Below are 50,896 nucleotides of genomic sequence, written 5' to 3' on the forward strand. Positions count from 1 at the left end.
CGGCGGAATCGGGCGCACACTATGTGCACGGTTTCTCTGGGGGATTGCTGCAAAGGCAATCATTGGGCTCGCTTCAGGCGAGCCCTTTTTTTGCCCCTGCCATGCGCGCGAACGCCGCCGCGTACCATCGCGGCCGGACCGCCCCGTATGAACGACCCGCTCAATCTGCACATTCGAGAAAAGACCGTCTCCGTCGCCCCCATGATGGATTGGACGGACCGGCATTGCCGCTACTTCCACCGCCTGATGACCCGCCGCGCGCTGCTCTACACCGAAATGGTGACCACCGGCGCGCTGATCCACGGCGACGTGGCGCGCCACTTGCGCTTCCATGCCGAGGAGCATCCTGTCGCGCTGCAGCTCGGCGGCAGCGAGACGGCGGACCTGGCACATTGCGCGAAGCTGGGCGAGGACTGGGGCTACGACGAGATCAACCTCAACTGCGGTTGCCCCAGCGAGCGGGTACAGCGCGGCGCCTTCGGTGCCTGCCTGATGAAGGAGCCGCAGCTGGTGGCCGACTGCGTGAAGGCGATGGTGGATGCGGTGAGCGTGCCGGTCACGGTCAAGCACCGCATCGGCGTGGACAAGACCGAGTCCTACGAATTCGTGCGCGACTTCGTCGGCAAGGTGAGCGAGGCCGGCTGCCGCGGCTTCATCGTCCATGCGCGCAATGCCTGGCTGAAAGGCCTGTCGCCCAAGCAGAACCGTGAGATCCCGCCGCTGCGCTACGAGTTGGTGCACCGGCTGAAGCACGACTTTCCCGAGCTGTCGATCTCGATCAACGGCGGCTTCGTCGACGACGAACAGATGCAGCAGCACCTGCGGCTGCTGGATGGCGTGATGATCGGGCGCGAGGCCTATCACAACCCCTGGTGGCTGGCCCGGTGGGACGAGGTCTTCTACCGCGAGGCGCCGTCCGCGCTGACGCGCGAGGCAGTGGAAGAGGCGATGTGCGACTACATGGCGCGCGAGGCGGCCGACCATGGCACGCCGTGGTCGAACATTGCGCGCCACATGCTGGGCCTGCGCAACGGCCTGCCCGGCGCGCGCCGCTGGCGGCAGGTGTGGAGCGACCACCGGCTCAAGGCGCGTACACCGCACGAGGTCATGGCGCTCGCGCACGAGCCGGCTGCGGCGCTGGCCGACTGATCGCTCGGCGGGCGGCCTCAGGCGGCCATCAGCCGCGCCTCGGGCACGTCCTCGATGGTGGTGCGGCGCAGCTCGCGACGCTCGGCGATGTCGTAGCGGCGTCCGCGGTGCAGGGTGCTGCGGTTGTCCCACATCACCAGGTCGCCCACCTGCCACTCGTGGCGGTAGACGAACTCGTGCTGGGTCGCGTGCTCCAGCATCCTGCAGGTACATGCGCGACTCGGCCGTGGGCCAACCGATGATCTGGCGCGCATGCACGCCGACGAAGAGCAGCTTGCGGCCGGAGCCGGCGTGCGTCTCCACCAGCGGCCAGACGGCGGGCGGGATGGCCTTCTTCTGCTCGTCGGTGTAGGCCTCGTCGCCCAGCAGGATGCGCGTGTGCAGCGCGTAGTGCTCGGCACGCAGGTCCTGCGCCTCGGCCTTGGTGCGCTCGGGCAGTGCATCGTAGGCTGCGCGCAGGTCGGCGAACTCGGTGTTGCCGCCCCAGCTGGGCAGCACCAGCGCGTGCAGCATCGAGTAAGCGGCGCGCGGGTCCTGGAAGGAGCTGTCGCTGTGCCAGAGCTGGTTGGCGAAGTTCGAGAGGTTCTTGGGCGAGTCGCGGTGCATGGGCGTGCGCGATGCGCTGGACATGCTGATCATCGATTCGGTGCGCCCGCGCACCGCCCTGATCAGCTCGCGCATCGAGGTGGGCGCTCGGGCGCGTCGCGCCGAGGTTGCTGGAGACCGTGCAGCAGATCAACGCGGAGATCGGCATCGCGTCGCCGGCTGACTGAACACCCTCAGTTCGCGGCCTCGAGCCCGTTGCGGAAATGCTCCTGCATGCGGGCCATCGCGGCCGCCGGGTCGCGTGCCCGGATCGCGGCCATCACGGCGCGGTGCTCTTGCAGCGACTCCGCGATGCGGCCCGTCTTGAACAGCGAGTTGTGGCGATTGAGCTTCATCACCTTGCGCAGGTCGGCCACCATCTGGTCGCGCCAGCGGTTGTCGGCGATGGCCATGACCCGCATGTGGAAGCGCTCGTTGATCGCAAAGAAGTGGGCGCGGTCCACCTGGCCCGGCACCGCGGCGGCCTCGAGCTCGGCATGCAGGGCCTCGAGCTCGGCCAGCTGGGCCTCCGTGGCCCGTTTGGCCACCACGCCGACGGCGTCGCTCTCCAGCAGGCTCAGCAAGTGGTAGACGTCCGCGAGGTCCTTTTCGGACACCTCAGTCACATAGGCGCCGCGCCGCACCTTCATCGTGACAAGGCCCTCGGCTGCCAGCACTTTCAGGGCCTCGCGCAAGGGCGTCCGGCTGATCCCGTACTCCTCCGCCAGCTTGAGCTCGTCGATCCAGGCGCCGGGCTCCAGGTCGCGGTTGAAGATGCGCTGGCGCAGTAGCTCCGCCACCTCCTCGTAGAGGGCGCGCGGGGTGAGGGTGACGGCGGACATGCGCGAACTGTACCGCAACTCAAGGAGTTTGAATTAATAATTACAGATGGGTTAGACTCGCACAAAGTTTTAATCCCGCGCGTCTTTGCGCGGACCGTCCTTCACCCGAGCCAGACCCTCGCAAAGCGGTGCCCATGAGCAGCAAACCCGAACCGACCTTCCAAACCGCCACCCTCGACGTCTGGGCCAAGGCCGCTGCCAAGTCGGCCCCCGGCGGGGACCTGGCGGCGCTGAACTGGCGCACGCCGGACGGCATCACGGTCAAGCCGCTCTACACGGCGGCCGACCTGCAGGGCCTGAAGTACACCGATACGCTGCCCGGCTTCGAGCCCTATCTGCGCGGCCCGCAGGCCACCATGTACGCGGTGCGGCCCTGGACCATCCGGCAGTACGCCGGCTTCTCCACGGCCGAGGAATCGAACGCCTTCTACCGCAAGGCCCTGGCCGCGGGCGGGCAGGGCGTGAGCGTGGCCTTCGACCTGGCCACCCACCGCGGGTACGACAGCGACCATCCGCGCGTCACCGGCGACGTCGGCAAGGCCGGCGTGGCGATCGACAGCGTGGAGGACATGAAGATCCTGTTCGACCAGATCCCGCTGGACAAGGTGAGCGTCTCCATGACCATGAACGGCGCGGTGCTGCCGGTGCTGGCGGGCTACATCGTGGCGGCGGAGGAGCAGGGCGTACCGCAGGCCCAGCTGTCGGGGACCATCCAGAACGACATCCTCAAGGAGTTCATGGTCCGCAACACCTACATCTTTCCGCCCGAACCTTCGATGCGGATCATCGGCGACATCATCGCGTACACCGCGCAGAACATGCCGAAGTTCAACTCGATCTCGATCAGCGGCTACCACATGCAGGAGGCGGGCGCCAACCAGGCGCTGGAGCTGGCCTTCACGCTGGCCGACGGCAAGGAGTACGTGAAGACGGCGCTGGCCAAGGGGCTCGACGTCGATGGCTTCGCAGGCCGGCTGAGCTTCTTCTGGGCCATCGGCATGAACTTCTACCTGGAAGTGGCCAAGATGCGCGCGGCGCGCCTGCTGTGGTGCCGGATCATGAAGGAGTTCAATCCCAAGAACCCCAAGAGCCTGATGCTTCGCACCCACTGCCAGACCTCCGGCTGGAGCCTGACCGAGCAGGACCCGTACAACAACGTGGTGCGCACCACCATCGAGGCGATGGCCGCGGTCTTCGGTGGCACGCAGAGCCTGCACACCAATGCGCTGGACGAGGCGATAGCCCTGCCCACCGAGTTCAGCGCGCGCATCGCGCGCAACACGCAGCTCATCATCCAGGAAGAGACGCACATCACGAACGTGATCGATCCCTGGGCCGGCAGCTACATGATGGAGAAGCTCACGCAGGACATGGCGGACGCGGCCTGGGCCATCATCGAGGAGGTCGAGGCCATGGGCGGCATGACCCGCGCGGTCGACAGCGGCTGGGCCAAGCTCAAGATCGAGGCGGCCGCCGCCGACAAGCAGGCGCGCATCGACTCGGGGCAGGACGTGATCGTGGGCGTCAACAAGTACAAGCTGCAGAACGAGGACACGCACGACATCCTGCAGATCGACAACGTCAAGGTGCGCGACAGCCAGGTTGCCCGGCTGAAGTCCGTGCGCGAGAAGCGCGACGGCGCCAAGGTGCAGGCGGCGCTCGACGCATTGACCGCCGCCGCCGAGAGCGGCGAGGGCAACCTGCTGGCGCTGAGCGTGGAAGCCGTGCGCCTGCGTGCGACGGTGGGCGAGATCAGCGACGCGCTCGAGAAGGTCTATGGCCGCCACCGCGCCGACACGCAGAAGGTGACCGGCGTCTACGCCGCCGCCTACGACTCGGCCGAGGGCTGGGAGGCGCTGCAGAAGGAGATCGCCGCCTTCGCCGAGGAGCAGGGCCGGCGCCCGCGGGTGATGATCTCCAAGCTGGGCCAGGACGGCCACGACCGCGGCGCGAAGGTGGTCGCGACCGCCTTTGCCGACCTGGGCTTCGACGTCGACATGGGGCCACTGTTCCAGACGCCCGAGGAATGCGCGCGCCAGGCGATCGAGAACGACGTGCATGCGGTCGGCGTCAGCACGCTGGCCGCCGGCCACAAGACGCTGGTGCCGGCCATCATCGAGGAGCTGAGGAAGCAGGGCGCTGACGACATCATCGTCTTCGTCGGCGGTGTCATTCCGCGGCAGGACTACGAGTTCCTCTACGAGGCGGGCGTCAAGGGCATCTATGGGCCGGGCACGCCGATTCCGGCGAGCGCGAAGGACGTGCTGGAACAGATCCGCGCGGCGGTCGCGGCTTGAACATGCCTGTGGCCCGAACCGCGGTGTCGGTCGAAGCGCTGACCGAGGCCGATGGCCTGCGGCAGCGCCGCGCCATCGCCAAGGCCATCACACTGCTCGAGTCCACGCGCGCCGATCACCGGGCCCAGGCCGACGAGCTGCTGACGGCGCTGCTGCCGCTGACCGGCCGGTCGTTCCGCCTGGGCATCTCGGGCGTGCCGGGCGTGGGCAAGTCCACCTTCATCGAGACGCTGGGGCTGCATCTGATCGAGCGCGGCCATCGGGTCGCGGTGCTCACCATCGACCCGTCGTCCACAGTCTCGGGAGGCTCGATCCTCGGCGACAAGACGCGCATGGAAAGGCTGTCGGTGCACGAGCGCGCCTACATCCGGCCCAGTCCCTCCAGCGGCACGCTCGGCGGCGTGGCGGAGAAGACGCGCGAAGCCATGCTGGTGTGCGAGGCCGCGGGCTACGACGTTGTCATCGTCGAGACGGTCGGCGTGGGCCAGAGCGAGACCGCGGTCTCGGGCATGACGGACATGTTCGTGCTGCTGCAGCTGCCCAACGCCGGCGACGACCTGCAGGCCATCAAGAAGGGCGTGATGGAACTGGCCGACCTGGTGGTCATCAACAAGGCCGACATCGATCCCGATGCGGCGACCCGCGCGCAGGCCCAGATCACGTCGGCGCTGCGGCTGTTCGGGCATCACGGCAACCCGGCCCATGCGCATGTGGCGCACGGCACCGGGCAGGCAGCGCCGGTCCAGTGGCAGCCCAGGGTCATCCAGTCGAGCGCACTGCTCGGCACTGGCGTCGATGCCTTCTGGGACACGGTGCTGCAGTTCAAGTCGCTCCAGACCGCCAACGGCCGGCTGGCCGCGCGCAGGGAAAAGCAGGCGCTCGCGTGGATGTGGGAGCGCATCGACGCGGGGCTCAAGCAGGCCTTCAAGCAGCACCCGAGGGTGCGCGCGATGCTCCCCGAGGCGCTGGCGCAGGTGGCAGCAGGCGCGCTGCCGGCCTCCACCGCGGCGCGCAATCTGCTCGCCGCCCAGGCCGCGCAGGTGCAAGATCCCGAAAACACACCAACCACTGTCGGAACAGGACCATGAAAGAGATCCTCGAACAACTCGAAAAGCGGCGCGCCCAGGCGCGGCAGGGCGGCGGCCAGAAGCGCATCGACGCGCAGCACGCCAAGGGCAAGCTGACGGCGCGCGAGCGCATCGCACTGCTGCTGGACGACAACACCTTCGAGGAATGGGACATGTTCGTGGAGCACCGCTCCAGCGATTTCGGCATGGACCAGACCAAGATCCCCGGCGACGGCGTGGTGACCGGCTACGGCATGATCAACGGCCGCCTGGTGTTCGTCTTCAGCCAGGACTTCACCGTCTTCGGCGGCGCGCTCAGCGAGGCGCATGCCGAGAAGATCTGCAAGGTGATGGACCAGGCGATGAAGGTGGGCGCCCCCGTCATTGGCCTGAACGACTCGGGCGGCGCGCGCATCCAGGAGGGCGTGGCCTCGCTCGGTGGCTATGCCGAGGTGTTCCAGCGCAACGTGATGGCCTCGGGCGTGGTGCCGCAGATCAGCATGATCATGGGCCCCTGCGCCGGCGGTGCCGTCTACTCGCCGGCGATGACCGACTTCATCTTCATGGTCCGCGACAGCTCCTACATGTTCGTCACCGGCCCGGACGTGGTGAAGACCGTGACGCACGAGGACGTGACGGCCGAGGAACTCGGCGGCGCCACTACCCACACCACCAAGAGCGGCGTGGCCGACATGGCCTTCGAGAACGACGTGGAGGCGCTGATGATGCTGCGCCGCCTCTACAACTACCTGCCGCTGAACAACCGCGAGAAGGCGCCGGTGCGGCCCAGCGGCGATCCGGCCGATCGCGCCGACCCCTCGCTGGACACGCTGGTGCCCGACAACCCGAACAAGCCCTATGACATCAAGGAGGCCATCACCAAGGTGGTGGACGACGGCGAGTTCTTCGAACTGCAGCCGGACTACGCGAAGAACATCGTGATCGGCTTCGCGCGCATGGACGGGCAGAGCGTGGGCATCGTGGCCAACCAGCCGCTGGTGCTGGCGGGCTGCCTGGACATCAAGTCCTCCATCAAGGCGGCGCGCTTCGTGCGCTTCTGCGATGCCTTCAACATCCCGGTCGTGACCTTCGTGGACGTGCCCGGCTTCATGCCCGGCACCAGCCAGGAGTACGGCGGCATCATCAAGCACGGCGCCAAGCTGCTCTATGCGTATGCCGAATGCACGGTGCCGAAGATCACGGTGATCACGCGCAAGGCCTATGGCGGCGCCTACGACGTGATGGCCTCCAAGCACCTTCGCGGCGATGTCAACCTGGCCTGGCCGCGCGCGGAGATCGCGGTGATGGGCGCCAAGGGCGCGGTGGAGATCATCTTCCGCGAGGACAAGAACGATCCCGAAAAACTGGCCAAGCGCGAGGCCGAGTACAAGGCGCGCTTCGCCAACCCCTACGTGGCGGGCACGCGCGGCTACATCGACGACGTGATCCTGCCCAGCGAGACGCGCAAGCGCATCTGCCGCAGCCTGGTGATGCTGCGCGAGAAGAAGCTCGAGAATCCGTGGCGCAAGCACGGCAACATTCCTCTTTGAGGCCGGGAGAGAAGAACATGTTCAAGAAGATCCTGATCGCGAACCGCGGCGAGATCGCCTGTCGCGTCATCAAGACGGCGAAGAAGATGGGCATCCGGACGGTCGCGGTGTATTCCGACGCCGACAAGGAAGCCCGCCACGTCGAGCTGGCCGATGAGGCCGTGCACATCGGCGCCTCACCCAGCCGTGAGAGCTATCTGCAGGCCGACCGCATCATCGCGGCCTGCAAGAAGACGGGAGCGGAGGCGGTGCATCCGGGCTACGGTTTCCTGTCCGAGAACGAGGGCTTCGCCCGAAAGGTCGAGGAGGAGGGCATCGTCTTCATCGGCCCGAAGCACCATTCGATCGCGGCCATGGGCGACAAGATCGCCTCCAAGAAGCTGGCCGGCGAGGCGCAGGTCAACACCATCCCCGGCTGGAACGACGCGATCGAGACGGCCGAGCGTGCGGTGGAGATCGCGCGCGAGATCGGCTACCCCGTGATGATCAAGGCCTCGGCCGGCGGCGGTGGCAAGGGTCTGCGCGTGGCCTTCAACGACAAGGAGGCGTTCGAGGGCTTCACTTCCTGCCGCAACGAGGCGCGCAACAGCTTCGGCGACGACCGCGTGTTCATCGAGAAGTTCGTCGAGGAGCCGCGCCACATCGAGATCCAGGTGCTGGGCGATGCGCACGGCAACGTGATCTATCTCAACGAGCGCGAATGCTCGATCCAGCGCCGCCACCAGAAGGTGATCGAGGAGGCACCTTCGCCCTTCATCAGCGATGAAACGCGCAAGGCCATGGGCGAGCAGGCCGTGGCGCTGGCCAAGGCGGTGAACTACCAGAGCGCGGGCACGGTGGAGTTCGTGGTCGGCAAGGACCAGAGCTTCTACTTCCTGGAGATGAACACGCGGCTGCAGGTGGAGCACCCGGTGACGGAGGCGATCACGGGGCTGGACCTGGTGGAGCTCATGATCCGGGTCGCGGCCGGGGAGAAGCTGCCGCTCGCGCAGAAGGACGTGCAGCGCAACGGCTGGGCGATTGAATGCCGCATCAACGCGGAAGATCCGTTCCGCAACTTCCTGCCCTCGACCGGCCGGCTGGTGCGCTTCCAGCCGCCGAAGGAGACGATGTTCTCCGCCGACACCGGGCACCTGTACGGCGTGCGCGTGGACACCGGTGTCTACGACGGCGGCGAGATCCCGATGTTCTACGATTCGATGATCGCCAAGCTGATCGTGCACGGGCGCGACCGCAACCACGCGATCGCGATGATGCGCGAGGCGCTCAATGGCTTCGTGATCCGCGGCATCAGCAGCAACATTCCTTTCCAGGCGGCGCTCCTGGCGCACCCGAACTTCGTCAGCGGTGCCTTCAACACGGGCTTCATCGCCGAGCACTACGGCAAGGGCTTCCGCGCCGAGGACGTGCCGCATGACGACCCAGACTTCCTGGTCGCGTTGGCGGCTTACATGCATCGGCGCTACCGGGCGCGTGCTTCGGGCATCAGCGGCCAGCTTTCGGGCCACGGCGTGAAGGTGGGCGAGCAGTTCGTGGTGGTCGTGCTCGATCCGAAGGGGGAGCATGTGCATACCCCGGTGACGGTGACCGACTTTCACAAGCCGACCGGTGCCAGCGCCGTTACGGTGGGCTCGAACACCTACAAGATCGATAGCCAGGCGCCGCTGGGCAGCATCCGCGTCGAGGGTTCGGTCAACGGCCGCGGCTTCACGGCGCAGGTCGAGCGCGGGGCGGGCAAGAACCCGCTGGCGCTGCGCATCGCGCACGACGGCAGGCAGATCGAGGCCATGGTCCTGTCGCCCCTGGGCGCGCGGCTGCTCGAGCTCATGCCCTACAAGGCGCCGCCGGACCTGAGCAAGTTCCTCATGTCGCCGATGCCGGGGCTGCTGGTCGAGGTCTCGGTGCAGCCGGGCCAGCAGGTGCAGGCCGGCGAGAAGCTGGCGGTGATCGAGGCCATGAAGATGGAGAACGTGCTCTTCGCCACCCAGGACGGCGTGGTCGGCAGCATCGCCGCGGCGAAGGGCGAGTCGCTCGCGGTGGACCAGGTCATCCTGGAATTCGCCTGAGGGAGGCGCACGCATGACCACCACTTCTTCGCAGGAGCGCCCCTTCAAGGTGCTCGGCATCCAGCAGATCGCGATCGGCGGGGCCGACAAGACGCGGCTTCAGAAACTATGGGTCGAGATGCTGGGCCTCGAGCTGACCGGCACCTTCCGCAGCGAGCGGGAGAACGTGGACGAGGACATCTGCGCGATCGGCAGCGGCCCCTTCAAGGTCGAGGTCGACCTGATGCAGCCGCTGGATCCGGAGAAGAAGCCGGCGGTGCATGCCACGCCGCTCAATCACGTCGGGCTGTGGATCGACGACCTGCCCGCCGCGGTCGGTTGGCTTGCCGCGAAGGGCGTGCGCTTCGCGCCCGGCGGCATCCGCAAGGGCGCGGCCGGCTTCGACATCTGCTTCCTCCACCCCAAGGGGAGCGAAGAGTTTCCGGTCAGTGGCGAGGGCGTGCTGATCGAGCTGGTGCAGGCGCCGCCCGAGGTGGTAAAGGCCTTCGCCGCCCTGGCGGCCTGAGTGCTGCTCACACGCCGGGACGGCGCCAGAGGGCCAGCGTGGCGGCCAGCAGCCACATCCCGGCGGCGCAGCCGCGGTTGAGCATGCGCAGGCCGCGCCGCGAGAGCCAGCGCACCGCCTGCGTGCCGGCGGCGGCATAGCCCAGCATGATGCCGGTGTCGATGCCGATGAAGATGGCGCCGAGCACCAGGTATTGCGGGCCCTGGGGGCTGGCGGTGTTGATGAACTGGGGCAGGAAAGCGGCGAAGAAGAGCAGCGTCTTGGGATTGGACAGCGCCACCGTCAGGCTGCGCAGGAAGGCGATGCGCCCGGACAGGGCGTCGGCCGGCGATGCGGCCAGCGCGGCGCGGATGTCGACGGGCTGGCTGCGCCACATCTTGATGCCGAGCCAGACCAGGTAGGCGACGCCTGCCACTCGCAGCGCGTTGAAGAGCCATTCGGAGGCCGCCAGCAGCGAACCCAGGCCCAGGGCGACGACGGTGATCAGGATGGCCGCGCCGACCGAGGCCCCGACGATCCCCCAGACCGCGGCACGCATGCCGCCGGCGATGCCGTTGGACATGGCCAGCAGCATGGTCGGACCGGGCGTGATCGCCAGCACGACGGAGGCAGCCAGGTAGAGGAGCAGAGTGTCGAGGTTCATGGACGCTTCCTGGTGTCGGGGTTGGATGCGGCCGCTCGGGCGCGGGCGAGGGCAGCTTCGACGACGCTGCGCTTGCGTTCGGAGGCTGTCGCCACTTCGGTCGGAGCGGTCGCGCGGGGCTCGTCCTCGTCGTGGCGACGTCGGTGGGCATCGTAACGCCGGCGCGCCTCGTCGGCCTGCGCCTGCGACCAGGCCTGCCAGCCGCTGCGGCCGGGTGTGGCTACCTCGAGGGAAATGCAGTCGACCGGGCAGACCGGGATGCACAGTTCGCAGCCGGTGCAGTGGGCTTCGATCACGGTGTGCATGCGCTTGTGGATGCCCAGGATCGCATCGGTCGGGCAGGCGTCTAGGCACAGGGTGCAGCCGATGCACCAGGCCTCATCGATCACCGCCATCGCCCGGGGGGCCTCGGTGCCGAATTGCGGATCGACCGGCTGCACCGGCTGGCCCGTGAGCTGCGACAACCGGACCACGCCCTCGGCGCCACCCGGCGGGCATTGATGGATGGTGGCTTCGCCATCGGCGATGGCCTGGGCGTAGCCGGCGCAATCCGCATAGCCGCAGCGCGTGCACTGCGTCTGCGGCAGCGCGTCGAGGATGCGCCCGGCCAGCGCGTTCACGGCTAGCGCGCGGTGCCGCGCGTCCGGCGTGCAGGCGCGGACTTGCGCGCCGCAGCCGGCGTCTTGGCCGCAGCGGCTACCTTGATCGTGTCTTCGGCCGTCACGCCGCCACGGCTCGCGCGCTTCTGCGGCTTGTCGTGCGCGATGATGAAGGCCTTGACCTCGGGGTACACCTTCTCGCGCCAGCGGCGGCCGCTGAAGATGCCGTAGTGCCCGGCGCCCTTGACCTCGTAATGCTGCTGGTGGGAAGCGGGGACACCGGTGCAGAGCTCGTGCGCGGCGCGCGTCTGGCCGGCGCCGGAGATGTCGTCTAGCTCGCCTTCGACGGTCAGCACGCCGGTGGAATGGATGTCCTGCGGGCGCACGCGCTCGAGCACGCCTTCGGGGTTGCGCACGTCCCAGGTGCCGTTGACCAGGTCGAAGTCCTGGAACACGGTGCGGATCGTGTCGAGGTAGTAGTCCGCATCCATGTCGAGCACGGCGTTGTACTCGTCATAGAACTTGCGGTGCGCCTCGGCGCTGGCGTCGTCGCCCTTGATCAGGTCCTTGAAGTAGTCGTAGTGGCTGCTGGCATGACGATCCGGGTTCATCGCGACGAAGCCGGTGTGCTGCAGGAAGCCTGGGTAGACGCGCCGGCCCGCGCCAGGGAAGCCCTGCGGCACGCGGTAGATCACGTTGTTCTCGAACCACTCGTAGCTCTTGTTCATCGCCAGGTTGTTGACCGCGGTGGGCGACTTGCGGGCATCGATGGGGCCGCCCATCATGGTCAGCGACAGTGGCACTTTCTCGCCACGGCTCGCCATCAGCGACACGGCGGCCAGTACCGGCACGGTCGGCTGGCAGACGCTGATGACGTGGCAGTTGCCGTACTGGTTCTGAAGGTGGCGGATGAATTCCTCGACGTAGTTGATGTAGTCATCGAGGTGGAACTCGCCATCCGACAAGGGCACGAGGCGGGCATTGACCCAGTCGGTGACATAGACCTTGTGGTCCTGCAGCATGGTGCGCACCGTGTCGCGCAGCAGCGTGGCGTAGTGGCCCGACAGGGGCGCCACGATCAGGACCACGGGCTGGCCCTTGAGGGTCTGCAGGGTGTGGGGATCGTCGGTGAAACGCTTGAAGCGGCGCAGCTGGCAGAAGGGCTTCTCGATCTCGATGACCTCCTGGATGACCACGTCGTCGTTGTCGACGCTGACCGTCTTGATGTCGAACTCGGGTTTCTCGTAGTCCTTGCCCAGTCGGTAGAGCAGGTCGTAGCCGGCGGCCACGCGCTGTGCCATCGGCGCCTGGCCGAAGATGCCACCCTGGCCGTAGAGTTTGGAAGCAGCCTGCGCGAAATCGGCAAAGGGCTCCATCAGGGAGCGCTGTGCCTCGTAGAGTTGGTAGAGCATCGGGGGGAGTGTCGGCGGATGTTGCGATGCAATATAGCAGCAGCATCCGCGAATGTGCTAGGCAGAAGTACCCAAAACGGGGACGTGCAGGGGCGCCCCTTCTGGTTTTTTATAGCACCTTGGCGATGCTCTGGCAGACGTAGTCGATGTTCTTGCTGTTGAGCGCAGCCACGCACATGCGGCCGGTGTCGGTGCCGTAGACGCCGAACTCCTGGCGCAGGCGCACCATCTGATCCTTGCTCAGGCCTGAATAGCTGAACATGCCGATCTGGTCGGTGATGAAGCGCATGTCCTGTTTCACGCCCGCGGCCGTGAGGCCGTCGACCAGCTTGTGGCGCATCAGCTTGATGCGGTCGCGCATCTCGCCGAGCTCCTGCTCCCACAGGGTACGCAGTTCGGGCGTGCTCAGCACGGCCGCCACCACGGCGCCGCCATGGGTCGGCGGGTTGCTGTAGTTGGTGCGGATCATGATCTTGAGCTGGCTCAGCACGCGGGCCGCTTCTTCCTTGTTCTCGCACAGCACCGAGAGGGCGCCGACGCGCTCTCCGTAGAGGCTGAAGCTCTTGGAGAAGGAGGTGGAGACGAAGAAGCTCAGGCCGGCGGCGACGAACTTGGCGATCGCCGCACCGTCTTCCTGGATGCCGTAGCCGAAGCCCTGGTAGGCCATGTCGAGGAAGGCGACCAGGTTCCGGGCCTTCACCGCGGCAACCACCTGGTCCCACTGGTCGGCGCGGATGTCGTAGCCGGTCGGGTTGTGGCAGCAGGCATGCAGCACGACGATCGTGCCGGCCGGGGCGGTGTTCAGCGCGCTCAGCATGCCGTCGAAATCGATGCCGCGCTTGGCCGCGTCGTAGTAGGGGTACTCCTCGACCACGAAGCCGGCCTGGGTGAACAGGGCGCGGTGGTTCTCCCAGCTCGGGCTGCTGATCAGCACCTTGGCGTTCGGGCTGAGCTTCTTGAGGAAGTCGGCGCCGACCTTCAGCCCGCCGGTGCCGCCCAGGCCCTGAATGGTGGCGACACGGCCGGACTTGACCGGCTCGCTGCCGACACCGAACACCAGGCCCTTGACGGCCTCGTCATAGGCCACGATGCCGTCGATGGGCAGGTAGCCCCGCGCCTTGGGCGATTTGATCATGTCCTCCTCGACCGCCTGTACGCAGCGCAGCAGGGGCAGCTTGCCGTTGTCGTCGTAGTACACGCCGACGCCGAGGTTGACCTTGTTGGGATTGCTATCGGCGGCGAATTGCTCGTTGAGGCCCAGGATCGGGTCGCGCGGCGCCATCTCGACGGCGGTGAACATTGACATGGAGAAAAGTCCTTTGGGTGATGCGATTCGCCCCCGGACCCGGCCGGGTTTGCGCCTTGGCTCGTGGCTGGGTTAGCCTTTCGAGTTCGCTTGAATTTTACCGGCCGAGCCGCAACTGACCTGGACCGCCATGCCTGAAACCACCGAAGTCATCCCGGATCGGCCCCAAGCCGAGCCCGTGGGCCCCGTCAAGCAGGGCGAATTCATCCATTTCCCGGATTCGCCTTTCGAGCTCTATCAGCCCTATCCGCCGGCCGGCGACCAGCCCGATGCGATCGCCGGCCTGGTCGAGGGCGTTCGCGACGGCGAGGTGTTCCAGACCCTCCTGGGCGTGACCGGCTCGGGCAAGACCTTCACCATGGCCAACGTGATCGCCCGCCTGGGGCGGCCGGCCATCGTGTTCGCGCCCAACAAGACGCTGGCGGCGCAGCTCTACAGCGAGTTCCGGGAGTTCTTCCCCAAGAACGCGGTCGAGTACTTCGTCAGCTACTACGACTACTACCAGCCCGAGGCCTACGTCCCGCAGCGCGACCTGTTCATCGAGAAGGACAGCTCGATCAACGAGCACATCGAGCAGATGCGCCTGTCGGCCACCAAGAGCGTGCTGGAGCGGCGCGACACGGTGATCGTCGCCACCGTGAGCGCGATCTACGGCATCGGCACGCCTGAGGACTACACGCAGATGCGCTTCATCATGCGCACCGGCGACAAGATCGGCCAGCGCGACGTGATCTCGCGGCTGATCCGAATGCAGTACACGCGCAACGAGCAGGACTTCGCGCGCGGCACCTTCCGTGTGCGCGGCGACACCATCGACGTCTTCCCGGCCGAGCACAGCGAGCTGGCGATCCGCATCGAGCTCTTCGATGACGAGATCGAGTCTCTGCAGCTCTTCGATCCGCTCACGGGGCGCATCCGCCAGAAGATCCCGCGCTTCACCGTCTATCCGTCCAGCCATTACGTGACGCCGCGCGACAAGGTGCTGAACGCGGTGGAGACCATCAAGGTCGAGCTCGATCAGCGGCTCAAGGAACTGGTGGGCGACGGCAAGCTCGTCGAGGCGCAGCGCCTGGAGCAGCGCACCCGCTTCGACCTGGAGATGCTGGCCGAGATCGGCCACTGCAAGGGCATCGAGAACTACACGCGCCACCTTTCGGGCGCGGCGCCCGGTGAGCCGCCGGCGACGCTGACGGACTACCTGCCGAAGGACGCCCTCATGTTCCTTGACGAGAGCCACCAGATGATCGGCCAGCTCAGCGCGATGTACAACGGCGATAGGGCGCGCAAGACCACGCTGGTGGAGTACGGCTTCCGGCTGCCCTCCGCGCTGGACAACCGCCCGCTCAAGTTCGACGAATTCGAGACCCGCATGCGGCAGTGCGTCTTCGTCTCTGCCACGCCGGCGCAGTACGAGCGGGACCATGCCGGCAACGTGGTCGAGCAACTGGTGCGGCCGACCGGGCTGATCGACCCCGAGGTCGAGGTCCGGCCTGCCACCCACCAGGTGGACGACGTGCTGCAGGAAATCCGCCTGCGCGTGGAGAAGAACGAGCGCGTGCTGATCACCACTCTGACCAAGCGCATGGCCGAGCAGCTCACGGACTACCTGGGCGACAACGGCGTCAAGGTGCGCTACCTGCACAGCGACGTCGACACGGTCGAGCGGGTGGAGATCCTGCGCGATCTGCGGCTGGGCACCTTCGACGTGCTGGTCGGCATCAACCTGCTGCGCGAAGGCCTGGACATTCCCGAGGTGTCGCTGGTGGCGATCCTGGATGCCGACAAGGAAGGCTTCCTGCGTGCCGAGCGCTCGCTGATCCAGACCATCGGCCGAGCGGCGCGGAACATGAACGGCAAGGCCATCCTCTATGCCGACCGGATGACCGATTCGATGCGGAAGGCCATCGGCGAGACCGAGCGCCGCCGCGCCCGGCAGATCGACTACAACCAGGCCCATGGCATCACGCCGCGCAGCATCGTCAAGCAGGTGCGCGACCTGATCGACGGCGTCTACAGCGAGAAAAGCAGCAAGGAAAACGCGAAGCGGGAACTCGAGCGCGCCAAGGTGGAGGACATGTCCGAAAAAGACATGGCGCGCGAGATCAAGCGGCTCGAGAAGCAGATGCTGGAGCACGCACGCAATCTCGAATTCGAGAAGGCCGCCCGGGTCCGCGACCAGCTGGCGCTCCTGCGTGAACAGGCTTTCGGGGCCTCCGGCAAGGACAACATCGGACCGGACGTGGCGGCCTGAGCACCCCCCGAACCCTGCAATGGGGTTTACCCGAGCAGCCCGGAGGGGCTTCTGTTATACTTGAGCGAAATACTCAAGAACAAGAGAACTTCGCGATGAAGGACCGGCTCTTACCAACTGGATCACCCAGTTGCGGGTCGGGAAGGGCGGAGACGGTGTCACCAAAGCCCACAACGCCGCGGTGTCTTTTCAACGGTAAGCACTCATAGGAGCTTGCGATGCGTCTCACTACCAAAGGCCGTTTTGCGGTCACAGCCATGATCGACCTGGCGCTGCGCCAGAACTCCGGTCCGGTCACGCTGGCCGCGATCAGCCAGCGGCAGCAGATCTCTCTGTCGTACCTCGAGCAGCTGTTCGGCAAGCTTCGCCGCCATGAACTGGTCGAGTCGACGCGCGGCCCCGGCGGCGGCTACTCGTTGGGCCGCAAGGCATCGGAAATCACCGTCGCCGACATCATTGTTTCCGTCGATGAGCCCATCGACGCCACGCAGTGCGGGGGCAAGGAAAACTGCCTTGGCGAAGCCGGCCGCTGCATGACCCACGAGTTGTGGGCCTCCCTGAACCAGCGCATGGTGGAGTTCCTGGATTCCGTCACGCTGCAGAAGCTCGTGGACGACCAGATCGCCAAGGGCGTGCAGATCGAGAACAAGCCGGCCGTGAAGCGCGCGATTTCCAGCCAGCCGGTGGTCAAGCCGATCCGGGTCAATGCGCCCAATTCGGTATTCGCCCTGGGCAACGCCTTCGCCAAGTCCTGATCCGGCGGCGCCCCCGGGCGCCGTCCCGAATTCGCCAGAGAACAGCCAACCCCACGCCAGCACGAGCCAGCCATGGATGTCACCCCCCATTTCCCGATCTATCTCGACTACGGCGCCACGACGCCGGTCGACCCGCGCGTGGTCGACGCGATGATTCCCTGGCTGCGCGAGCATTTCGGCAACCCGGCATCGCGCAGTCACGCCTGGGGCTGGGAAGCGGAAGAGGCGGTCGAGAAGGCGCGGACCCAGGTGGCCGAACTGATCGGCGCCGATCCGCGCGAGATCGTCTGGACCTCGGGCGCCACCGAGTCGAACAACCTGGCCCTCAAGGGCGCGGCCCACTTCTACAAGAGCAAGGGCAAGCACCTGATCACGGTCAAGACCGAGCACAAGGCGGTGCTCGACACCATGCGCGAACTGGAGCGCCAGGGCTTCGACGTGACCTACATGGACGTGCAGGAAAACGGCCTGCTCGACCTGGAAGCCTTCAAGGCCGCGATCCGGCCCGATACCATCCTCGCGAGTGTGATGTTCGTGAACAACGAAATCGGCGTGATCCAGGACGTCGTCGCCCTGGGCACCCTCTGCCGCGAGAAGGGCGTGATCTTCCACGTCGATGCGGCGCAGGCCACCGGCAAGGTCGAGATCGACCTCAAGACGCTGCCGATCGACCTGATGAGCCTGGCCTCGCACAAGACCTATGGCCCCAAGGGCATCGGCGCGCTGTACGTGCGCCGCAAGCCGCGCGTGCGGCTGGAGGCCCAGATGCACGGCGGTGGTCACGAGCGCGGCATGCGCTCCGGCACCCTGCCGACCCACCAGATCGTCGGCATGGGCGAGGCCTTCCGCATCGCCAAGTTGGAGATGGCGCAGGACATCGTCAAGGCGCGGGCGCTGCAGCAGCGCATGCTCGATGGCCTGAAGGACGTCGAGCAGGTCTTCATCAACGGCGACCTCGCGCAACGTGTGCCGCACAACCTCAACATGAGCTTCAACTATGTCGAGGGCGAGTCGCTGATCATGGGCATCAAGGGCATCGCGGTGTCCAGCGGCTCGGCCTGCACCTCGGCCAGCCTGGAGCCCAGCTACGTGCTGCGCGCGCTGGGCCGCAGCGACGAACTGGCCCACAGCAGCCTGCGCATGACCTTCGGGCGCTTCACGACCGAGGAAGAGATCGACTACGCGGTCGCGACCATCAAGCACAACGTTGCCAAGCTGCGCGAGCTGAGCCCCCTGTGGGAAATGTTCCAGGACGGCATCGACATCAGCACGATCCAGTGGTCGGCGCATTGACAAACAAAGACTGAGAGGTACCCCATGGCTTATTCATCCAAGGTCATCGACCACTATGAAAACCCCCGCAACGTCGGCTCCTTCGAAAAGGGCGACGATACGGTGGGCACCGGTATGGTCGGCGCCCCGGCATGCGGCGACGTCATGAAGCTGCAGATCAAGGTCAACCCGGAGACCGGCGTGATCGAGGACGCGCGCTTCAAGACCTATGGCTGCGGCTCTGCGATCGCTTCCTCCTCGCTGGTGACCGAGTGGGTCAAGGGCAAGACGCTCGACGAGGCGGCCGCGCTGAAGAACGCGCAGATCGCCGAAGAGCTGGCCCTGCCCCCCGTCAAGATCCACTGCTCGATCCTCGCGGAAGACGCGATCAAGGCCGCGGTCAACGACTACAAGACCAAGCACGGCGCTGCCGTGGCGAAGACGGAAGCTGTTCACTGACATGGCTGTGACCCTGACCGAAGCCGCTGCGCGCCACGTCACCCGCTACCTCGGCAAGCGAGGCAAGGGCGTGGGCGTGCGGCTGGGCGTCAAGACCACGGGCTGCTCGGGCCTGGCCTACAAGCTCGAGTACGTGGACGAGATGGCGCCCGAAGACGTGGTCTTCGAGGATCACGGCGTGAAAGTGCTCGTCGATCCCAAGAGCCTGGCCTACATCGACGGCACGCAGCTTGACTTTGTGCGTGAGGGACTCAACGAGGGTTTCAAGTTCAACAACCCGAACGAACGTGACCGCTGTGGCTGCGGCGAGAGCTTCCGGATCTGAACCCGACTTCCACCGGCTTCCCGTCCTAGCCGCCACCACCCGGTCATGGGCTGGCGGCTTTTTGACGCCATGAACCTGAACGACACCGACTTCGAACTCTTCGCCGTGCCGGCGACCTTCGCGCAGGACCGCGCGGCGCTGGACGCACGCTGGAAGGAATTGCAGCGCGAGGCGCATCCCGACCGTTTCGCGGCCCAGGGCGCGGCGGCGCAGCGCGTGGCCATGCAGTGGTCGGTGCGCATCAACGAGGCCTACCAGCGGCTGAAGGACCCGATAAAGCGGGCGAGCTACCTGTGCGCGCTGAGCGGCCATCCCATCGACGCCGAGAAGAACACGGCCATGCCGCCCGACTTCCTGATGCAGCAGATGGAATGGCGCGAGGAACTCGACGAGGCCGAAGACACTGCCGCGATCGACCGGCTGCGCACGGAAGTCGAGGCCGGTCGTGCCCGGGCACTGTCGTCGCTGGACTGGCTGATCGACGAGAAGGGTGACCATGCCGGCGCAGCGAAGCAGGTGAGAGCCCTCATGTTCATCGAGCGCTTTGCCGAAGACATCGAGGCCAAGTCCGATCGCTGGGGACAATAGAGCCATGGCATTGCTGCAGATTTCAGAACCAGGCCAGGCACCCGATCCCCACCAGCGCAGGATCGCCGTCGGCATCGACCTCGGCACCACGCACTCGCTGGTGGCGGCCGTGCGCAACGGCGTGGCCGAGTGCCTGCCCGACGCCGAAGGGCGCGTGATCCTGCCCTCGGCCGTGCGCTATCTCGACAAGGACCGCCGCCAGATCGGTTTCGACGCGCTGGCGGCGCGCGCGGCCGATCCAGGCAACGTCATCACCTCGGTGAAGCGCCTGATGGGCCGCGGCCTGCAGGACGTGGTGAACCGCGAGGCGATGGCCTATCGCCTGGCCGGCGATGCCGGGATGGTGCAGGTGCAGACGGCTGCCGGTCCCAAGTCTCCGGTCGAGGTGAGCGCGGAGATCCTCGCGACTCTGCGCTACCGTGCCGAGGACACCTTCGACGACGAACTCCACGGCGCCGTCATCACCGTACCGGCGTACTTCGACGAAGGCCAGCGCCAGGCGACCAAGGATGCAGCCCAACTCGCCGGGATCAACCTGCTGCGCCTGATCAGCGAGCCGACAGCGGCCGCGATCGCCTACGGGCTGGACAATGGCAGCGAGGGCGTCTACGCGGTCTACGACCTCGGCGGCGGCACCTTCGACATCTCGATCCTGCGGCTGACGCAAGGCGTGTTCGAGGTCATCGCCACCGGCGGTGACTCGGCGCTCGGCGGCGACGACTACGACCATGCGCTGGCCGGCACTGCGCTGGCGCGTGCCGGCCGCGAGGCACAGGGCGACGCCGACAAGGCGGCATTGCTCATGGCCGCCCGAGCCGCCAAGGAGGCCTTGTCGAACGCGGACACGGCCGGCTTCTCGGCCGCGCTGGCTGGCGGTCCGCTGCAGCTGGAGGTCTCCCGCGCCGAATTCGAGGCCGCCACGGAAAGCCTGACCGCGCGGACGCTGGTGGCGGTGCGCAAGGCCCTGCGCGATGCACGCCTGCAGCCCAACGAGCTGCAGGGCGTCGTCCTCGTCGGCGGCGCCACGCGCATGCCGCAGATCCGGCGTGCCGTCGCCGGGCTCTTCGGCCGCGAACCCCTGACCAACCTCGATCCCGACGAGGTCGTCGCGCTCGGCGCGGCGATCCAGGCCAACCAGCTTGCCGGCAACAGCGGCGCGGACGACCTGCTGCTGCTTGATGTGATCCCGCTGTCGCTCGGCATCGAGACCATGGGCGGCCTGGTCGAGCGCATCGTGCCGCGCAACCAGACCATCCCGACGGCGATGGCGCAGGACTTCACCACCTACCAGGACGGCCAGACGGCGCTGGCACTGCACGTGGTGCAGGGCGAGCGCGACCTGGTGGCCGACTGCCGCAGCCTCGCGCGCTTCGAGCTGCGCGGCATTCCGCCGATGGCCGCGGGCGCCGCGCGCATCCGCGTCACCTTCACCGTCGATGCCGACGGCCTGCTCAGCGTGAGTGCCAGGGAGCAGGGCAGCGGCGTGGAGGCCAGCGTCAAGGTGAAGCCTTCCTACGGCCTGTCCGACGAGCAGATTGCGAAGATGCTGCAAGACAGCTTTTCCACCGCGCAGCAGGACATGCAGGCGCGCGCGCTGGTCGAGGCACGCGTGGACGCTGACCGCATGCTGCTGGCCACCCGCAGTGCGCTCGATGCGGATGGCGATCTGCTGAGCGTTGAGGAGCGCGAGTCCATCGAGGCGTTGATGGATGCTCTCAGCAGCACGCGCTCGACCTCTGACACCGCTGCCATCGAGGCGGCGACCAAGGCCCTGGCCGACGGCACCGAAGCCTTCGCCGCGCAGCGCATGAACGCGGGCATTGCACGCGCGCTCGCGGGCCGCAAGATCGAATCCCTCTAGAGCACGAATGCCCACGATCAAGATCCTTCCCCACGCCGAGTACTGCCCCGAGGGCACGGAAATCAACGCGCCCGCGGGCACCTCGATCTGCGAGGCACTGCTCGAGAACCATATCGACATCGAGCACGCCTGCGAGATGAGCTGCGCCTGCACCACCTGCCACGTGATCGTGCGCAAGGGCTTCGAGTCGCTCAACGAGGCGGAGGAGGGCGAGGAAGACCTGCTCGACCGGGCCTGGGGCCTGGAGCCACAATCTCGTCTGAGCTGCCAAGCCATCCTGGGGCAGACAGACCTGACGGTCGAGATTCCCAAGTACTCGATCAACCACGCCAAAGAAAACCACTGAATGATGAGCCCCCACGTTCGGCACTTTGTGTCCTCTCTGCGCCCCGAGGGGGCGCAGGCCTCCCTTGGGGCGGCCCGGCGGGAGCTCTGATGACCCGTCAAATCGTCCTGGACACTGAGACCACAGGCCTCTCGGCCGAGAACGGCGACCGCGTCATCGAGCTGGGCTGCGTGGAGCTGTTCAATCGCAAGCTAACCGGCAACGACCTGCACATCTACTTCAACCCCGAGCGCGAAAGCCACGAGGACGCGCTCAAGGTGCACGGCCTGACCACCGACTTCCTGCGCGACAAGCCGAAGTTTGGAACGCTGGCGAACGACATCGTTGAGTACCTGCGCGATGCCGAGCTGATCATCCACAACGCGGCCTTCGACGTCGGTTTCCTCAACAAGGAGTTCGAGCTCGCTGGCCTGCCGCCGCTGCACAGCTTCGTGGCCGAGGTCACCGACACGCTGTCGATGGCGAAGGCGGCCTATCCGGGCAAGCGCAACTCGCTCGATGCGCTGTGCGATCGCTTCGGTGTTGACCGCTCGAACCGGACCTTCCACGGCGCCAAGCTCGATGCACAGCTGCTGGCGGATGTCTACATCAACCTCACGCGCGGCCAGGACGCGCTCTTGATCGACATCGTCACCAACGAGCCAGTGCAGGGCGCAATGGTCATGGTCGATCTGCGTAGCTTCGTCTTGCCGATACTCACCGCCGCTGATCACGAACTCGCCGCACACGAGGAGCTCCTGTTGCAGCTCGACAAGGCCAGCAACGGCCGGACGATTTTTCGGCAAGCAGGCGAAAATACTGTGGCATAATCGCAGGCTTCGCGCCGAGCGGTGCGAAGATCCATCAAGACGCAGCCCACGGCTCGCGTCGAGGGCGGTTAGCTCAGGGGTAGAGCACAGCATTCACACTGCTGGGGTCGGAGGTTCGAAACCTCCACCGCCCACCACTCGGGAAACGATGTTTTCCCAAGGCCAAGCCCACCGGGCCTGTGCAAATTTTTGTGTAATCTCATGCGAAGGCCTTCGCCAAGGCGGAGCGCTGCTGCTCGACCTGCATGTGGGCATAGCGCTGGGTGGTGGTCACAGCGGCGTGCCCAAGGATCTTGCTAACCGTGTACAGGTCCGCGCCGCTGGAGATCAAGATCGAGGCGCAGGAATGCCTCAAATCGTGGAAATTCACATGCTCCATACCGGCCTTCGTCCGCCCGCGCTGAAACCCGCTCTTGAGCCCTTCATAGTCCTTGTAGGGCAGCGGAAGCACTGACAGCCAGCGCCACAGCGGATCAACGATCGGGATCACCCTCGTCCGCAGAGTCTTGGTGTTTTGCGCATGAATGGTCAGCGAGTGGTTCCCCACGTCTGCCGGCTTCATCGCCAGAATCTCGCCGCGCCGTGCCCCTGTGTACAGGGCAATCCAGATGGCGGCCTGCACGCCTTCAGCGCAGTGCGAGGCCAAGTGGCGAACCTCATCCTCGGTCAGAAACACTTCGCGCTTGTTGTTCGGCGGCAGGCTCTTGATTTCCATCCCATGGTTGACCTGCGTCATGCCGAGATCCCATGCGAGCGATAGCGCCTTCTTGAGCGCCGCCAGGCTCCGGTTAATCGTGGCCGGCTTGTAGGCTGGCTTCATGTCCCTGATGATCTTGGCGGCCACCTCGCGGGCCTGAGAGGCTCTGTAGCCCGTCAGCCAAGGTTGGATGCGCTGGGCGCACAGTTCGGCCTGGTCGGGCCAGCGTGTGGTCTTGGCGTGCTCCATGTACAGCGGCATGATCGTTTCCAAGAGCGGATCGCCGGCTATGGGCTTCGTCGCCTTCAGTTCGAGTTGGAGACGAGATTCAAGCTGCTTGGCATCACTCGCCGACGCACCTGTCGGGAGGATTCGATGTACTCTTCGGCCTGCGACCATGACACCGACGTGCCGGCGACCTTGCTTGTCGATCCAGATTGACATTTCTTCCCCTGGTTGGCGCGCAACCATTGTTTGCATTCGGCGAGATCGTAGCGCTTGCTCCGGCCTACAGGCGTGCAGGGTAGGCCGTCCAGTTCAAGCCGGCGCACGGTGGATTCGCTGATCTTCAGGTGAGCGCACAGCTCCTGGCGGGTCATCGAATTCATCTTTCCCCCCTTTTAGCCGCCCTATAGCAGCAGACAGAACACCAAGGGTCGTCACACTGAGTGCATGGCCTGCGGAGCCAGGAAAGAAGGAGGCGGATCATGCGGGCTCCTTTACTTCGACCTTGACTGCGACCAATTCTCCGTTGCGCGCCATCTCGTTGTACATGTCCCAGTCTTCTGGCGTGGTCACGTTGGCTTTCCACCAAGTGTTCCAGGCCTCCCGCTTCGTGCGGCGAATGGACGCAGGGTCTATGTAGCTGCTGCGTTGCGTCTTGACCTTGATTCCCCATGCTTTCACTTCGCTCCCCCCTCATCTCTATGAGCGGAGCCGACCCGCTCCAGGACAAGGTGGGCGAAATAAATAGCGGCGTTGTATTGATCCTGTTCGGGAGAAGTCATAGGCTGCCCGCGGCTGTCCCGGTAGTCCTTGGTCGCGATGGCTTCGAGTCCTGATTCGCGCATCAATGCGTCGAAAGTCTCTGCGTCTACCGGCTCCCCGGATGTGAATCGAGCACCAGCCTTCCAGAAGACCTCGCACTGCCGAGCGGCTGCCGTCCCGAAGATGTCGTGCTCCCTGCACAGTTTCTCGAATGCTTCGGCTTCGCCTGGGCGCTCGTCTACCGGCTCCTGGGAGTCTGAAAGCTTCCCCCCAGCCTCGAAGTGAGCGCGCAGTGGTTCCTTGCGTCGCATCGAAGACAGGACTGCGCACCCGACCTCTGCGCAGGGCTCGGCGATTGGCTTCGGCTCTGCTGCTGGGGGAGAGGAGCGGACGATGTCATCTGGCTCGCCGCGGTCACGCCACAAGAGTTTTGCGTCAGTACAGAACTTCCGCACCTGTTTGATAAGCGTCTCGATTGCTTCGCCTCCATCCTCCGATTCGATGATTGCGGCGGAAACCTCAAGAGGCCCGAGGCACTCGGTCAGCAGCGCGACGGCCACGCCAAGGCGACCCGCAGCAGCCACCGGATCTGCTGCCGGGGGATGGGCGAGCGGAATCGAGTACGCCTTGACGGACGAAGCAGAAGCACCGCCGTCTCGCAAAGCCTGGGCTTTCTGTACTGCGCTGATGACGCGGGCCGGGTCGTCTTGATGCATCCATGCCACCGGCTCTGCTGCTCCGGCTTGCTGCTCGGTGCGCTGGGAGGCGGCTTCATCGACGCGAGTTCGCAGCACCTCCAGGATGTGGCGAACGGCTCCCCGATCCGCTGGGCTGGAAAACAGTGCGGCGCGAGCGCAGTCAAAGGCGTCATCAAGCGCCTGGGGGGTGGTGCGGTTCATAGATATTGGCTCAACGTGTCAACGGCATGGTCAAGATCAATCACAGCCTCATCACAGCAATAGGCGATAGATTCGGCGTCGCTGATGAGATCGCGCAGCTTGTCACGCTCGGCCGCGATCCGCGCCTTGCATGCTTCGATCTGCCGATGCAGGCTCTCGACGGTCTTTTTCTTCGGTTTGGTGGCCATCTATTTCTCCTCCGCTGGCCGCTCGGCCTGGGATGCGAGGGCGCGGTCCCTGCGTTTTCGGAACTCATAGACGCTACTCGTCACGGCCCGAAGCGCCTCGTCAACCGAGTCCCTTGCCGCTTGGACATCGGATTCGTTGGCCGTGCCGTCCTCGTGTTCCTGCTCAGCAAGGGCAAGATCGTTCACAGCTGCGACCAACTGCACCGCGCGCGTTGCCATGTACTCGGCGTGCTCGATGGCGTAGTCCTTCGGCGTGCGCTCCACTGCCCGCCCTGCTGGTGCTCCAGCGAACTCGCGATGCGCCGCACGGTAGCCGTAGGCATACCCTGCCTGCCACGTCTCCCAATAATCGATCACACGCTCTTGAGTGGGCTCCTTTGTGATGTCGTGGCGGCGAGGAATGTAGCCATAGCGGTCGGAGTACCAATCGTAGAACCTCTGGAGCTTATCTGCTGGCGCTGGCCGCGAGAGGGCAAGACCAACCGCTTTCCCGCCTTCCCATGCCCGCTTGATTGCCTCGGTGGCGTCAATGTCGGCTGCTGGTGCTGGCCGCTCGGCCTGGGATGCTGCGAGGGCGGCATCAACTGCGGCGTCGAATTCGGCGGCCGACAACATGGGGAGGTTGGCCTTAAGCCACAGACGGTTCATGCGTACCCAGCGATATCGCGCCTCATCCACTGCCTGCCCTGCTGGTGCTCCAGCGAACTCGCGATGCGCCGCACGGTAGCCGCACGCATACCACTCGTTCTTCTGCTCTTGCGTCGGCTCCGCTGGTTCTGGCCGCTCGGATTGCTGGCCGGCGAGGGCTGCTTGCCACATCGCCCAACCGCACTGCGCTGCCGGGCTTTGATACTCGCCGCTGTCCGGGTTGATCTTGCCGACAGACCAACCTGCCGTCCGCATGGCTCGCTCGAAATCAGCGCGCCCATCACTCGGCTCGGCCTGCTGCCCGGAGGGCGCTTGCGGTGCGGCGGCGAGCGCAGCTTGGTACTCATGGCGAAAAACCTCGCCAGCCGAGGCACCGATACCAGGAAGGTTCGGATACTTCTGCTGGTTCGCGGCTTTCACCGTTTCGTAGGCGTCGGAGTCGCACGCGGCGTCGATCATTCCCTCGGTCGGCTCCACGGGAACCAGTTTCCATTCAGCCATGGTTGTCGGCTCCCTTCGTGTCTTGATGGGCAGGGGTGGCGCGCAAGGTCGCCCACTTTTGCAACTCACCTTTGCCCGCGTACTCTGGACGCACCGGCCACATCTGCTGCCGTGCGCATTGGTTCGGAACTCCGGCTGATTTCATAGCCGTGAAGATGTTCGGCTCATGGTTGTAGTAGTGAGCAAACGGCCAAAAGCAACGCGCGCACTTGTAGAGGCTGGCATTGCTTGGGGTCGCCTCGTAGTGCCAAAGATGATCGGAGCCCCATCCTTCGCCATTGACATCACTGCTGTGTGTCTCGGCCCATTCGGCGTAGGTCATGATGCCTCTCCCTCCCCACTCGGAGCCGCAGGGGTGGCGAGCAAAAGCGCACGCGCCGCATTGATGATGGCCGCCGCCTTCCGTGGGTAGTTGCGTGAGTGATGCTCGGTCCACTCTTGGTCAAGCACGTTGGGCCGGTAGGCTTCGCGCAGACGCTGCAAGCCATCCCCACTCGGAGCCGCCTGCTTTTCAGCGGGTGGGGTGGCGATCCTGTTCACCTGAAGGCGAATCTTCAGCGTGAAGAGTGCATTGCGCACTCGCGTCGGGTTCAGGTCTTCCAGAATCAAGCGCTCGGTGTTGGAGATGGCCGCTTCGAGCGTGTCGTTGCTCGGCTCGTCTTCCGTGTCTTGCTGCACAGGCTCTGCCTCCACTGCCTGCTTCGCCGTGAGACCGTGCAACTTCAGCCACGCTGGATTGAGCATGCGCCCTTGCTCGATGTCGTGCGGGTCGTCTATCCACTTCGCAGGCTCTGCCTCCGGGGTCGGGGGAGTGGCGGCGCGCTCCCGAACACCCCTCCACAACTCGTCGATTTGTTCCTGGGTGGGGGCTTTTCCGGACAGAGATCGGAGCCTTGCCGCCTCCGTCTTCGCAGGCTCTGCCGGGGTGGGGGCGGCTCCGGGCCACATAACTCGATGATCCAAGGTCGCTCGCTCATGTTCGGCTGCATCCGACACATCGGTGAACACCTTTTCGCAGTGGGAGCACTTCCGCGCCTCCGCTGGGGCTGCTGGCGCTTGCCGGGAGAGGGCGGCGTCCAGATCACGGCGCGCATCATTTCGACGGCGCAGCAGGATAAAGTAGTCATCGGCGTTTGGGCCTTGAAGCTCGCGGTTGTCGAGCGCGTCTTGCGCCTCCAAGTACGCTTGGATCGCCTCTCCAGCACTGCTGCTCTGGCTGGGCTCTGAGGGTGCCTGCTGGGCCTGGGGTGCGGGGGATGGGGTGGCTCCGGGTGCCGTGATCGGCTGCCACGCAAGCACGTAGTAGAAGTCGTCATGCTCGTTCCAGCCAAAGCCAGTTTCAATCGTGGCTAACGAGAACGGGAGCGGTGCTTCACGCTGCATCGCCCACTGGTCGATCTTCGCGCTGGGTTCCTTCTCCCATGGCTGCTTGCTCCAGACCAGCACATCGACATCGGGAGGCGGAAGGCCGTCTTCCGGCTTGATCCACCCGGCCGGCTCCGCAGGTGCTGCGCTCTTGGGCTCTGCGGCAATGTCAGCGAACAAGCACGAGTTCCAGCGGCCCGGGATTTCATCGAAGAGAACCTGCGTTTTTGAGTGGCCGATGTCGCACCGCTTCACCGTGTAGAGCGCGTTCATGACAAAGCCGGCCTTCATTGCGTGCTCTTTTTCGTAGGGATAGCCGCCACCGGCACGGAAGCGAACCACTGTGCCGGGCTGCGCATAGATGCTCATGGTCGGCTCGAAGGTGTCGCCGAGGTTCGGGTGCACCGGCTCTGCAACTGGTCGCGCCCGCAGCAAAAGCATTGCATGCTGCAGCAAGTGCTCTGCCCCGTAATCGTGGCTCGCAATCTTTGCTTCTATCTCTTCGAGCGTGTAGGGCTCTTTGATGTGGGGGTAGTCCACTACTGCGGCTGGTCGCGTGCCGAAGCGGGCGAGGATGGCATCGACGCGCGAGCGCAGCACGTCAAGGCAATGGCCGATGGCCGGGATTGTGGTTGGCCGCATCAAGGCCGCGCGGGCGCACTCGAAAGCGTCGGCGAGCTCTTCGCTCGGCTGCACACTGGCAGGATCTGCATGGGGGGTGGTCATTGGCCTTCTCCAGGCAAAGAGGGGATCTCTTGAAGGCCGCGAAGATTGCGCATGAACTCCCATGCACTCGGGAATCGATTGCCCTCGTAGACGACCAAGCCACTGCCGTCGTCCTCAAGCAGTACGCAGTTGATGTGCTCTGCACGCTTCACGCGAAGTCCGCAGCGAACCGATGCTTGTTGCATGGTGGTCAAGTTGGGGTCGTAGCAGGGCCGCCCGTTCTTTTCCAAGTCAAATGGAAAACAACCGTCCTCCAGAGGGAAAAGCTGGAGATTGTTTTCTTTCGCCCCTACTTCATTCTTTGGAGTGGTCATGACTGCTGTCCAGGAGTTTCCGGCTTGGTGAAGGCCGTCCCATCCGGCGCGATAGCAAAGATGGGTGGGTTGCCTAGGTGCTTCGCGTCCCAGTTGGCATGAACGCCATCGCGAAAAGGAGGGTCGAAGTAGCGCTCACCCTCCATGCTGGCGCATGGAACTCCGCCACCGCCTCGTTTCGTCGGCGGCTTGATAGCGATGACCATCTCGTCCACTTTGCCAGTCATCTCGCCTTCGTCGTCGTAGACCTCGCGGCGGATGTCGTGTTCGTCCAGCGGCAGAACAAGCTCGTAGTGGCAGAGCCAGCTATAGATGCCCTGGTCGGGGTTGGCTTCCCAGCGCAACTGAAGGCGCGGAGCCGGAAGGGGCTGCTTTGCTTCACTCACTCTCAATCTCCTCTACTTCATTTGGACAAAACAACAGGGGGTTAGAGGTCGCGCCAGGTGACGCAGCCGACGCTCGAGCACTGGCCGGCGGTGCGGCCCGTGCGCGCGCAGGCGCTGTAGGTCAACCTGCCCTTGCACTTCGGACAGGGCATCGACGCGCGCACGTCAGCAGCCGGGCGGAAGGTCGGGGGCTGGCAGTGCTGCTGGTGCACGGCATTCATTGCCTGCGCGCGGGCGCTGGCCAGGGCGGCATAGTGCTTCGTGGTCACTCGATGGCCCTCCCGCAGCAGTCGCACTGGTTGGTGTCGAGTTCCTCCGGGCCGTGCTCGGCCTGGCAGACGCAGTAGTGCTCGTCGTACTCGTCGGGATCGCCCAGCAGTTCCTCGCCATCGTCCAGGTCGGCGCCTTCCATCCATGCCGCGCGGGCCTCGATCTCGGCGCATTCCTCGGCCGCTTCCTCCGGGCTGATGTCGGCGCGCAGCTGCTCGCGGCGCAGGCGCTCCATGTCAGCCTCGTGCGCCAGGTCGCGCTCTTCCGGCTCGGTCATGGCCGAATCCTCCTGAACTCGACCACCCACACCCACGGGTTCGCCGCCCAGCTGCCGGCGCCGTTGATCAGCGTCCAGAGCGATCGATAGGCATGCCACGGGCCGTCGGGATGACCCGCAACTCCCTCGGCCAGGGCATCCGCCTCGCTGATGTCCTGCAGGCGCTCGACGCGCACGCGCGTGACCTCCAGCAGGATGCGGCTCGCCCAGCGCGTCATGTGGATGCCTGGAACGTTGGCGCCCTTGCGGCCGCCGTAGTCGCGCAACTTCAGCCAGGCGTCGACATCGTTCTTGCCCTCGATCGGGCGGAATGCATCGTCAGCCAGGTAGCGGATGCCGTCGAGCCCATCGGGCAGTTCTTCGGCGCGGTGCGTCTCGCGCACCCAGAGACGATCGCCGCGCGCCCGTGCATAGGGGCAGTGGCATCGATCTTCCTTGCCGTCCGGCCAGTCGGGCGCATGCTCGACGGCTACCCAGGGCTGCGCCCAGCCGCCGCGGCACGCTGCCTCATCGTCGGGATGCCCACGCTGCCCGAACAGCGTGTAGTCGGTGAAGGCGTGCTGCTTCTGGCGCGCCATCACACGCCGCGTCTGCGTCTTCGTGCCTGCCTGCAGCGCGCGCACCATCGGCGCGCTGAAGAGGATGGGGCGCTCTTTGGCCGGTTGACGGATGGGCAGGGCCTTCATACAGTCCGCCTCACAACAACCAGGAGCAAGCAATGGCAGACAACAAGTCGAAGACCGGCAAGGCCGATCGCTCGAAGGTCGCTGGCGGCCAGAAGCACGAGGTGGCCTACACCGCCAAGAAGACCGGGGCGACCCCGGCCCAGGTGCGCGCCACGGTGAAGGCCGTCGGCAACTCGCGCGCGAAGGTCGAGGCGGCGCTGAAGAAGAAGTAGGGTCACGCTGCGCATGGGTGTTCCGGGTTGTTATTCGGATCAGGGCAGCAACCCCGGGTCCCTGGCAGCCATGTACGCGCGCGTGTGACGGTCCTCCAGGGCGGCGGCGCGCTCGGCGCCTGCCTTGCGCCGCGCCAGGTCCTTGCAGGCCTGCGTCTCCGCGATGTCCTCCTGCTTGCAGGAGACGGTGAGGCGGTCGTCGTCGCTGAAGAGCCGCGGGTTGCGGGCCATGATGGTCAGCGCGTTGTCGACCCGACAGGTGACGTCGGTGCCCGTGGGGATCGATAGCAGGCCGCTGCCGTCGCGGCCGGAGCCGCCGATGCTGAAGCCGGGGCGGGCGCAGGGCTGGGTGGGCTGCGTGGGCGTGGCGCCGTACAGGCTGGGCGCCGAGCGCTCGACGTTGACTTCAGAGCCGATGCGCGCGCCGGCCATGTCCAGCGAGCCGCCGTAGCCCGAGCCGCCGAGCGCGCTGGCGTTCCCGCCGGCAGCCGTGCTGCGCGAGTTGCTCCTCGAAAGCGCCGCCGTGATGCTGGTGATGCCCACGTGCGTGTTCTGGTTTGCAGTCTGGCCACTGCTCGGCGCCGGGGGCTTGCCAGTAGCGTGGGCGCCGAAGGCGGCGAGGAGGGCCAGGAGTGCGATGGAATGCTTCATTTGCAATTGCCTTGAGTTCGGTGGGATGGGGGCTTCAGAACGGGTGTTCGTCGTCGTCGTCGACGGTGCTGCTCGTCAGGCGTGGCGCCGACTCGACGCTGCGCAGCTCGTACGCCGACACCGGGACGGCGCGCAGGTAGGTGGCCAGCTTGCGGGCCGTGGCTTCCTCCATCGGCGTCATGCCGTAGATGGCGCCCTGGGTGAAGAACCTCGTGTAGGCGGCCACGTCGGCCACCTCCGGCACGTCGATTCGGATGAAGTGCACGCCGCCGATGGTCTGCTCGGATAGCTTGCCGGCCAGGCGCTGGTGGCCGAACAGCTCCAGCAGGCCCCAGCTCTCGAATTTCTCGTCAGTGGTCATGGTCACTTTCGTGGTGGTCGGTTGAAGAAAGAAAGGGCGGCTGATCGCACAGCGCTGGCCGGGAAGGTGGTCGGGAGGAGGAGAAGGAATGCCACGGCCAGCAGCGCCCTGGAAACTGGTCAGGCGGGGTCCGCCGCATGCAGCCCATCGCCCACGGGCGCCGGGAACTTGTCGAAGGCGAGCGGCTTGATGTGCTCGCGGAAAAAGGAGCCCTTGGACTCGGCGGCCATGAATGCGTCGAACGTCTCGCGCTCGACTGCCGGGTAGTGGTAGATGTGGCCGGGGCCTCGGCAGAACTGCACCGACAGGGTCTTGCGGGCGTCGTCGTAGCCGATGCAGGCGATCTGGCTGGACTCCACCAGGGCCATGAGGATTTCGACGTAAGGCTTGTCGGAGAAGGGAGCCGGGGCGGGGTATTGCTTGGGCATTGGGTGGTCCTCGGGTGGTTGAAGGGGGTCAGGCGGCCTGCTTGGCCTGGATGGCCTGTACGTGGGCCACGATCGCGGCCAACATGTGGGGGAAGTCGGCCTCGTGGTACAGCACCGATCCGCGCTCCTTCAGGCCGACGAAGCCCAGCGCCGCCATGCCGTCGGCCTTGATCTCCAGCGGCGCGATGCGCTCCTTCAGCTGGCCCAGGCTCAGCGTCGGCTTTCCGGTGGGTGCGACGTTGCGCGCCGGCATGGGGATGACGGTCGGAGCAGGGACGGGCGCGGCGGTGGGCTGCGGGTCCGGAAACATGGCGTGAGCCATCGCTGCTGCCGGCCCATGCGGGTGCGCCATGTGGACGGGTGCGGCGGCGGCCTGCACCTGCTGGCGCTGCAGGGCCTCGGCTTCCTCGCGCTGGCGGCGCTCCGCCTCTTCCCGTTCCTGCTGCTCGCGGGCGGCCTGCGCACGGGCCCGAGCCTCTTCCTCGGCGCGGATGCGCTCACGCGCCTGCTCTGCCAGGGCCTCGGCGCGCTTCTGCTCCTTCGCCTTGTGGTCGGCCACCCGGAACTGCACCAGCGCTGTGAAGTCGTCAGGCTGCTTCTGAACGACCGTGGCGAGGTCGGGGAAGAGGGCGCCGTACTCGCCCGCCTCGGCGGCTAGGTGCTTGAGGTTGATCTCGATTCGGTCGGCGACCTCATTGGCGGCGATCTTGCAGCGCGCCAGTTCGGAGGCGATCTTGTCCTCCATGCTGGCCAGCGACTTCAGGCCCTTCACCACGCCGCCGAAGTCGGCTGGCACGGCAGGCATGTAGGGCTTGCCCAAGCGGGCATTGAGTGCGTCGACGTGCGCCTTCAGGGCGGAGACGCCACCGGCCACGATCTCGCCTTTCCGGCGCTCCTTCTCGTTGCTCAGAAGGCGCTCGGCCATGCTGAGGTTCTCCTGCAGGAGTTTGTCCAGCATCTTCTGCCGGTTCGTCGCCTGCTGGATCGGCTCTACCTGCGCCAGTATCTGGGCGCCTGCTGCCTTGAGCGATTCGCGGGCCAGTTTCATGGCCTTGATCTGCTGGTCGAGGTCAGCAAAGTCCTGGTCGGTCTTCGGCTCGCGGATCAGACGCTCCTGCAGGAACAGGCGCAGCCGCTCCTCGAAGACGTTGAAGTTGTCCTTGAGGGCGATCTCGCCGGTGACTTGGGCTGATGGGGTGGGGAAGTCCTCCACCGGCTCGGCGACGATCTTCTCGACGGCGGCGGGCGATGGCGGGACGTAGGCGGCCAGGTCTAGCGAGAATTGCTTCCAACCGGCGATCAGTTGCTGGCGGCGCCGGGAATCTGATTCGTACCAGCAGTGGGCGTCTCCGCAGGTGAACAGCGCGCGCCTGGCGCCGGATACCAAAAGCTGGTGCTCGAGCTGCCAGATGTGATGCTCGGGCGGTTCCCCGAACATCTCGATGTGCTTCGCCGTGTCCTTGTTCGGGTGCTTGTTTTCCCAGATCTCGGTGTCGTCCAGGTTGATGCCGTCGAGGCTGGCGAGCAGCGCAAGCGAGTCGACAACCAGCGTGCCGGTGACCGCGTAGAGCTCGCCGCCGATGATCTCCTCCGCGTGTGGACGCCGCGCATCTTCATCGGCGTGTCCCGCGTCAAAGAGAGCCTGCGTAGCCGCGCTGACCTCTGGAACAATGCCGGTCGCCTTCTGCCGCAGCAGTTCACTGCGCGTCGTGTAGGGGGAGACGGCCATCATGGCCGGGGCTTCGCTGGCGCAGAAGTGCTGCGCGCGCGCGGCGTGCCATTCCGCCGACCCTTGGGTGACTTCGAGGATGTTCATTCCTTCATGCCCTTCGTGAGTTCGGCGTGCATGGCCGTGAGTTCGGCGCGTTGCTTCTCCTCGGGCACGCACTGGATCAGCGCGGCCGCTTCGTCGAGTTCAGGCAGCGTGAAGGCGGACGTCATCTTGTCGGCGACATCCGCATAGGTCAGCGGGGTCGATGCGTTCTCTTCGGACGCCTTTGCCGACGCGATCGGTGCGCGAATGGCGGCTTCCTGTTCGGCCGTCAGCGTGTATTTCGTCTTCGTCTTCGCGATGACCGCCTCGGCGCCGCCCTTGCCGGCCTTCCCCGTCCGGATCGCCTCGTGCCACTGCGGCAGCAACTCGGCGAATTTGGAGTCTTCGAGCGCAGGTAGGTCCTTTTGACGCTCTTCGGCCTTCTTGCCGCCAACGATCTCGCCGGTGCCAGCGTCGATGGTGGTGCCCTCGAAGTCATTGAACGACTTGCCCTCCATCTCCTCGGCAGTCGGCTGGGCTCCGCCTTCTGGGAACGCCAGGCGCAGGGCCTGCGCGGCAGCGCACTTCGCGATCTGGCCGCGTGGCCTCTTCGTCCACATCGCATTCGGCGCGATCGACTTCTCCGGGCCACCCTTGGTCGCGTAGTTTTCGATCCAGTACTCGACCGCGGTGAACTCGGCGATCAAGCCGTTTGGCATGATCTTCTTGACGGTCACCTTGGCCCATTCGGGGTAGGTGATGTGAGCGCCGCCGAGCGTGTCAGTGATCATCGGTCCGAACTCCGGTTCGGTCTGACCGGCGAAGGCCCCGGTGCGCGCGGCATCGGTGCGATACAGGCCGACGCCGGGCATGATGACGTCGCGCATCTGCTTGGCTTTGCTGTCCCACATCGGAACGATGTGCACGGGCTTCTTCATCGGGTCGAGGCCGGCCGCCTTGCAGTAGCCGATGACCATCTTGATCGACGGCACCGCAGCCCCAGGGTAGAGAGACGATTGCAGGACGTCGATCAGTTCGCCTTCGGACAGCGCCAGCGCGCCACCCTGCTGCGGTTGTATTGCGAGTACGTTGCTCATGAAGCTCTCAGAGGTTGTTGTTGAAGAGGAAGAAGCGGGCGATCAGCGAGACGGCGAGGGCCACCAGCAGCGGCGACAGGCTCAGCCCGACGACGTGCCAGGCCTTGGGCGGCCCTACGGGGATCTGGATGTCCTGCTGCTCGCGCCAGGAGACGCGCAGATCAGGGAGAGGACGGTCGGCCCAGTGGCCGGCGCGGCGAGTGCGGATGACTGCTGGCATGTCAGGCTCTCCTTGTGCTGCGGCAGCGCGACCCACTTGCTGCCAAGTTGACGAACCGATCGCGCCCAGGCCTTGGCGTTGTGGCGCGCTACGTGGCGCGGCGCGAGGTCGTGGAAGAACAGGCGGCGGGCGCGGGTAAGCTGGGTGACGTTCACTGGAAAAGTCCCGGTGCGTTGACGCCGAACACGGCGCGGTCGATGAAGAAGGCGATCACGCCGGTGATCAGGAAGACCAGCAGTGCGGTCCAGATGGTTTGCAGGGCGGCCTTCATGCCAACGCCTCCCCACGCAGCCAGTCCTCGCGCGTCTCTGGCTTGCGCTCCAATGCGCAATGCAGCGCTGCACCAAGGCTCATCGTCTGTTCGAACGTGAGGCCGAGGTACTGCGCCGTGCGCTGTGTGGCTTCGACGACGCCGAACTGACGCGCGAGAGCCATGGATTGCTCGTTGAACCCTGGAGTGCTCATGACCCGACCTCCAGCAACTGCGCCCGTGCGCGGGTCAGTTGGTCCTCGCGCAGGTCCACGCTGCGCGGCCGGCGGTGGCTCACCCAGTCGATGGCGTCGTCGCCGGGGTCGCGGATCGGGCGGAGGCTGGTGTCGAACCACAGAATGCGGCAGCCATCGCTTGGGTGCACAAGGAGCGGATCGGTAAACCATGCGACGCGGCCATCTGGGTGATGGATCAGTCGCACAGTTGTGACGATGTAGCCGAGGAACGTGCGATCTCCACCGACCGCATCAACCACGATGGCTAGTTCGCCGGGTTTGCATCTGGTGTTCATGGCTACCACTCCGTAGGGTCCTTGCTGCGCATGCCGAAGATCACGATCCCGGCGATGACGATCACAGCAATGAGGAAGAAGACGATGCAGAAGATCGCGGCGGCTCCGAACGTGATGCCGAAGACCACGATCGACACGGCGCTCGATGCGGCTCCGATTTCAGCCAGCCAGGCAAGGGCCGGCGCGAGCCACTCCACGACGCTGTTGAGAATGGGGTTCATGATCACCACACCCTCAAGAAGGCTGCCGCATCCCAGACAGCGGGAGCAGGGCACGTGTTGTTGAACTGGGCCGACACGTACTCGCCCGGGGCGATCGTGACGACCGGGAAACTCACGTCGCCGCGAGTGCGCAGGGCTGCGTCGCAGTTCTGGTACTTCGTCGCGCCGTCCGCCGTCATCACGTAGATGCAGGCGGGGCCGCTCAGGGTGTTCGTGCCGCGGCCGGACTCGGCATAGATCGAGGCGCCGGACAAGTGCAGTTCGCGGCCAGACTCATTGCGCCACGGCGTGCCGGCAGTGCTCTGCTCGCCGTCCTTGCAGGGGATCACCTCGTCGTGCTGCGGCTGCCTCCACGCATGCAGGGCGGCCGTCGGTGTGCTCACTCGCAGCGCATAGACGTGGCTCTTGTAGCCAGGCTCCGTGTGCGAGTTGAGGTAGACCACTTGGCCGGGCGCGATCGCAAGGCCGGTGCTCCCGCCGAAGCTGATCGTCGGGTAGTTCTCGCCGCCTTGCTTCGAAGAGCAGCCGACTTCACCGACGCCTGGCGTGTGCTGGCCCGTGACCAACTCGCCCACGTAGGCGCAGTACTCGGACCAGAGTTGGGTTTCTCCGGTCGCGGCCTCGATCGCGTCGATCTGCAGGAAGCCGTCGGTGTGGTTCGTGAACTTGACGTAGGTCCCCGCGGGCACGCCCACGCCAATCATCTCGCCGCTTGCGACCAGAGGGCACTCGACGTGCGTGTCGGGAGCAGAAACGCAGCCAGGGTTGACCGGGGAGAGCTTCAGAGGCTCGACTGTCGGCGCAGGCTTGGGCTCGTCTTGAGGAACCGGAGCCGGAGCAGCAGCGATCGGCATGAAGGCGCCGCCACCGCCGCCGCCACCACCGCCCCCGCATGCGCAGAGCGCCGCCAGGGCCAGGATAGAAAGAGCACGCTTCACATGGCACCTCGATCGTTCAGTTCTTGACGGTGAGCCCACTGGTCCCGCTGCACGTCGTACAGGCCGGACTTCTTCAGGGCATGGATGGCTCGATCGATGGCGGCCGCAGTCACCTCGTCGGGCGTGAAGGGCGCCAGCTCAGCCGGCGACAGATAGCGCGAATGCCGCGCGATGCTGGCTTGCATCTGGGCGGGGGTCATGCTCATAGCACCCCCGGCAGTTCAATCAGCACCAGGGCCAGCATGGCGACCACGCAGGCGATCAGGAGGGCGGCAAGGATGTACTTCATGCTGCGCTCCCGGTGGCCTTCGCGGCGTAGCCTTCCATACCCGAGACCCGAGCCAGCACGCGATAGGGGACGAAGGCGATGGAGCCGGGCACCCCGATGCCATGGGGAACGCGCCAGTTGCCGCGGGGGCGAGTGAAGAGACGGGCGGCTGGGCCCGCTTGCCAGATAGGCGCAGGGTGTGTGTGGGGCCCCGGTGTGCCGAGGTAGGCGCGCTGCTGCAACGTCTCGCCGTTGTGCAGCCTGCGATTGCAGGACGGGCAGTGGAAGGTCGAGCCTACAGATCCATCGCGGTGCTTGCAGTCGGCCGGGTAGGGTGCGGTCGACCAGCCGCGTGCCATCTTCCACAGATCTGGCTCACCTTGGTCGTCCGGCGCCACTGGGCGCGAGCGCCGGCCGCAGCAGCAGCAGATCGCAGCAACGCGGCCGCCTCGTGCGGGCACGTGGTTCACGGCGGTGCTCATGCTGCACTCCCGTTGACGGTCGCCAGGGCTCGCTCAGCGTTCTGCATCGCGCGCTGGTACTGGGCGGTCGTGGGTCGCTTCCCCTCCTTCTCGAGCTCCATGCCGAGGCAGACCCCGTGCAGGCCCTGCAGCGCCTTGAGCAGAATGGAAGCGCACACGGAGCGCTCCAGGCTGCTGCGCTCGGGCCAGGTGCGCGCGCTCACGATGCAGCCCTCGGGTATGGGCACACGCTCTCGGGGCTCTCGTGGTGGCACACGAAGTACCAGTAAAGGGCCTCGTGCTCGACGTGGGCGAGGAGGGCGGCGCTCACGATGACCTCCCGACCATGGAGGCCAGAATGCGAGCGCCGTGCGCAGCCATGTACGCGCCCTGTCGGAACGCGACTTCGGCGACGAGTTCAAGCATCTCGTCTTCCGTCGAGTTGAGCACCACGCGGCCCGACGGGCCGGCGTAGACGCCCATCGCGATCACCGCAGCGAACGCTTCGATCTTCGAAAGGCCGAGGAAATCGGTGTGCTGCGCGTCAGCCACGACGAAGGCAGGCTTCGTTGCCTCAGGTGGCGATTTCGGTTTGCGTGTGGACATCTTGCTCTCCGGTGCCGCTGCGAAACTGCAGGGCGTGGAGAGACTTTAATCCCACGGATGGGATAAAAGCAATCCCAATGATGGGATTCCGACAGCAACAAAGGGTTATTCGCACGCGCAAAAAAGCCCGCTCGGGGCGGGGCTGGGGGGGCGATTGCAAAGATGGACGCGTGGGCCGGACAATGCCGGCATGCGATCAGAACGTCGTCACGAGCGAGAGCGTTTGAAGGCCAAGCGCCGGTTCCACTGGGCTACGGACCTCGGTGGCGATGCGCGTCGCCTGGGCATGGCGGTAGAGACGCCATGCGTCTGCAGCTGCTGGATGTGCCGTCCAGCCAAGCGAGGCGCAGCGATCGGTGAGATGCGCGCGCACGAGGCTTGGCGCAAGATCGAGCAGGAGTGAACCCCGGCGGTCGGGGGGAGAGGAGGTGCCGCTACCCGTTCTTCCACCAGGCCAGAACTCGGCCGGCAGTAAACAACACGGCGCCCAGGAGCGCGGTAGCCGTGCCCCACAGTTCGCCCGTTCCCGCCCTGACGATGACGCCCAACAGCAGCAGCAGGACGCCGGCCAGCTGCAGGAGCTTCAATGGCTTGGGGGTAGTCATTGGGGGCCTTGCCTAACGTTGCCAGATCCCCAGGGGTCGTGCGAAGGGTAGGGCGCCTGGTAGCGCGTGCCCAGCGGGCAGCCTCCATCTCTTCCTTCCACCCAGGCCGGAAGCGCATCATCGAAGCGCTTGTTGTTCGAGCGGGTGAGCATCGATACGCTGGCGGCGGCGCCTGAAGGGCGAATCTCGAACTTGGCAATGTCGATACGGACCGACTGACCTATGGTCGCAAGCGTGATATCTCCTTCCTTCGCGTCCGGGAAGTAGTTCGGTTCAATCGTTGCGGAGATCGGCCAGCACTCACGAAGGGCCCCCAACAAAGCCCTGTAGGTCTGTTCGCTGGTGGTCTTCGACTGCACGACCACCTTGCTGCTGTTCTCTGGCGTCAGGAGCATCGCGGTGTGGCACCCGCTCAGCGTGGCGAGTGTGAGTGCGCAAAGGAGTAGACGCATGCCTCTACCGCCCTGCGAGTTTCACTCGCGCGTTGAAGGCGTTGATGGCGAGCGGCCGCAGGTATGTGCAGTCTGACCCGCGGTAGCACTCAAAATCTGCGCGAAGCTCGAATGTGCCGTCGTCCATAGGGTACATGAGCACGACTGCGCCCATCCGCCCGAAGCGTGTTGGTGCGAACGTTTCAAGCCTTGTGTCGGTGGCCATTCGAAGGCGCATGCCCGTTAGTTGCTCGGCTGACTCCTGCGCCGAGATCCACATGCGCTGGCATTCGATCTTGTCCTTGCACTTCGGGGCCTCTGTGGTCTGGGGGATCTCACGTACCGGCTGTGGTGCAGGCGCTGACGTTGGAGTTGCGCATCCGCCAAGGACTGCGAGCGCCGCGATGCCAAAGATCATCCGGTTCATGGTGCTTCCTCTTCAGGTCCCGACTTTGCGGCGCAGACGAGCCGGCACGTCTTCTTGCTGCCAGATTTTTCCCCCCGAGCCCACATTCGCGAGCCGCAGGGATTCCGCCCACTTCGCCGCGACTCGTTCTGCCCTTTCAGGATCTTCGGCAAAGGTGCCAAGCAGGACGCTTCGCGGTTTACCCGATCCTAGGTCAGAGATGCCCATCCAACCCTGGACGACCCCGCATCGCGCTTTCGCGGCCATGCTTTCGAAGTATTCAACTACCTCTGGTCTTGCGGCGCTTTTGTTCTTGAACTCGATCACCCGGCCCATTTTGTTCCTCGTCTCCAGTTTCATCGACTTCGCCCTCCACGATGGGGGCACTCTTTGGTGCTTGAGTTTCTGTCGGAAGCTCGCTCATCGTCGCGCCAGCCAGCAATAAGGCGATGCTCTGTGCAGTATTGCCAGCCGTAGCCGGCTTCGACACGAGCAATGAAAACATTCGTGCTAATAGCTCCCGTTCGTCGTCGTCGATCTTGACGACTGCGGCTGCGATCGCGCGCATCGCGTCGCCCAGCGCGCCAGCAGTCGGAGACTTCGCCGGCACCAGTGCCGCCGACGCGCCAAGGTTTTCCTGAAGAAGCTGCCAGGGCGACACGTCGAAGACATCCGCGAGTTGCTCGACCGTGTCGATGTCGGTCGCCACTGCCGCGCGGCGCACGCGATCGAGCTTGCCATTGCTTAGCCGGCTACCGCTTGCCTTGGTGATCTTGGGCAGGGTGTCCAAGGTCGGCCGCTGCGCCATCAGGGCCTTCAGGTTCTGCGCAAGGACGGTCTTGGTGCTCATCCTGGAAGTGTTGCCAAACCCGAGTCCCGTGCATGGGATTGATAAAATCCCATCAACGGGATTAAGATCGCGACCCATGGAATCAATCATCGACTACCTCAAGCGGAAGCTGCGCGAGGCTGGGGCAGGGCGGTGGGAAGCCATCGCTGTCGAATGCGGCGTCGCCAAGACGCTTCCCCGGAAGATCGCCTACGACGATCGCGACAACCCTGGCGTCCAGACGATTCAGCCGCTCCTGGACTACTTCGGCGCGGTCGAGCGAGGCGAGAAGGAACTGCCGGACCTCGAACAAAAGGCGGCGTAGAGCCATGCGCAGCACGCACCCATCCAGGCTGCTGATCTGCCGCGAGGCGAGCGCCGAACCCATGACCGTCACGTTGACGGTTGGCGGTGTCGCCACTGCGGCGCAGATTGAGGCCGCGATGCGCGGCCCGTGGGCTCTGACGCTCTCTATGGCTGAGAGATCAGCGCCTCCCACCGATCCTGCGCATCCGGAGGGATCGTCGGTTGCGCCGCCGTCGACGCTTGGCACGTCTGAAGCCACGCCGCCAGCGCTGACTCGGGAAGAAGTTGTTGGGCTGATTGCAGACAGTGAGAAGCGACTGCTTGCAGCGATTCGCCGAAGCGCTGTGTATTCAGGGGCACTGCAACTATGACCTTCATCCCCGCGTCGACCGCGGCAAGGTCCGTAAGCGGCCGAATCTCTACGTGCCCGCTTGCACCCCGCTCTGATTGCTTCACGCCCAAGAAGAAGTACCCGAAGTCCATGTTGCCTGCCCGTCGCCGGGTCCGAGTTGGGAAGCCCGGATGCTACCCGGCGGCGGTGCAGGCATCTTGCACCGGGGAGGCCTGAATGCGCTTCCTCTCCACCCACGGTGAGACGCTGCTGACGGCCTTGGCCTTCCTGGCCTGCGCCTACGGCTGTGTGTACTTCGTCATCGTCCAGCGCTACGGCGCCGCCTTCTATGCGCTGCTGGGAGCCATTGGGCTCTTCGGCGCCCTGATGAACTTCCTGCGAAACGGGGACCTCTTGATCCGCCTTCGCCGCATGCGCGAGGAGCAGCGTGCCCAGGGCTTCGATAGCTAGTTGATGCATATGAAACCAACCGCTGCGCGCGTTCGCGAACTGTTCGACTACTGCCCCGAAACGGGCATCTTCATCCGACTGATGCGACCGAAGCAAACGAGCGTCCGAGTGGGGGAGATCGCTGGCAGCGCGGATCAGCTTGGGTACTTGGTCATCGGGGTGGATGGGGCCGTCTACAAGGCCCATCGACTCGCATGGCTCTATGTCTACGGCGAGTGGCCGAATGGCGTCATCGACCACATCAACGGCCGGCCCAGCGACAACGCCATCGCGAATCTCCGTGTTGTGGACCGCCGGGCCAATCGCGAGAACCAGCGTCGAGCCCGCAGCGACAGCAAGTCTGGGGTGCAAGGCGCATTTGCCAAAGGCAAGAAGTTCCAAGCCTGCATCAAGGTCGAGGGGCGCACGCGCTCCCTTGGCTACTTCGATACGGCGCAGCAGGCCCATGACGCTTACGTGAAGGCGAAGCGCGTGGTGCATGCCGCGAACACGTTGTGAGGTCGTTTTGTGCATGACCAGATGGTCCTTTTTTTGTGCCCTGAGGGGATAGCCAAGTGAAATCAAAAGAATTGAGCCAGGCTGAAGCACAGAGGGAACTCGACCTCTTCAGACAGCCGCCGCCGAACGACGTGCCGATCGAACTGCTGCGCAAGCAGGCCACGGCTGGAGCGGCGTTCACGTTGGCCTGCAGCTCTTCCGGGCTTCCGGACCAGTCCATCTACGAGTTCGTCGGCATTGACGCCGGCACCTTCTCCAAGATGAAAAAGGGCCTCGCCACGCTGCAGGCGGAGGACTGGCCGAAGTTCTGCTACGCCGTGAACAACCGCATCTGGCCGGAGTGGTGCGCCTTCCAGGTCCACTGCACGCTGGTGCTGATCAAGTCCGAAGCGGAGCGCCGCGCCGAGGCTGCTGAAAAGCGGGCGGAGGAGGCCGAGCTCAAGTACCGGGTGCTCATGGAGACCTTCAACGCGAGGGCCCACGCATGAGCAGCCTGATCGACCCCACCAACCCGGCTCGCTGGGCCGACGGCAGCAAGCGCAGCATCGACAACGGATTCGTCGTTGGCATCACAGGTGAGCCCATCGACTGGAGCCAGTTCCAGGTCAACGCAGGCCGCGCCGCCAAGCTCGCGAAGAACCACTACTCCCCTGAGATCGAATCCCGCGAGGCTGGCCAGCGCTCCATGCACAAGCGCGCGGCCCTGGTGCGGAGCAAGATCTGATGGACGCGTTCGGCATGGATCGCCCTGTGCTCCGCTACCACGGCGGGAAGTTCCGCTTGGCGGCTTGGGTGCTCCAGTTTTTTCCGCCGCACAAGGTGTACGTCGAACCGTTCGGAGGTGGTGCAAGCGTGCTTGCGCAGAAGGAGCCGGCGCCAACCGAGGTCTACAACGACCTGGATTCTCGAGTTGTTGGCCTGTTCCGCGTGCTGCGCGACGAGGTCAAGGCCGCTGAACTAGCGCGGCGGCTTTCCCTGACGCCGTTCTCCCGCGAAGAGTACGAGGGCTGGTGCTATGCAGAGCCTGTCGACGACATCGACGCCGCGCATCAGATCGTCGCCCGTGGGTTCATGGGGCAGTCCAGCAAGGGCATCTGGCAGCGGAGCGGGCTGGACACTCGCGTCAACCCGGACGGCTACTGCTCCCGGCTCAACGCATTGCGCGCCACGCCAGAGGCCTGCATGGCGATGGCCAAGCGCCTCGCGACGGTGCTGATTGAGCACGACGAGGCGCTCGACGTCATCCGGCGCCATGACAGGCCGGACGCGCTTATCTACTGCGATCCGCCATACCTGACGAAGCAGGGCCGCGGGACGCGCATCTACACGCACGACTTCGACATGGAAGACCACCGCAACCTCGCGGCAGAACTGCGCGACGTGTCCGCCATGGTCATCCTCAGCGGCTACCCCAGCGAGCTCTATGACGAGCAGTACCGAGGCTGGGAGCGCCACGAGCGTAAGGCGATGGCCGATGGCGCGCGCGAGCGAACCGAGGTCGTTTGGCTCAACCAGGCATGCAGTGAAGCGCTCTATCGCGCGCGCGGCGGCCTCTTTGCGGACGCAGCATGAACCACATCCAGAAGCTTGTAGCCCAGCGCCGCACGCACGAGATCCTGGCGCGCGGGCTCGACATCGAGATCTGCATGGCGCTCGGCGACCGGGAAGGTGCCGCCCGCGCGCTGCGGGAGCAGAACGCCCTGTGCGCTGCACGCTTCGCTCAGCTCGAGCAGCTGGAGGAGGAGGGCGGCTGCTACTTCAGCCTGGCGGGCGAAATGTCGCGGATGCAGGCAGCGGCAAAGAAGGCGCTCGCATGATTTCAGGCGCGGCTATTCCAATTCCATCTACTGGCCTGCGCTATGCAGCGCGGGCAGATGGAACCATTGTTTCCCTCGTTCGGCCCGATGCGCCATATGACCTGAAGCCGATTCGGTGCGCCGACGGCTACTCGCGAGTGCAGATCCGGTTCTTGGGCGGCACCAAGAAGATGATGGCCGTTCATCGCCTAGTGGCCGAAGTGCACTGTGGGAACCCGCACGGGCTGCCCGAGGTGAATCACCGCGATGGTGTAAAGGCCCACAACGCCGCCAGCAATCTGGAGTGGGTCACCAGGGCGGAGAACATCCAACACGCAGTACGAACCGGCCTGCACCGGGCGCGCCCTGAGCACGCGCGAGCCACCCGCCAATCGGTAGCTGCGCTGCGCGACACCGGCCTGACGATGCAGCAAGTCGCGGATGCGCTCGGGTGCGGGCTTGCCACCGTGCATCGCTATGAGCACATGGCAGGGGGCGCTTGAGGATGCCAAACCGCCTTGTCCGCGAAGGCCTCATGGAATCCGAGGCCGTGCTGTCCCTTCCAGTGGAAGGGCGGTGGCTCTTCGTGATCATCATCCTGTCGGCCGATGACGTCGGCCTGTTCGAAGCGACCGAGTTCAAGCTCGCGCGCCGTGCTGACGTCAACCGCGACCTGGCCGGCAAGCTTCTGCAGATGATCGCGGATGCCGACCTCATCCGGCTGTACGTGGTCGACAGCAAGCGCTACGGCTTCATCCCGAAGTTCCGGCAACGCCTGCAGATCAAGACATCCAAGTATCCGTTGCCGCCCCGTGCGATCTTTCAGGATGATTCCGACGCACTCAACAAAATCAATGAGTTAGCTAGCAAAACAACCGTTGGAGCGCCGGTGGGCAGCGGTTGTACAACTGTTGGCCAACCGCCTGAAGCGGAACTAGAACAAGAACCTGAAGGGAAGGTATCGGAGCTTCGGAACTCTTCGAGTTCCTCTGCTCCTCGTCGCCGGCGCAAGGCCGCCGACCTGCCAGTCTGCCCCTTCGATCGAATCGTCGCGGTCTACCACGAGATGCTGCCCGAGTTGCCTGGCGTCAGAGTGGTGCGCCAAGGCGGCAAGCGGCAGAAGGCGGTCGCATCGATGTGGCACTGGGTCATGACGTCGATCAAGGGCGACGGATCACGGCGCGCCACCACTGCCGAGCAGGGTGTCGAGTGGTTTCGGGACTACTTCGAACGCGCTCGCAACAGCGACTGGATCATGGGCCGCCTGCCGCGCGGGCCAGGGCACGAGAACTGGGAAGCAGACCTCGACTACCTGTGCTCTGAAGCCGGCATGAAGCGGGTCATCGAGAAGACAAAGGCTCCGACATGAACGGCCGCGCCAACATCCCCTTCGAGCACGACCGCGAGATCGCGCAGCTGCGCATCCCGCCGCACTCCATCGAAGCCGAGTCGAGCGTGCTCGGCAGCCTGCTGCTGGACAACTACGGCTGGGACCGCGTCGGCGACCTTCTGGCCGAGGACGACTTCTACCGGCACGAGCACCGGCTGGTCTTCGCGGCCATCGCGCGGCTGATCAACGCCTGCAAGCCGGCCGACGTCATCACCGTCTTCGCCGACCTGGAGAAGCAGGGCAAGCACACCGAGGCCGGCGGGTTGCCCTACCTGCACTCGCTGGCGCAGGTGGCCCTGTCGGGGAGCAACGTCCGGCGCTACGCGGAGATCGTGCGCGAGCGCGCGGTGCTGCGGAAGCTGATCGGCGCTGCCGACGAGATCTCGACCGCGGCCTTCAACGTGCAGGGCCGCGAGGTCGAGGGCCTGCTGGACGAGGCGATGCAGAAGGTGATGGCGATCAGCCCGGACGCTGCGGCCGACGACTGGGAGGCGATGGAGAGCATGGTCGTGCGCGAGCTCGACATGATCCAGGAGCGCCAGGAAGGACGCACCGGCAACCAGCCCCCCGACTTCATTCCGACCGGCCTGACCGACCTTGACGAGATGCTGGACGGCGGCCTGCGGCCCGGGCAGTTGATCATCGTCGGCGCGCGCCCCAGCATGGGCAAGAGCGCGTTCGCGGACAGCATCGGCATTCACGTGGCGCGCAACCTCGGGCTGCCGGTGGGCAAGTTCTCGATGGAGATGCAGAACCACGAGGGCGGCCAGCGCGCGCTGTCGGCTGAGGGCAGCATCCCGCTGCATGCGTTGCGCCGGCCGGAGCGCATGAGCGATGTGCACTGGGGCAGCCTGACAAAGGCCGTGGAGATGCTGCGGCAGATTCCCTTCTACAGCAACGAGAAGGGCGGCTTGAACATCAACCAAGTGCGCGCGAAGGCGAGGGCGCTGAAGCGCAAGCGCGGACTGAAGCTGCTGCTGGTCGACTACCTGCAACTGATGGCCGGCACCGATCCGCGCGTGTCGCAGCGGACCTACCAACTCGAGGAGGCCAGCCGCGGCCTGAAGGCTCTGGCCAAGGAATTGGGCGTTCCGGTCGTCGCGCTGGCGCAGGTGGGCCGCGGCGTCGAGAAGGAGACCGATCCGATGCCGCGCTTGTCCGACCTGAAGGACTGCGGTGCCATCGAACAGGACGCCGACATCGTGCTGTTCATCGACCGGCCGATCCAACGCAAGCCCGATTTGGACGCCGAGTGGAAGTACTACGCGCGCGCCCTGTTGGCCAAGCAGCGCGGCGGCCGCACTGGCTATCTCGACTTCACCTACGTGGGAGAGCACACGCGGTTCATGGACTGGCCGCGAGACACGCCCATCCCCACCAACCAGGTGCGCGTGGCGCGCTCCAACCAATCGAAAGGCGGTGACCTGTGACCGAAGGCTCCTACCTCCTGAAACGCATCCGTGCCCGCTGCATCGACGATGCCGGCTGCTGGGTGTGGCAGGGCACCTGTCAGAAGGGTGTCATGCCGATGATCAATGTCGGCGGCAGCATCGTGTCGGTGCGGCGAGTCGTCTTCACCGAGTTGAATGGCCCAGTCAAGCCTGGGCACGAAATCACCGTGAGTTGCGAGACGGCGCGCTGCGTGAGGTGCGTCGAAGAGGTGACCTACGCCGAGCGCCGTCGCCGCATGGCGGTGAAGCGCAACACCGATTCCTATCCTCGCCTCATCCCGCCGCACGCCAAGCTGTCGGCCGAGAAGGCGCGCGAGATCCGGGCCAGTGATGAGCCGACTGCGGTGCTGGCCGAGCGGTATGGCGTCAGCAAGGCCTCGATCGGCTACGTGAAGATCGGGAAGACCTGGGCGCCGCCGTCGCCTTGGGATGGCCTGGGAGCGCGGTCGTGAGCATCGCCGACACCATCCTCAACGTCTTCGGCGCGGACGAGGAACTGACGAACCGCGAGTTGTGCGCTCGTACGGGCTACGGGATCACGGTCGTTGCCACGTACACGGCTCGGCTGAGGGAGCGCGGGCTCCTGGAGTACGTGGGCGATGGATGTAGGCCGGTGGTGCACCGCCTGGCGGGCGCCGCGCGCATCCGGGCGGAAATGCTGGCCAGCGCGGCGCAGGCCGCGCCGGATACCGCTGACGGCTCGATCCTGGGCAATGCGAAACGGCAGCCGGCCAGCGTTTTCGACCTCGGGAGGTGCTCATGATCTACATCGGCGTGGATCCTGGCATCGCAGGGGCAATCGCCTTCATCGACGGCGCGACGGGCGCGGCGAAGGTGTTCGACCTGCCGCTGAAGGCGACCGAGCGCCGCATCGATGGCTTGGCTCTCGCGCTGCTGATGCGCGAGCACGCGCCGGCGGCGATCGGCGGCCGGGCCTATCTCGAGCAACTGCACGCGCGCGCCAGCGGTGGCGGCATGCAGCAGATGGGTTCGATGATGAAGACGGTTGGGATCATCCTGGGCGCCATCGACTGCACGAAGTTCCCGCTGGTTGAGGTGACGCCGCAGAAGTGGAAGGGGAAGTTCGGGCTGATCGACAAGAACCCCGATCGCAAGCAGAAGCAGTCGGAGCGCGATCGCATGCGCAAGGCGAAGTCGCTGGACATGGCGCGCAGGCTGTTCCCATCTTTGCAGGCTGACCTGAAGCGCGCCGCCGACGATGGGCGCGCCGAGGCCCTCCTGATCGCCCACTGGGGAAGGATCACGCAGTCATGAACTCCTGCGGCACCTGCGTGCATTGGTCCCTGGTCGGCGAGCTTGGCCAGATGGGGTATGGGCAATGTGCAGCGCGGCCGATGCCCCAGCGAATCGCGATCACCACGGCAGCGCAGACCACCTGCCGCGTGCAGAAGTACGTGAAGGCTCCAGTCAAGGTGCTGCGGGAGCGGGAGAACGCGAAGGGGACGCTGCTGTGAACCTGTTCGCCTTCCTCCTGAGCGCTGCGGTGGTGGTCGGCACCATGGTTTGCGTGCTGCCGCGGGATGTATTGATCGTATGCGCAACGCTTGTTCTGGGCATGCTCTACGTCCTGTATGTGTCTCTGATAGTCCACTTCGAAGGATGGGCGTACGCTATGTTTACGACGGTTGTGCTGCCGGTTGCCTTCATTGCCTTCTGGCTTGCGGTTGATCGGGGATGGCTGTGAACTGCACCCGCTGTGGCCGCACCCTCCGCGCTCCTGTCCTGCTGGGCGGCCTCGCGTTTGGCCGAGTGTGCGCTGCCGCGATGGGAGTTGTTCCGAAGCGCAAGCGCATTGCTGCCCGCGCGCCGAAGCCCGACAGCCGGCAGCAGGACCTGTTTGCTGAGGTGCGGTCGTGACGCACACCTTCGTCCTGCACGACGTAGACCAGGGCCACAAGGTGGTCGCCAGTTCGCTGTGGCCCTGGGCCAAGGAGCAGTTGCAACTCGGGCGGAAGTTGGTCCTGAAGGCCGACGAACTCGAAGACGACAAGAGCGACCGCCAGCGCCGGTACTACCACGGGGTGGTGCTGGCCGAGATCGCCGAGCAGGCGCGGGCCAACGGGCAGAAATTCCCTCTGAAGGTCTGGAAGGAGCACTTCCGCGAGACCTACCTCGGCTCCCGTTGGGAGACGCGTACGGACCCGATGACCGGCAACAAGAAGCGCCGGAAGGTCCGCATCAGCACCGAGGACCTCGGCGTCAAGAAATACAGCGAGCTGATCGAGAAGGTGACGGCATTCGCCGTTACGGAGCTCGGCGTGCGCTTCAGCGTCTCGCGCTGGCAGGACTACCAATGAGAGAGGAAACCACCATGGAAGCGACGATCGAGCACTCCGAAGCGAACCCATTCAAGCACCAGAAGAACATCATCCTGGTTGGCACGAAGGGCCGCATCCTGTGGGCAAAGGCCTGCACGTGCACCGCTGGCATCCACCACCCGGAGGGCTACGTTCTGCCGGGCGGGGAGCGCACGCAGAACCGGGCCCGTGCAGAGTTCGCCGCCTCGACCATCGACTACCTCAGCCAGGGGGCCGCGTGACGCTCCGCCGCAGTGCCTTCGGCCGCCGCGCGATGCTGGAGCGAAAGCCTTACACGGGGATGATCCTTGCGCGCCGCGTCGGCCTGGGCCTGACGATCGACAAGCCGCGCGCCGCCGTGCTCGCAGACTGCGCCGGGCCCGCGCAGCCGGTGCCGAAGGTCGTCCCGGTCGAGCACGAAGGCTACCGCCGCCTGGTGGCCGCGCTTCCCTGCAAGCACTGCGGATTGGTCGGCTACAGCCAGGCCGCGCACCCGAACATGAACAAGGGCGCCGGCACCAAGACCGACGACAGGCTGTGCTTCCCCCTGTGCTGCGACCGGCCCGGCGTCGTCGGCTGCCACGTCGCCTTCGACCAGAAGGCCCTGTTCACCAAGGAAGCACGGCGCCTCGTCGAAGCGGCCTGGGGCGCCGACACGCGCCGCCAGATCCTGGCCGCGGGCAACTGGCCGACCGACCTGCCGCTGTGGAGCGAGGAATGACCCGCGCCGAAGGCTGGATCGAATGGCGCGGAGGACCTTGCCCTGTGCCGGCGACTGCCCGAGTGGAGGTGATCCAGCCTGCACGGCACGCGCGCGGCTTGGCCGTCGCCTTCAACTGGGGCGGCCGCCGCGGGGGAGACCCCGTGCTGTTTTGGCGATTTGAGCGGCATGGCCCGATAGGCGCACTCGCGCTCGCCGGCGCCCGCTCGCACCTCAGACCAACCACCACCAAGGAGCATTCATGACATCGAGCACCAAGGTTCTCTGGCGCGTCCAAGTTCGCAAGAGCAGGGCGCACAAGTGGGTGAACAAGGGGCTATACGAAACCCGCGATGCAGCTCGCGCCCAAGCGCATTACCTGCGCACTGGCCGTGTACGAGGCGGCGAAGTCCTCTGGGATACGGCCTACGGCTTCGGCAACACCCGCGTAGTGCGCTACGAGAAGGGAGCGAAATGATGGACCTCGACGGCATCCTTATCGCCGGCTCACTGGTAGCCATACCGCTGGCAGTTGCAGGGCTGGGCGCCTTGGCCTGGCGCAAGCGCAGGCGGGAAGCGCGCAAGGAGGCGGAGGCGCTGGTGCGGCGTGCCGGCCAGGTCCCGATGCCCCCGATGCCCGCGCCTGCCAGCCATATCTACTGGAGGTCGACGCCGCGGCGCCCCGCGTTTCCGCCGCCAGCAGTGGCACAAGGGCATGTGCCGGACAACTACCTG

The 50,896-nt window shown here is 65.5% G+C and carries 72 protein-coding genes, 1 tRNA gene and 1 pseudogene (1 of these 74 running past the window's edge); 38 read left to right on the forward strand and 36 right to left on the reverse strand.

Annotation, left to right across the window (positions count from 1 at the left end; genetic code table 11):
* Positions 1-147: 147 nt before the first annotated feature.
* Positions 148-1,149: a tRNA dihydrouridine(20/20a) synthase DusA gene (dusA, locus tag A8M77_RS21045; protein WP_086923466.1), complete on the forward strand. Its 1,002-nt coding sequence runs from the start codon at positions 148-150 to the stop codon at positions 1,147-1,149.
* A gap of 17 nt (positions 1,150-1,166) precedes the next feature.
* On the opposite strand, the pseudogene A8M77_RS37450 reads toward dusA, so the two are convergent.
* Positions 1,167-1,752: pseudogene (locus tag A8M77_RS37450) on the reverse strand (TauD/TfdA dioxygenase family protein); the annotation flags it as partial.
* A 1-nt stretch (position 1,753) separates the two neighbouring features.
* Here A8M77_RS37450 and A8M77_RS37455 point away from each other — a divergent pair.
* On the forward strand, positions 1,754-1,918 hold the full coding sequence (locus tag A8M77_RS37455; protein WP_443272023.1) for a hypothetical protein: 165 nt from the start codon (positions 1,754-1,756) through the stop codon (positions 1,916-1,918).
* Between the two features lie 10 nt (positions 1,919-1,928).
* On the opposite strand, the gene A8M77_RS21055 is transcribed toward A8M77_RS37455, so the two are convergent.
* Positions 1,929-2,576, reverse strand: coding sequence for a GntR family transcriptional regulator (locus tag A8M77_RS21055; RefSeq protein WP_086923467.1), 648 nt, complete (start codon positions 2,574-2,576; stop codon positions 1,929-1,931).
* A gap of 134 nt (positions 2,577-2,710) precedes the next feature.
* On the opposite strand from A8M77_RS21055, the gene scpA reads away from it, so the two are divergent.
* The 5 genes from scpA to A8M77_RS21080 are packed head-to-tail and all read left to right on the forward strand — an operon-like array spanning position 2,711 to position 10,061.
* Positions 2,711-4,873, forward strand: coding sequence for a methylmalonyl-CoA mutase (gene scpA / locus A8M77_RS21060; RefSeq protein ID WP_086923468.1), 2,163 nt, complete (start codon positions 2,711-2,713; stop codon positions 4,871-4,873).
* A 2-nt stretch (positions 4,874-4,875) separates the two neighbouring features.
* Positions 4,876-5,961: a methylmalonyl Co-A mutase-associated GTPase MeaB gene (meaB, locus tag A8M77_RS21065; RefSeq protein WP_086923469.1), complete on the forward strand. Its 1,086-nt coding sequence runs from the start codon at positions 4,876-4,878 to the stop codon at positions 5,959-5,961.
* Positions 5,958-7,490 carry an acyl-CoA carboxylase subunit beta gene (locus tag A8M77_RS21070; protein ID WP_086923470.1) on the forward strand — a complete coding sequence of 511 codons (1,533 nt, stop codon included), beginning with the start codon at positions 5,958-5,960 and terminating at the stop codon, positions 7,488-7,490. The genes meaB and A8M77_RS21070 overlap by 4 nt, the downstream gene beginning before the upstream one ends.
* A gap of 17 nt (positions 7,491-7,507) precedes the next feature.
* Positions 7,508-9,556 carry an acetyl-CoA carboxylase biotin carboxylase subunit gene (locus A8M77_RS21075; protein ID WP_086923471.1) on the forward strand — a complete coding sequence of 683 codons (2,049 nt, stop codon included), beginning with the start codon at positions 7,508-7,510 and terminating at the stop codon, positions 9,554-9,556.
* 13 nt (positions 9,557-9,569) lie between these two features.
* Entirely contained in the window at positions 9,570-10,061 is a 492-nt protein-coding gene (locus A8M77_RS21080) for a VOC family protein (RefSeq protein ID WP_086923472.1), read from the forward strand.
* Between the two features lie 7 nt (positions 10,062-10,068).
* Here the strand turns inward: A8M77_RS21080 and A8M77_RS21085 are convergent, their stop codons facing one another.
* The 4 genes from A8M77_RS21085 to A8M77_RS21100 all read right to left on the reverse strand — a co-directional run bounded on the left by A8M77_RS21085 (position 10,069) and on the right by A8M77_RS21100 (position 14,021).
* Positions 10,069-10,704 carry a LysE family translocator gene (locus tag A8M77_RS21085; RefSeq protein ID WP_086923473.1) on the reverse strand — a complete coding sequence of 212 codons (636 nt, stop codon included), beginning with the start codon at positions 10,702-10,704 and terminating at the stop codon, positions 10,069-10,071.
* Positions 10,701-11,324, reverse strand: coding sequence for an RnfABCDGE type electron transport complex subunit B (locus A8M77_RS21090; RefSeq protein WP_086923474.1), 624 nt, complete (start codon positions 11,322-11,324; stop codon positions 10,701-10,703). Before A8M77_RS21090 ends, A8M77_RS21085 begins: the two co-directional genes overlap by 4 nt.
* 2 nt (positions 11,325-11,326) lie before the next feature.
* Positions 11,327-12,715 carry a polyhydroxyalkanoate depolymerase gene (locus A8M77_RS21095; protein ID WP_086923475.1) on the reverse strand — a complete coding sequence of 463 codons (1,389 nt, stop codon included), beginning with the start codon at positions 12,713-12,715 and terminating at the stop codon, positions 11,327-11,329.
* Between the two features lie 109 nt (positions 12,716-12,824).
* Positions 12,825-14,021, reverse strand: a complete 1,197-nt coding sequence (locus A8M77_RS21100; protein ID WP_086923476.1) for an amino acid aminotransferase — start codon at positions 14,019-14,021, stop codon at positions 12,825-12,827.
* Positions 14,022-14,151: 130 nt separating this feature from the next.
* Between A8M77_RS21100 and uvrB the strand changes: the two genes are divergently transcribed.
* From uvrB to A8M77_RS21150, 10 genes are all read left to right on the forward strand, one after another.
* Positions 14,152-16,272 carry an excinuclease ABC subunit UvrB gene (gene uvrB, locus A8M77_RS21105; protein ID WP_086923477.1) on the forward strand — a complete coding sequence of 707 codons (2,121 nt, stop codon included), beginning with the start codon at positions 14,152-14,154 and terminating at the stop codon, positions 16,270-16,272.
* 218 nt (positions 16,273-16,490) lie between these two features.
* Positions 16,491-17,027, forward strand: coding sequence for a Fe-S cluster assembly transcriptional regulator IscR (gene iscR, locus A8M77_RS21110; RefSeq protein ID WP_086923478.1), 537 nt, complete (start codon positions 16,491-16,493; stop codon positions 17,025-17,027).
* A 72-nt stretch (positions 17,028-17,099) separates the two neighbouring features.
* Positions 17,100-18,320, forward strand: a complete 1,221-nt coding sequence (locus A8M77_RS21115; protein WP_086923479.1) for an IscS subfamily cysteine desulfurase — start codon at positions 17,100-17,102, stop codon at positions 18,318-18,320.
* Positions 18,321-18,344: 24 nt separating this feature from the next.
* Positions 18,345-18,758 (forward strand): Fe-S cluster assembly scaffold IscU, encoded by a 414-nt coding sequence (gene iscU, locus A8M77_RS21120; RefSeq protein WP_086923480.1) that lies wholly within the window; start codon positions 18,345-18,347, stop codon positions 18,756-18,758.
* Between the two features lies 1 nt (position 18,759).
* Positions 18,760-19,083: an iron-sulfur cluster assembly protein IscA gene (gene iscA / locus A8M77_RS21125; RefSeq protein WP_086923481.1), complete on the forward strand. Its 324-nt coding sequence runs from the start codon at positions 18,760-18,762 to the stop codon at positions 19,081-19,083.
* Positions 19,084-19,152: 69 nt separating this feature from the next.
* Positions 19,153-19,671, forward strand: coding sequence for a Fe-S protein assembly co-chaperone HscB (hscB, locus tag A8M77_RS21130; RefSeq protein ID WP_086923482.1), 519 nt, complete (start codon positions 19,153-19,155; stop codon positions 19,669-19,671).
* A gap of 4 nt (positions 19,672-19,675) precedes the next feature.
* Positions 19,676-21,532, forward strand: a complete 1,857-nt coding sequence (hscA, locus tag A8M77_RS21135; protein ID WP_086923483.1) for a Fe-S protein assembly chaperone HscA — start codon at positions 19,676-19,678, stop codon at positions 21,530-21,532.
* A gap of 7 nt (positions 21,533-21,539) precedes the next feature.
* On the forward strand, positions 21,540-21,878 hold the full coding sequence (fdx, locus tag A8M77_RS21140) for an ISC system 2Fe-2S type ferredoxin (RefSeq protein WP_086923484.1): 339 nt from the start codon (positions 21,540-21,542) through the stop codon (positions 21,876-21,878).
* A gap of 89 nt (positions 21,879-21,967) precedes the next feature.
* A complete protein-coding gene (gene dnaQ / locus A8M77_RS21145; RefSeq protein ID WP_086923485.1) occupies positions 21,968-22,687 on the forward strand; it encodes a DNA polymerase III subunit epsilon in 720 nt (239 codons plus the stop codon).
* A 62-nt stretch (positions 22,688-22,749) separates the two neighbouring features.
* A tRNA-Val gene (locus tag A8M77_RS21150) sits at positions 22,750-22,824 on the forward strand.
* A gap of 62 nt (positions 22,825-22,886) precedes the next feature.
* On the opposite strand, the gene A8M77_RS21155 is transcribed toward A8M77_RS21150, so the two are convergent.
* The 13 genes from A8M77_RS21155 to A8M77_RS21195 all read right to left on the reverse strand — a co-directional run bounded on the left by A8M77_RS21155 (position 22,887) and on the right by A8M77_RS21195 (position 30,631).
* Positions 22,887-23,645: a tyrosine-type recombinase/integrase gene (locus A8M77_RS21155; protein ID WP_238136906.1), complete on the reverse strand. Its 759-nt coding sequence runs from the start codon at positions 23,643-23,645 to the stop codon at positions 22,887-22,889.
* Between the two features lie 44 nt (positions 23,646-23,689).
* A complete protein-coding gene (locus A8M77_RS36895; protein ID WP_238136907.1) occupies positions 23,690-23,992 on the reverse strand; it encodes a helix-turn-helix transcriptional regulator in 303 nt (100 codons plus the stop codon).
* Positions 23,993-24,089: 97 nt separating this feature from the next.
* Positions 24,090-24,290, reverse strand: a complete 201-nt coding sequence (locus tag A8M77_RS35350; protein ID WP_143694689.1) for a hypothetical protein — start codon at positions 24,288-24,290, stop codon at positions 24,090-24,092.
* Positions 24,287-25,270 (reverse strand): hypothetical protein, encoded by a 984-nt coding sequence (locus A8M77_RS21160; RefSeq protein ID WP_086923487.1) that lies wholly within the window; start codon positions 25,268-25,270, stop codon positions 24,287-24,289. Before A8M77_RS21160 ends, A8M77_RS35350 begins: the two co-directional genes overlap by 4 nt.
* Positions 25,267-25,458, reverse strand: coding sequence for a hypothetical protein (locus A8M77_RS21165; RefSeq protein ID WP_086923488.1), 192 nt, complete (start codon positions 25,456-25,458; stop codon positions 25,267-25,269). The genes A8M77_RS21160 and A8M77_RS21165 overlap by 4 nt, the downstream gene beginning before the upstream one ends.
* On the reverse strand, positions 25,459-26,607 hold the full coding sequence (locus tag A8M77_RS21170) for a hypothetical protein (protein WP_143694690.1): 1,149 nt from the start codon (positions 26,605-26,607) through the stop codon (positions 25,459-25,461).
* A complete protein-coding gene (locus A8M77_RS35355) occupies positions 26,600-26,929 on the reverse strand; it encodes a hypothetical protein (protein ID WP_143694691.1) in 330 nt (109 codons plus the stop codon). The genes A8M77_RS21170 and A8M77_RS35355 overlap by 8 nt, the downstream gene beginning before the upstream one ends.
* Positions 26,926-28,698 carry a hypothetical protein gene (locus A8M77_RS21175; RefSeq protein ID WP_086923490.1) on the reverse strand — a complete coding sequence of 591 codons (1,773 nt, stop codon included), beginning with the start codon at positions 28,696-28,698 and terminating at the stop codon, positions 26,926-26,928. The genes A8M77_RS35355 and A8M77_RS21175 overlap by 4 nt, the downstream gene beginning before the upstream one ends.
* A complete protein-coding gene (locus A8M77_RS35360; protein WP_143694692.1) occupies positions 28,695-29,012 on the reverse strand; it encodes a hypothetical protein in 318 nt (105 codons plus the stop codon). The genes A8M77_RS21175 and A8M77_RS35360 overlap by 4 nt, the downstream gene beginning before the upstream one ends.
* The gene (locus A8M77_RS21180) at positions 29,009-29,398 is read right to left on the reverse strand and encodes a hypothetical protein (protein ID WP_086923491.1); all 390 of its coding nucleotides are present in this window, start codon (positions 29,396-29,398) and stop codon (positions 29,009-29,011) included. The genes A8M77_RS35360 and A8M77_RS21180 overlap by 4 nt, the downstream gene beginning before the upstream one ends.
* A gap of 41 nt (positions 29,399-29,439) precedes the next feature.
* On the reverse strand, positions 29,440-29,667 hold the full coding sequence (locus A8M77_RS21185) for a hypothetical protein (RefSeq protein ID WP_086923492.1): 228 nt from the start codon (positions 29,665-29,667) through the stop codon (positions 29,440-29,442).
* On the reverse strand, positions 29,664-29,945 hold the full coding sequence (locus A8M77_RS21190; RefSeq protein WP_086923493.1) for a hypothetical protein: 282 nt from the start codon (positions 29,943-29,945) through the stop codon (positions 29,664-29,666). The genes A8M77_RS21185 and A8M77_RS21190 overlap by 4 nt, the downstream gene beginning before the upstream one ends.
* Positions 29,942-30,631, reverse strand: a complete 690-nt coding sequence (locus A8M77_RS21195) for a hypothetical protein (protein WP_086923494.1) — start codon at positions 30,629-30,631, stop codon at positions 29,942-29,944. The genes A8M77_RS21190 and A8M77_RS21195 overlap by 4 nt, the downstream gene beginning before the upstream one ends.
* Positions 30,632-30,663: 32 nt before the next feature.
* Here A8M77_RS21195 and A8M77_RS21200 point away from each other — a divergent pair, with 32 nt between their 5' ends.
* A complete protein-coding gene (locus A8M77_RS21200) occupies positions 30,664-30,843 on the forward strand; it encodes a DUF3606 domain-containing protein (RefSeq protein ID WP_086923495.1) in 180 nt (59 codons plus the stop codon).
* A gap of 39 nt (positions 30,844-30,882) precedes the next feature.
* On the opposite strand, the gene A8M77_RS21205 is transcribed toward A8M77_RS21200, so the two are convergent.
* The 17 genes from A8M77_RS21205 to A8M77_RS21280 form a co-directional block, all read right to left on the reverse strand.
* Complete coding sequence (locus A8M77_RS21205) at positions 30,883-31,494, reverse strand: hypothetical protein (RefSeq protein ID WP_086923496.1); 612 nt, start codon at positions 31,492-31,494, stop codon at positions 30,883-30,885.
* 34 nt (positions 31,495-31,528) lie between these two features.
* On the reverse strand, positions 31,529-31,855 hold the full coding sequence (locus A8M77_RS21210) for a hypothetical protein (RefSeq protein ID WP_086923497.1): 327 nt from the start codon (positions 31,853-31,855) through the stop codon (positions 31,529-31,531).
* Positions 31,856-31,974: 119 nt separating this feature from the next.
* Positions 31,975-32,283 (reverse strand): KTSC domain-containing protein, encoded by a 309-nt coding sequence (locus A8M77_RS21215; protein ID WP_086923498.1) that lies wholly within the window; start codon positions 32,281-32,283, stop codon positions 31,975-31,977.
* 28 nt (positions 32,284-32,311) lie between these two features.
* A complete protein-coding gene (locus tag A8M77_RS21220; protein WP_086923499.1) occupies positions 32,312-34,099 on the reverse strand; it encodes a YqaJ viral recombinase family protein in 1,788 nt (595 codons plus the stop codon).
* Positions 34,096-35,133 carry a phage recombination protein Bet gene (gene bet / locus A8M77_RS21225; RefSeq protein ID WP_086923500.1) on the reverse strand — a complete coding sequence of 346 codons (1,038 nt, stop codon included), beginning with the start codon at positions 35,131-35,133 and terminating at the stop codon, positions 34,096-34,098. The genes A8M77_RS21220 and bet overlap by 4 nt, the downstream gene beginning before the upstream one ends.
* Before the next feature lie 7 nt (positions 35,134-35,140).
* Complete coding sequence (locus A8M77_RS21230) at positions 35,141-35,353, reverse strand: hypothetical protein (RefSeq protein WP_086923501.1); 213 nt, start codon at positions 35,351-35,353, stop codon at positions 35,141-35,143.
* A 267-nt stretch (positions 35,354-35,620) separates the two neighbouring features.
* Positions 35,621-35,818 (reverse strand): hypothetical protein, encoded by a 198-nt coding sequence (locus tag A8M77_RS21235; protein WP_086923502.1) that lies wholly within the window; start codon positions 35,816-35,818, stop codon positions 35,621-35,623.
* Complete coding sequence (locus A8M77_RS21240; RefSeq protein WP_086923503.1) at positions 35,815-36,135, reverse strand: hypothetical protein; 321 nt, start codon at positions 36,133-36,135, stop codon at positions 35,815-35,817. The genes A8M77_RS21235 and A8M77_RS21240 overlap by 4 nt, the downstream gene beginning before the upstream one ends.
* Before the next feature lie 2 nt (positions 36,136-36,137).
* A complete protein-coding gene (locus tag A8M77_RS21245) occupies positions 36,138-36,356 on the reverse strand; it encodes a hypothetical protein (protein ID WP_143694693.1) in 219 nt (72 codons plus the stop codon).
* 2 nt (positions 36,357-36,358) lie between these two features.
* Positions 36,359-37,045, reverse strand: a complete 687-nt coding sequence (locus A8M77_RS21250; protein ID WP_143694694.1) for a hypothetical protein — start codon at positions 37,043-37,045, stop codon at positions 36,359-36,361.
* Between the two features lie 245 nt (positions 37,046-37,290).
* Complete coding sequence (locus tag A8M77_RS21255; RefSeq protein ID WP_143694695.1) at positions 37,291-37,500, reverse strand: hypothetical protein; 210 nt, start codon at positions 37,498-37,500, stop codon at positions 37,291-37,293.
* A gap of 540 nt (positions 37,501-38,040) precedes the next feature.
* Positions 38,041-38,247, reverse strand: coding sequence for a hypothetical protein (locus tag A8M77_RS21260; RefSeq protein ID WP_143694696.1), 207 nt, complete (start codon positions 38,245-38,247; stop codon positions 38,041-38,043).
* A gap of 103 nt (positions 38,248-38,350) precedes the next feature.
* Entirely contained in the window at positions 38,351-38,629 is a 279-nt protein-coding gene (locus A8M77_RS21265) for a hypothetical protein (protein ID WP_086923508.1), read from the reverse strand.
* Positions 38,630-39,063: 434 nt separating this feature from the next.
* On the reverse strand, positions 39,064-39,234 hold the full coding sequence (locus A8M77_RS36140) for a hypothetical protein (protein WP_158100963.1): 171 nt from the start codon (positions 39,232-39,234) through the stop codon (positions 39,064-39,066).
* Complete coding sequence (locus A8M77_RS21270) at positions 39,231-39,629, reverse strand: hypothetical protein (RefSeq protein ID WP_143694697.1); 399 nt, start codon at positions 39,627-39,629, stop codon at positions 39,231-39,233. The genes A8M77_RS36140 and A8M77_RS21270 overlap by 4 nt, the downstream gene beginning before the upstream one ends.
* Positions 39,630-39,690: 61 nt before the next feature.
* On the reverse strand, positions 39,691-40,092 hold the full coding sequence (locus tag A8M77_RS21275; RefSeq protein WP_086923510.1) for a hypothetical protein: 402 nt from the start codon (positions 40,090-40,092) through the stop codon (positions 39,691-39,693).
* 259 nt (positions 40,093-40,351) lie between these two features.
* Positions 40,352-40,921, reverse strand: a complete 570-nt coding sequence (locus tag A8M77_RS21280; protein ID WP_086923511.1) for a hypothetical protein — start codon at positions 40,919-40,921, stop codon at positions 40,352-40,354.
* Positions 40,922-40,997: 76 nt separating this feature from the next.
* Between A8M77_RS21280 and A8M77_RS21285 the strand changes: the two genes are divergently transcribed.
* The 20 genes from A8M77_RS21285 to A8M77_RS35375 form a co-directional block, all read left to right on the forward strand.
* Positions 40,998-41,225 carry a hypothetical protein gene (locus A8M77_RS21285; protein WP_086923512.1) on the forward strand — a complete coding sequence of 76 codons (228 nt, stop codon included), beginning with the start codon at positions 40,998-41,000 and terminating at the stop codon, positions 41,223-41,225.
* Positions 41,226-41,774: 549 nt separating this feature from the next.
* A complete protein-coding gene (locus A8M77_RS21295; RefSeq protein WP_086923514.1) occupies positions 41,775-42,008 on the forward strand; it encodes a hypothetical protein in 234 nt (77 codons plus the stop codon).
* Positions 42,009-42,017: 9 nt separating this feature from the next.
* Positions 42,018-42,506: an HNH endonuclease signature motif containing protein gene (locus A8M77_RS21300; RefSeq protein ID WP_202820640.1), complete on the forward strand. Its 489-nt coding sequence runs from the start codon at positions 42,018-42,020 to the stop codon at positions 42,504-42,506.
* A 71-nt stretch (positions 42,507-42,577) separates the two neighbouring features.
* Positions 42,578-42,994: a transcriptional regulator gene (locus tag A8M77_RS21305; RefSeq protein ID WP_086923515.1), complete on the forward strand. Its 417-nt coding sequence runs from the start codon at positions 42,578-42,580 to the stop codon at positions 42,992-42,994.
* On the forward strand, positions 42,991-43,230 hold the full coding sequence (locus A8M77_RS21310) for a hypothetical protein (protein ID WP_086923516.1): 240 nt from the start codon (positions 42,991-42,993) through the stop codon (positions 43,228-43,230). The genes A8M77_RS21305 and A8M77_RS21310 overlap by 4 nt, the downstream gene beginning before the upstream one ends.
* Entirely contained in the window at positions 43,230-44,078 is an 849-nt protein-coding gene (locus A8M77_RS21315; RefSeq protein ID WP_202820641.1) for a DNA adenine methylase, read from the forward strand. The genes A8M77_RS21310 and A8M77_RS21315 overlap by 1 nt, the downstream gene beginning before the upstream one ends.
* Complete coding sequence (locus A8M77_RS21320; protein WP_086923517.1) at positions 44,075-44,323, forward strand: hypothetical protein; 249 nt, start codon at positions 44,075-44,077, stop codon at positions 44,321-44,323. Before A8M77_RS21315 ends, A8M77_RS21320 begins: the two co-directional genes overlap by 4 nt.
* Complete coding sequence (locus A8M77_RS21325) at positions 44,320-44,805, forward strand: HNH endonuclease (protein ID WP_086923518.1); 486 nt, start codon at positions 44,320-44,322, stop codon at positions 44,803-44,805. Before A8M77_RS21320 ends, A8M77_RS21325 begins: the two co-directional genes overlap by 4 nt.
* A 32-nt stretch (positions 44,806-44,837) precedes the next feature.
* Positions 44,838-45,671: a hypothetical protein gene (locus A8M77_RS21330; protein WP_143694699.1), complete on the forward strand. Its 834-nt coding sequence runs from the start codon at positions 44,838-44,840 to the stop codon at positions 45,669-45,671.
* A complete protein-coding gene (gene dnaB / locus A8M77_RS21335) occupies positions 45,668-47,122 on the forward strand; it encodes a replicative DNA helicase (protein WP_086923520.1) in 1,455 nt (484 codons plus the stop codon). Before A8M77_RS21330 ends, dnaB begins: the two co-directional genes overlap by 4 nt.
* Positions 47,119-47,595 (forward strand): hypothetical protein, encoded by a 477-nt coding sequence (locus tag A8M77_RS21340; RefSeq protein WP_086923521.1) that lies wholly within the window; start codon positions 47,119-47,121, stop codon positions 47,593-47,595. Before dnaB ends, A8M77_RS21340 begins: the two co-directional genes overlap by 4 nt.
* Positions 47,592-47,906: a winged helix-turn-helix domain-containing protein gene (locus A8M77_RS21345; protein WP_086923522.1), complete on the forward strand. Its 315-nt coding sequence runs from the start codon at positions 47,592-47,594 to the stop codon at positions 47,904-47,906. Before A8M77_RS21340 ends, A8M77_RS21345 begins: the two co-directional genes overlap by 4 nt.
* Positions 47,903-48,418 carry a hypothetical protein gene (locus tag A8M77_RS21350; protein ID WP_086923523.1) on the forward strand — a complete coding sequence of 172 codons (516 nt, stop codon included), beginning with the start codon at positions 47,903-47,905 and terminating at the stop codon, positions 48,416-48,418. The genes A8M77_RS21345 and A8M77_RS21350 overlap by 4 nt, the downstream gene beginning before the upstream one ends.
* Entirely contained in the window at positions 48,415-48,618 is a 204-nt protein-coding gene (locus A8M77_RS36145) for a hypothetical protein (protein ID WP_086923524.1), read from the forward strand. The genes A8M77_RS21350 and A8M77_RS36145 overlap by 4 nt, the downstream gene beginning before the upstream one ends.
* Positions 48,615-48,848: a hypothetical protein gene (locus tag A8M77_RS21360; RefSeq protein ID WP_086923525.1), complete on the forward strand. Its 234-nt coding sequence runs from the start codon at positions 48,615-48,617 to the stop codon at positions 48,846-48,848. Before A8M77_RS36145 ends, A8M77_RS21360 begins: the two co-directional genes overlap by 4 nt.
* A gap of 169 nt (positions 48,849-49,017) precedes the next feature.
* Positions 49,018-49,461 carry a recombination protein NinB gene (locus tag A8M77_RS21365; RefSeq protein WP_086923526.1) on the forward strand — a complete coding sequence of 148 codons (444 nt, stop codon included), beginning with the start codon at positions 49,018-49,020 and terminating at the stop codon, positions 49,459-49,461.
* Positions 49,462-49,475: 14 nt separating this feature from the next.
* Positions 49,476-49,703, forward strand: coding sequence for a hypothetical protein (locus A8M77_RS21370; protein ID WP_086923527.1), 228 nt, complete (start codon positions 49,476-49,478; stop codon positions 49,701-49,703).
* Positions 49,700-50,182 (forward strand): hypothetical protein, encoded by a 483-nt coding sequence (locus A8M77_RS21375; RefSeq protein WP_143694701.1) that lies wholly within the window; start codon positions 49,700-49,702, stop codon positions 50,180-50,182. The genes A8M77_RS21370 and A8M77_RS21375 overlap by 4 nt, the downstream gene beginning before the upstream one ends.
* A gap of 241 nt (positions 50,183-50,423) precedes the next feature.
* Complete coding sequence (locus A8M77_RS35370) at positions 50,424-50,639, forward strand: hypothetical protein (RefSeq protein WP_143694702.1); 216 nt, start codon at positions 50,424-50,426, stop codon at positions 50,637-50,639.
* Positions 50,636-50,896, forward strand: partial view of a hypothetical protein gene (locus tag A8M77_RS35375; protein ID WP_143694703.1) — the 5' portion only. The gene runs 183 nt beyond the window's last position; only the first 261 of its 444 coding nucleotides appear in the window; the start codon lies at positions 50,636-50,638; its stop codon lies beyond the right edge, outside the window. Before A8M77_RS35370 ends, A8M77_RS35375 begins: the two co-directional genes overlap by 4 nt.

The organism is Variovorax sp. JS1663 (assembly GCF_002157355.1).
Classification (GTDB): Bacteria; Pseudomonadota; Gammaproteobacteria; order Burkholderiales; family Burkholderiaceae_C; genus Variovorax.

Bases quoted from the DNA above. Each gene is read 5' to 3' on its own strand.
- uvrB (WP_086923477.1), top strand. From the start codon at position 14,152: ATGCCTGAAACCACCGAAGTCATCCCGGATCGGCCCCAAGCCGAGCCC.
- A8M77_RS21330 (WP_143694699.1), top strand. From the start codon at position 44,838: ATGGAATCCGAGGCCGTGCTGTCCCTTCCAGTGGAAGGGCGGTGGCTC.
- iscR (WP_086923478.1), top strand. From the start codon at position 16,491: ATGCGTCTCACTACCAAAGGCCGTTTTGCGGTCACAGCCATGATCGAC.
- meaB (WP_086923469.1), top strand. From the start codon at position 4,876: ATGCCTGTGGCCCGAACCGCGGTGTCGGTCGAAGCGCTGACCGAGGCC.
- A8M77_RS21295 (WP_086923514.1), top strand. From the start codon at position 41,775: ATGCGCTTCCTCTCCACCCACGGTGAGACGCTGCTGACGGCCTTGGCC.
- bet (WP_086923500.1), bottom strand. From the start codon at position 35,133: ATGAGCAACGTACTCGCAATACAACCGCAGCAGGGTGGCGCGCTGGCG.
- A8M77_RS21275 (WP_086923510.1), bottom strand. From the start codon at position 40,092: ATGAACCGGATGATCTTTGGCATCGCGGCGCTCGCAGTCCTTGGCGGA.
- A8M77_RS21240 (WP_086923503.1), bottom strand. From the start codon at position 36,135: ATGAACACCAGATGCAAACCCGGCGAACTAGCCATCGTGGTTGATGCG.
- A8M77_RS21230 (WP_086923501.1), bottom strand. From the start codon at position 35,353: ATGCCAGCAGTCATCCGCACTCGCCGCGCCGGCCACTGGGCCGACCGT.
- A8M77_RS21300 (WP_202820640.1), top strand. From the start codon at position 42,018: ATGAAACCAACCGCTGCGCGCGTTCGCGAACTGTTCGACTACTGCCCC.
- A8M77_RS21285 (WP_086923512.1), top strand. From the start codon at position 40,998: ATGGAATCAATCATCGACTACCTCAAGCGGAAGCTGCGCGAGGCTGGG.
- hscB (WP_086923482.1), top strand. From the start codon at position 19,153: ATGAACCTGAACGACACCGACTTCGAACTCTTCGCCGTGCCGGCGACC.
- A8M77_RS21280 (WP_086923511.1), bottom strand. From the start codon at position 40,921: ATGAGCACCAAGACCGTCCTTGCGCAGAACCTGAAGGCCCTGATGGCG.
- A8M77_RS21320 (WP_086923517.1), top strand. From the start codon at position 44,075: ATGAACCACATCCAGAAGCTTGTAGCCCAGCGCCGCACGCACGAGATC.
- dnaQ (WP_086923485.1), top strand. From the start codon at position 21,968: ATGACCCGTCAAATCGTCCTGGACACTGAGACCACAGGCCTCTCGGCC.
- A8M77_RS21350 (WP_086923523.1), top strand. From the start codon at position 47,903: ATGATCTACATCGGCGTGGATCCTGGCATCGCAGGGGCAATCGCCTTC.
- dnaB (WP_086923520.1), top strand. From the start codon at position 45,668: ATGAACGGCCGCGCCAACATCCCCTTCGAGCACGACCGCGAGATCGCG.
- hscA (WP_086923483.1), top strand. From the start codon at position 19,676: ATGGCATTGCTGCAGATTTCAGAACCAGGCCAGGCACCCGATCCCCAC.
- A8M77_RS21245 (WP_143694693.1), bottom strand. From the start codon at position 36,356: ATGAACCCCATTCTCAACAGCGTCGTGGAGTGGCTCGCGCCGGCCCTT.
- A8M77_RS21190 (WP_086923493.1), bottom strand. From the start codon at position 29,945: ATGACCGAGCCGGAAGAGCGCGACCTGGCGCACGAGGCTGACATGGAG.
- dusA (WP_086923466.1), top strand. From the start codon at position 148: ATGAACGACCCGCTCAATCTGCACATTCGAGAAAAGACCGTCTCCGTC.
- A8M77_RS21220 (WP_086923499.1), bottom strand. From the start codon at position 34,099: ATGAACATCCTCGAAGTCACCCAAGGGTCGGCGGAATGGCACGCCGCG.
- A8M77_RS21095 (WP_086923475.1), bottom strand. From the start codon at position 12,715: ATGCTCTACCAACTCTACGAGGCACAGCGCTCCCTGATGGAGCCCTTT.
- A8M77_RS21085 (WP_086923473.1), bottom strand. From the start codon at position 10,704: ATGAACCTCGACACTCTGCTCCTCTACCTGGCTGCCTCCGTCGTGCTG.
- A8M77_RS21215 (WP_086923498.1), bottom strand. From the start codon at position 32,283: ATGCCCAAGCAATACCCCGCCCCGGCTCCCTTCTCCGACAAGCCTTAC.
- A8M77_RS21170 (WP_143694690.1), bottom strand. From the start codon at position 26,607: ATGGCTGAATGGAAACTGGTTCCCGTGGAGCCGACCGAGGGAATGATC.
- iscU (WP_086923480.1), top strand. From the start codon at position 18,345: ATGGCTTATTCATCCAAGGTCATCGACCACTATGAAAACCCCCGCAAC.
- A8M77_RS21165 (WP_086923488.1), bottom strand. From the start codon at position 25,458: ATGGCCACCAAACCGAAGAAAAAGACCGTCGAGAGCCTGCATCGGCAG.
- A8M77_RS21075 (WP_086923471.1), top strand. From the start codon at position 7,508: ATGTTCAAGAAGATCCTGATCGCGAACCGCGGCGAGATCGCCTGTCGC.
- A8M77_RS21055 (WP_086923467.1), bottom strand. From the start codon at position 2,576: ATGTCCGCCGTCACCCTCACCCCGCGCGCCCTCTACGAGGAGGTGGCG.
- A8M77_RS36140 (WP_158100963.1), bottom strand. From the start codon at position 39,234: ATGACTACCCCCAAGCCATTGAAGCTCCTGCAGCTGGCCGGCGTCCTG.
- A8M77_RS21070 (WP_086923470.1), top strand. From the start codon at position 5,958: ATGAAAGAGATCCTCGAACAACTCGAAAAGCGGCGCGCCCAGGCGCGG.
- A8M77_RS21175 (WP_086923490.1), bottom strand. From the start codon at position 28,698: ATGACCACCCCCCATGCAGATCCTGCCAGTGTGCAGCCGAGCGAAGAG.
- A8M77_RS35355 (WP_143694691.1), bottom strand. From the start codon at position 26,929: ATGACCTACGCCGAATGGGCCGAGACACACAGCAGTGATGTCAATGGC.
- A8M77_RS37455 (WP_443272023.1), top strand. From the start codon at position 1,754: ATGGGCGTGCGCGATGCGCTGGACATGCTGATCATCGATTCGGTGCGC.
- A8M77_RS21155 (WP_238136906.1), bottom strand. From the start codon at position 23,645: ATGCCGCTGTACATGGAGCACGCCAAGACCACACGCTGGCCCGACCAG.
- A8M77_RS21310 (WP_086923516.1), top strand. From the start codon at position 42,991: ATGAGCAGCCTGATCGACCCCACCAACCCGGCTCGCTGGGCCGACGGC.
- scpA (WP_086923468.1), top strand. From the start codon at position 2,711: ATGAGCAGCAAACCCGAACCGACCTTCCAAACCGCCACCCTCGACGTC.
- A8M77_RS21315 (WP_202820641.1), top strand. From the start codon at position 43,230: ATGGACGCGTTCGGCATGGATCGCCCTGTGCTCCGCTACCACGGCGGG.
- A8M77_RS21080 (WP_086923472.1), top strand. From the start codon at position 9,570: ATGACCACCACTTCTTCGCAGGAGCGCCCCTTCAAGGTGCTCGGCATC.
- A8M77_RS21370 (WP_086923527.1), top strand. From the start codon at position 49,476: ATGGAAGCGACGATCGAGCACTCCGAAGCGAACCCATTCAAGCACCAG.
- A8M77_RS21270 (WP_143694697.1), bottom strand. From the start codon at position 39,629: ATGCTCCTGACGCCAGAGAACAGCAGCAAGGTGGTCGTGCAGTCGAAG.
- iscA (WP_086923481.1), top strand. From the start codon at position 18,760: ATGGCTGTGACCCTGACCGAAGCCGCTGCGCGCCACGTCACCCGCTAC.
- fdx (WP_086923484.1), top strand. From the start codon at position 21,540: ATGCCCACGATCAAGATCCTTCCCCACGCCGAGTACTGCCCCGAGGGC.
- A8M77_RS36895 (WP_238136907.1), bottom strand. From the start codon at position 23,992: ATGAATTCGATGACCCGCCAGGAGCTGTGCGCTCACCTGAAGATCAGC.
- A8M77_RS21200 (WP_086923495.1), top strand. From the start codon at position 30,664: ATGGCAGACAACAAGTCGAAGACCGGCAAGGCCGATCGCTCGAAGGTC.
- A8M77_RS36145 (WP_086923524.1), top strand. From the start codon at position 48,415: ATGAACTCCTGCGGCACCTGCGTGCATTGGTCCCTGGTCGGCGAGCTT.
- A8M77_RS21205 (WP_086923496.1), bottom strand. From the start codon at position 31,494: ATGAAGCATTCCATCGCACTCCTGGCCCTCCTCGCCGCCTTCGGCGCC.
- A8M77_RS35360 (WP_143694692.1), bottom strand. From the start codon at position 29,012: ATGACCACTCCAAAGAATGAAGTAGGGGCGAAAGAAAACAATCTCCAG.
- A8M77_RS35370 (WP_143694702.1), top strand. From the start codon at position 50,424: ATGACATCGAGCACCAAGGTTCTCTGGCGCGTCCAAGTTCGCAAGAGC.
- A8M77_RS21210 (WP_086923497.1), bottom strand. From the start codon at position 31,855: ATGACCACTGACGAGAAATTCGAGAGCTGGGGCCTGCTGGAGCTGTTC.
- A8M77_RS21325 (WP_086923518.1), top strand. From the start codon at position 44,320: ATGATTTCAGGCGCGGCTATTCCAATTCCATCTACTGGCCTGCGCTAT.
- A8M77_RS21160 (WP_086923487.1), bottom strand. From the start codon at position 25,270: ATGAACCGCACCACCCCCCAGGCGCTTGATGACGCCTTTGACTGCGCT.
- A8M77_RS21265 (WP_086923508.1), bottom strand. From the start codon at position 38,629: ATGTCCACACGCAAACCGAAATCGCCACCTGAGGCAACGAAGCCTGCC.
- A8M77_RS21235 (WP_086923502.1), bottom strand. From the start codon at position 35,818: ATGAGCACTCCAGGGTTCAACGAGCAATCCATGGCTCTCGCGCGTCAG.
- A8M77_RS21100 (WP_086923476.1), bottom strand. From the start codon at position 14,021: ATGTCAATGTTCACCGCCGTCGAGATGGCGCCGCGCGACCCGATCCTG.
- A8M77_RS21255 (WP_143694695.1), bottom strand. From the start codon at position 37,500: ATGAGCATGACCCCCGCCCAGATGCAAGCCAGCATCGCGCGGCATTCG.
- A8M77_RS21115 (WP_086923479.1), top strand. From the start codon at position 17,100: ATGGATGTCACCCCCCATTTCCCGATCTATCTCGACTACGGCGCCACG.
- A8M77_RS21195 (WP_086923494.1), bottom strand. From the start codon at position 30,631: ATGAAGGCCCTGCCCATCCGTCAACCGGCCAAAGAGCGCCCCATCCTC.